The sequence below is a fragment of the Rhodococcoides trifolii genome (assembly GCF_014635345.1).
Lineage (GTDB): Bacteria > Actinomycetota > Actinomycetes > Mycobacteriales > Mycobacteriaceae > Rhodococcoides > Rhodococcoides trifolii.
Genome location: NZ_BMCU01000007.1, coordinates 1 through 57671 on the forward strand (window position 1 = coordinate 1; position 57671 = coordinate 57671).

Here is a 57671-nt window from a genome sequence, read left to right on the forward strand (position 1 = left end):
AAGGTGGGGTGCCCGGAAGAGGCGGCGTGGCGGGTGGGGTTCATCGACGACGAGGCGTTGCGCGCAGCCGGAGAGCGGCTCGTGAAGTCCGGTTACGGGTCGTATCTGCTGGGTCTGCTCGACGGCGGCATGCGGGCGTTCTGACCGGTCGTACCGTTCCGTGATTCAACCGAGACCGAATCGTTACAACTTTGTCGGCCAGTCGTGTTCCAAGTCACCGCACCGTTTCAGCCCGCGTTACCGAATGATGCGACGGTCGATAACGGACGGGTAACCCGCACGGCTCTCGCAGACGCACTGCCGGATCGGTCGTCTCGGTTCGCTTAGTTCGGCAAACAAGACTGCTGCCCACGGTTCGGCCGAGATCTTCGCTTCCGGACGCTCGGTTCGAGTACGTGTGACGACACGCGAACAGGTATTTCCCCGAGTCCGGTACATCGGTACGCCCGGCGGCACCGAGAAGAACCGACCGGTTGAACCATTGAATTCTTTCAAAACATTGGTATCAAACCGCCAGTTCGGTAAGTGATTCGCAAGGCAAAGTTTCGGTTGGACTTTGGACGTCGATGTGTAATGTCGGCTCGGCAGTCGGGGTCGATCAAAACCAACCGCAATCGGTGCACTACACCGCAACCCGAGAACTGGTCGCCGTTTGACGGCTGTCTCTCACGCTCGAATTTAAGGACCGTCATGCGCATTCCTGGAACGACTGGAAGAACCGGCCGGCGAGTGACCGCATTTGCCGCAGCCATCGGTATGGCTGCCGCACTCACGATCGCCGCCGCGCCGACCGCATCAGCTGCAGGGGGCATCAACGCGAGATCGCTTGGTGTCACGGCAGTTACGTTGACCACCAACCCGACGTCGCAATCGATGGCACGCGATTTCGCGCAGATCAAGGCGAGCGGAATACCGAGTGTCAGGCTGCCGATCCAATGGCCCGACATCGAACGGACGCAAGGTAATTTCGACTGGACCATACCCGATCAATTGGTCCAAGGCGCGTACTACTCCGGCCTGAAGATTCTGGGCGTTGCAACCTACACGCCGTCGTGGGCCGCCATTCCTGCGGGCCGCTCCTACATTCACCCCGCCCCCAACGATCCGGCGCAATACGCGAACTTCGTCAAACAAGCAGCGCAACGCTACAAAGGGATCGTCGACAACTGGGAAATTTGGAACGAGCCGAACATCCAGGGCAGTTTCGCCCCGAAGCCCGACGTGGCCCGCTACACCCAGATGCTGAAACTGTCGTACCAAGCCGTCAAGTCGGTGAACCCGGTTGCCACGGTGATCAGCGCCGGCGCGGCACCCACACTCGATTCGGGCGTCGAGATCAGCCCCGGAACGTTCATGAAGGGCATCTACGCCAACGGCGGCAAGGGCTTCTTCGATGCGGTGGGTCTGCATCCGTACAGCACGCCCGACAACCTCAGTACCGCGTCGTACCCATGGTCGTCCAAGACGCACATCCAGAACGTGCAGGCGAGCATGAACCAGAACGGTGACGGCGGAAAGCTGTTCTGGACCACCGAGTACGGTGCTCCGACGGCGCCGGGTCAGCAATACGGTGTCACCGAGGCGCAGCAGGCATCGCTCCTGGCCGACGGCGTCAAGTACCTACGCTCGTTGCCGAACTGCGGTCCGATCTTCATCTTCGACTTCCGGGACACCAACACCGGCAGCACCAACGTCGAGCAGAACTTCGGATTGCTCCGCACCAACTATTCGCCGAAACCGGCGATGACGACGATGCGGAACATGATCAACCAGCAGTAGTCGTCTCACGCAACGGCCCGCACCCGGCTCCCGGGTGTGGGCCGTCGTCGTCGAACGAGATCGCGTCACCGGGACGTAAATTCGCCGGGACGTAAAGTCGACGCGTGAGCAAGCGCAAATGGGTATCGGGAATCGACATGTCCATCGCGAACGCGCGGTACATGGGTGTCGTCGGCCCGGTGGAACCCTGGAACGAGGACGACCTGGTGCGAGCAGTACGACGGCTCGCCGCGCGAGGAACGCAGACACGGATCGCTCTGCACCCCACGACGGCCTCGCATCGCTGGAGCGTCGAGCCCCTGTTCGACGACGACGTCGTCGCACCGTCGAAGGAATTGGGCCCCGGCGGATTCGCCTCCGCACTCGAAGAGCTGCGCCGAGCAGACGACACCCGGCCCCCGTTCCGGATGGCACAGGTCGGCCGGTACATCGTCGCCGACATCGACCACGGGCTCGGCGACGGCAAGCTGTACATCGACATCATTCATGCGTTGCACGAAGACGCCGAGTCCGGCTGGGCCCGCGTACCCGAGACGCGGTGGGCAATCCCGAAAGCCGTGATCGACACCTTCGTGAAGCATCCGACTCGACTGCGAGATGCCGTTCGCGCACGGGCGGCGCTGAAGTCGCTCGCAGACGGGGGAGCGCGGGCCGAGTCGACGGAGACCACGCCGTGGACACCGTCGGTGTCGCTGGCCGTCGCACTCGCGACCAAGAGCAGCGAGTCCGAGCTGACCGCTTGGCGCAAGGAGCATGCCCCTCGTACCAGCGGAGCCACGATGTCCGCCTATCTGATCCGGCGGGCGTTCGACGAAGTCGGTCTCACGGTCGACCCGAACGTTCTGCTCGCGGTGAACTGCCGTCGCTACCTGTCGCCGGAGGCGACGGTGAACGGCAACTTCATCACCGGGATGAGTGTCCCGATGCCCGCGTCTCGCGGCGTCGAAGAAATTTCGGGCGTGCTCTCGCAGGTGTACAAATCCGGGTACCCGTTGATCTGGATGACGCTGGCTGCCGCGCTGGCGAGGCTGCACAAGTCGGGAGAGCCCACGGTTGCGACCGAGGCGCCAGTGAGCCCGGTGATGAAACTGATGTACTCGGACCTCGGGCGGCCGCCGAAGTTCTCGAACGCGAAGTGGATCGTCGGCGCCGAAGGCTCGGAGGCCATGTTCACCGGTCTGCTCGACCCGGCCGGCCCCGACGCGGTCACCGTCATGAGCGGGTCGGTGCGCGGCGAACGAACGTACTCGGTGTCGTTCCACGACAACGTGTTTCCCCGTGACCTGGTGGAGAAAGCGCTGCAACTGGTCACCGAGAAGCCGCTGTCCTTGCTACAGAGGTCGTGAGCGGAAAAGTACCGCCCGAGGTACGAAAACGCGCACAGGCGACGAAGTCGCCTATTGGTCCAGCACCACGGCGTAGAGCGGCGCGCCGGACGCCTTGAGGTCGTCGGCCACCAGCACGATCTCCGACCGCGACGCCTTCGTGGGGTCGACCACGAGCACCGTGGCGTCGCACCGTCCCGCGAGAACCGCACCGGCACTGGACAAGTTGGACGGCGGGGTATCGATGATCACGTAGTCGTGGCTGTCCAGCAGAGCGCGAATGGTGTCGGTCATGCGCTGCGACGGGAGCAGCGGCTCGATGTTCGCGCCCGAGCCCACGGTCAGCACACTGAGGTTCGCGGACCCGCTCTCCTGCGTGGCCTCGTCGGGCTTGAGTTCCTCGGACAGCACGTCGATCAGACCGGTGTGGTCGGGCAGATGCAGAATCGGGCCCAATTGCGCTGTGGTGTGGTCGGTTTCGACGATGACCGTGGAACTGTCGGTCTCGGCGTACGCGATCGCGAGGTTGAGAGACGTTCGATGGGTCGAGTCGCCGACACCGGTGACCAGGATGACCTTCGGCTTGACCTCGCTGGCCTCGAGCCGCACACGCAACCGGCGGAACGACTCCTTGGCCACCAGAATTCGTTCGCTCGTGGTCTCGGTGTCGGAATCGACGAGGTCGCCGTCCGCCGACCGCAGAGCGACGTCGTCCGTGGTGACGGCAGCCGGATCGGCGACGAGCGCAGCGTCGACGTCGGTCGATTCGTCGTCGCCCCGATTGGACACGGTTCCGAGGACGGGCAGGCCGGTCGCCTTGGCCAAGGCGGGGGCGGTGGCGAACGAGCGGGCGGCGCGGCGGCTGAGGAACAGCGCGAGTCCGATGCCGATCACGGTTCCGAGAACGGCACCGATGAGCGCGTTCGACGTCGAATTCGGGGACGACGGTGTCGCCGACGGTTCCGCGGCGTCGACGACGGACACGGTGGTTCGGGGCTGAGACTGTCCGACGGGAGTTTCGAGGGGAGTGATGTAGTCGATGAACTCGGTCGAGAGGGTGTTGGCGATTTCCGACGCGCGATTGGCCGACGAGTTCTGAACCGACACCTCGATCAGCACCGTCTTGGGGATGGTGATCGCTGTCGTCTCCGCCGCGATCTCGGACGCCGAGTTCGGCAGTGCGAGCGTGTCCACGACGCGCTGCGCCAGCAGCTCACTGGACAGGATCTGGGCGTACGACACCGCACGCTGCTGCGAGAACTGGTCACCCTGGTAGGACTCGGACGACGTGGTTCCGCCGTTCGTACCGACGAACAGGCGTGCGGTCGAGGTGTACATCGTGGTCTGAAGCGACGAGAACGCGATGCCGCCCAGAGCGCCGAGGACGACGAAGAGCGCGACGATCCACCAACGAGCGCGTGATCTGCCGCTTGCTTTCGTACGTTTCATGTCCCTGGCTCTCTCGATTGTCGGGCCTAGTCGGTTGTCGGGCCTAGTCGATTCGTTGGTGCTCGGGTGGCGGATCGCTCGCTACCGCGCGAACAGGCCGGTTCTGCCTCGCTTGTGTGTAGCCGATCGGTGGTCGGACGGGGTGCGGCCCGTCCTGGTCGCGTTGAACACGACCCCGGCAATCTCGTGTCCGGTCTGTCGAAACTCTTCTGCCATTTCCCCGACGGCGTCGAAGGTCGAGCGCCCTGCGGCCACCACCAACACCACGGTGTCGGCCGACTTCGAAACCCGCAGTGCATCGCTGTGTGTGCTTGCAGCTGTGTCGATGATAATCCAGTCGTGGTCCGCACCGAACTCGTGAATCAGCGAGGTGACCACGGGGGAGTCGACGAAACGGCCCGGGTCGTCGCCGACGACCCCGATCGGGACCGGAGTGAGCAACCCCTTGGCGTTGACGTGGGCGTCGGTCGATACGCCCTCTTCTTCGACGAGGGCGGAGACCGTGATGGGTGCCTCCGAGATCCTGGTCGCGAAATCGGACGTCCGGGCGTCGAGATCGATCACGGCAACACGCTTGCCCTCGTCGCACAGGACTTCGGCCAGTCCGAGCGCGACGCTGGTCTTGCCGTCTCCGCGCTGGGACGACGCGATGAGGACCGTGCGGGCCAGCTTGTTCGGGGCCAGGGGCGTTGCTTCGAGAGCAGTGCGCAACTCACGCATGGGTTCCGCCGGATCGGTCTGGTCGTCGGCGCCGAGGGTGGTGAGAACCGGAACTCCGGAGGCGTCCTCGGCCTCACGAGCCGTGCGCACACTGCGGTCACGCAGGGCGAGCAGCACCGCGAACGCGGCACCGGCGGCGAGGCCCACTCCGGTCGCGGCGCCGAGGATGAGGATCGGGGACAGGCCGGCCGGAGTCGACGAGTAGCTGGGCGGCTCCACGACATCGAGCTGCGCCCGCGGAGTGAGTGATCCGACGACGGTCTCGAGCGAGATCACTTCCTGCTGGATGTCGGTGATGTAGGCCTGGTTGATCTGTTGCGCCAACTCGGGCGTGCTCCATGTCACGGTCAGCGAGATCAGCACGGTGTCCGGAACCGGCGCGGCCACGATGGACGCGATCAACGTCGCTGGGTCGGTGTCGAGCCCGAGATCGTCGATGACCTTCAGTGCCAGATCCTGGCTGGCCACCAACGCCACATATGAGGGCGCACGCTCGCGGGCGTAGGCGTCGCCGCGGTAGAAGGTGTCGGCGTCGTCGCGCGGGGTGGTGACGAACACCGCCGACGTCGACGAATAGGTCTTGCCCTGCATCAGCAGCGCTGCGGATACCAGGCCGAGGACGATCAGGGCGACGACCGCCACCGACCGCCACCGATCGCGGAGGATGAACAGGTAGTGCCGGACGACTTCGTTCACGATCAGTTGTCACTCTCGTCGTCGGCTGTGTCGGTCGTATCCGGCCGGGTTGCAGGCTGGGTCAGGGCGGACACCAGAGCGTCTGCGACCAGTGCATGGCCCTGTTCGTTCGGTACGAGCAGGTTGTCCGCGGCGCGCAGCTGCTCGATGTTCTGCCCACGCAGCCAGCCGAGCGCACCGGGGTCGACGAGCGTGACGCCTGCGAGGGCAGTCGAGCTGTCCAGGGCGTCCTGCATCAGGGTGTCGACGGGCACGGGCCGTCCGGCTGCGGTCGCCACATTCGGCTCGAGGTTGTCGATGGACCACGGGGCGATGACGACGAGGCGGGCCGTCGGCCACGCCCGCCGCGCGTGTTCCACGGTGGTCAGGAACGCCGCCGACAGCGCAGTCGACGACCGCGACAGATCGTTGCGTCCGGCGTCCAGGACGACCACGTCCGCCCGGTAGAGAACCTGCGCTCGATCGATGCGCGAGTCGACGGTGGGGACGTCGATGGTCGGTCCGACCCCCTGGGTCGCGGTGGCGGGCTGCGTGATCGTTCCGGCGACGTAGGCCAGGTTGACGTCGGACTCGACGTTGCAGAGGTAACCGAGCCTCGTGGCGGCGAGGCATGCGTAGCTGCGATTGGGCAGCTGCGACGGGCCCGCGGTGTACGTGTCGCCGAAGAACAACATCGACTGCTGCGAACCGGCCGCGTCGGTCGGCGGCGCCGATGCCGGAGCGGGCGCCGCGTCGGATGATCCGCGAGAACCGAGGACGACGGTGACCGCGGCGAGAACGACGACGAGGGCGAACACCGCGAGTGCCACATCGCGTACGCGAATTCGGCGTAGGTGATCCGGGAAGGAGTGCGCCATGAATATCGCCGTCCTTCCTCTCACCGGTCGTGTCCGATTGATACAGTTTCGCTCCACTGACAATCGGAACCATTTCGCCCGACGTTACCGAAGAACGCCCGCTGACCATATTTCTCGAGGGGCGCCGGCTCGCGAGGCGAAAACCCGTCGACCGCGCACGCGGTATCGTTTCGTCGGTAACGACAACGCGTCGATTCGCGGGCCGTGAGAAACTCCGGCCGGCGATCCGGCACTGCACCGGCAACGAAGCGAATCTGTAACGGTGACGTCCGCCAGGACGGTTTATCACGTGCGAGGCCGTCGCGGGCGAGGAACGAGGCAGTAAAAGATATGCAAGGCGCTGTGATCACAACACCCCCCACCGCGCCGAGGTCCGAGGCTCCGGTTCGGTCGTCGGCGCGAGAAGTCACACGTCCGAACCGTATTCGTCCTCGCACGAACCTCCGACGCGATGTCTATCCGCGAGTTCTGTACTGCGGCATCCTTTTCCTCGTCGGTGCGACCTCCGGAATTCACGTCAAGGGTTACACCCTCACCGTGATGAGCGGTTTGATGCTGTTGATCGCGCCGGCTGCATTGCTGAAGAAGTGGACCGTCGGCCAACTTCTTCCGGTGGCACTGGCGTTCGTCGGCACCCTCGGCTGGATCGTCTCGTCCCAGATCAATGTGATTGCCATCACCGATCAGCGCATCATCTCGTGGCCGTCGTTCGCCCTGTACCTGATCGGCATCGTCGTTTTGGTGGGCCGCAACCTCGAGCAGTTGTTCGCGCTCGCGGTCGGCGTGGCCGTCGGATCGTGCTTCTACTACTTGACCAGTGGACTTCCCGCCCTCGGTGCACCGAGCTTCGAGAACTACTGGAAATATGCCTTCGCCCCGTGGATCACGCTCATCGTTCTCTACTCGCTCGCGGTCTTCGGTGTGGCGCTGCGCATCCAGGCGCTCGTGCTGATCCTGCTCGCCTTCACCTCCCTGGCCCTGAACTACCGCTCCCACGCTCTCGTGTGCATCGGTGCCGCGGCTGTCGTGCTCGTCACGCACTACACGCGTGATCGTCTCGCGCGGTGGATGCAGATCGTGCTGGTCGGCATCACGGGTGCGGTGTTCGGCAGCATCGTGCCGATCATCGCGCGCACCGGCATCGCCGGGCAGGCACTGAAGGACAAGGTCGAAACGCAGGACACCACCGGCGCTCCCGCCATCTTCGCCGGTCGCACCGAGTCGCCGCTCTCGATGTCTGCCATCTCCGAGAAGCCGTGGTTCGGATGGGGAAACGCGAACTACCTGACCGACGAAGTCTTTGCCAAGGGCGAGAGTCTGGCCGTCAAGATCGGGTTCGATCCCACCTTGGACATCACCTCGTCGTGGCGCCTGGCGAACGGTGATACCTCCCTGCACTCCATCCTGTTGAACGGTTGGGCAGAGGGCGGCGTGTTCGTTGCGTTGTTGCCGATGGCACTGATCGGTATGGCGATCGCCATCGTGTGGAATTCCTCGCGGTACGGCATCTGGAGTGCCTTGGCGCTGGTGGTTGCCACCCAGGCCCTGTGGGATCTCTTCTTCTCGCCGTTGTCGTACAACCTGTTGACCATTCTTGCCGTACTCGCGGCAATCTTCGCGGCTCGACATCTGCCGAAGTGGACCGGCTTCGGTGCCGACCCCGCTGCACCCGTCGACGCCGACGTCGACGGCCTCGTGACCGCGGCCGGTCGTCGATGACGGGCCCCGAGCGGCCGACGGTCAGTGTGGTCATCCCGACCATCGGACGCCCGCAGCTGGCCGACGCCGTCGCGTCGGTGTTCGCCCAGACCTACCCGGTCGATCAGGTCGTCGTGGTGGTGGACGCGGACGTCGAGATCTCGCTCCCGGACGATCCCCGGATCCACGTCGTGCACACCGAGTTCGGTACGGGCAGTTCCGCTGCCCGCCAGACGGGCATCGAGTGCGCCAAGGGGGACGTGATCGCCCTGCTCGACGACGACGACGAGTGGTTCCCGGACAAGCTGGCGATCCAGTTGGATTCCGTGGCCGACGTCGAGTCCGACCTGTGGCTCAGCTCCACACTGGTCGAGGTGCACGACGGCCGGCCTGTTCCGCGGGTCATGCCGACGCGCGTGATCGAACCGCACGAACGGGTCGACGACTACCTCTTCCGGTTCCACGAGCCGCGGTTCGGCGGCTCCGGTCTGCAGACCTCGACGCTGTGTTTCCCTCGCGCAGTTGCCGACCGCGTTCCGTGGGCGCGTCCCACCGCAGCTCTGCACGACGATCCGACTTGGGTCATGCAGGTGCGAGACGCGTTCCCGGACATCGCCATCCTCCAGATTCCGACTCCGCTGGTGCGCTACAACATGGAGATGTCGTCGCTCTCGCGCACCGGTCGCGACGAGAGTCGCGACTACATCGCCTGGGGCGACGCCCACCTGTGCGACGCCGACCGACGTACCAAGGGTGATTACTACTTCACCGGCCCGGTCACCTCTGCCGTGTCGGGTACCTCCCTGATCGGTGTGCTGCGCGCCATGGCCGTCGGGGTGCGCAAGGGCACTCCCGGTCCCTGGGCCGTCTTCTACGCCGTGGCCTCGATTGCTCGTGTGCTGTTGAAGAAGATGCGCTCGATGCTGCCCTCGGGAGCGAACGGATGACGGGGCCGACCCACCCGACGCTCACCGTGTCGGTGGTCACCATCTCCTTCCGCGACCTCGCCGGGCTGCGCAAGACCGTCGACTCGGTCCGTTCTCAGCGCGGGTCGTCGAACGTCGAACACATCGTGATCGACGGCAATTCGGGCCCCGACGTCGTCGAGTATCTGACCTCGCTGGATCCGCAGCCGTTCCGGTGGGTGTCCGAACCGGACAACGGACGATACGACGCCATGAACAAGGGTCTGTCCATGGCGACCGGAGATGTGCTGTGGCTCATGCACTCCGGCGACATCTTCTCCGATCCGGGTGCAATCGAGGCGGCCGTGACCAGCCTGTCCGCCCCCCGCGCACAGTGGGGGTACGGGAAGGTGCGCCGCATCGGTGAGGCGGGTGAGGATCTCGGCGAATGGGGTTTTTCGCCGTTCGACCTCACCGCGTTCGCATCCGGTCGCGGGGCGATACCGCATCAGGCGTCGTACTTCGGGGCGGACATCTCGCGCGAACTCGGTTCGTACGACGAGACATTCGGCCTTGCCGCCGATCAGCTCTACATCTTCAACGCAGCTCTGCATTCGGCACCGGTCGTGCTCGATCGCGTCGTCTGTGATTTCGATACCTCGGGCGCCGGCACCGTACGGCCGATCAAGGAGAACTTCGCCGATCTCCGCCGGGCGTGGGACAGTGTCGGCTACTATCCGTCGGGCAATCGTCGTCGGGACAGGGCCAAGTCGCGGGTCCTCGAGTATCTGACGCGGACCATCGTGGCCGTGAAGCCTGTGGTGTCGCGCCTGCGGAGCAGATGATGACGGATCAGCACACGCCGAAGGGGCCGGTTCGCCGAGTACCACCGCCGCAGCGGCAGTTTCCCGGCCCGGGCGGACAGGGTCGACACCAGCGGATCGACTGGAGCAACTCCGATTTCGTCACCGAACCGATCTCCGTCGTGCGCGATTTCGCTGTCACCGAGGTCATTCCGGTGGTCGACTTCGTCCCGCGGGCGGTGTCCGATCAGACCGCGGCCGTCGCTGCTGTCACGCGCGAGGAGGACGGCGAGAGCGGGCTGAGCAAGCAGGAGAAGGGTGCCGTCGTCTGGGGCACGATCTTCCGCATCATCGGCACTCCGGTCGTCGCTCTGCTCGGTCTTCTGAACACCGCCATCATCGTGAAGCAGACCGGCTCCGGCGTGTTCGGCGTGGTGTCGCTCATCTCGACGATGAGCTTGCTGTTCCCGTTCGCCGATCTCGGCGTCGGCTCGGTGGTCACCAACGCGGCCTCCGCCGCAGGCCGGCTGCGCGACAACGTGGTCGCCATCGCCACCATTCAGCGCGCCGTGCGTGTGCTCCTTCAGGTGAGTCTCGGGCTCATCGTGTTGTTCCTCCTCGCGTTCGTCTTCGACGGGTGGGGAACCATCATCGGTGTCACCACCGGACCCGAGGATCGGTACGTGGTGACGGCCGCGGCGTGCATTTTCGCGCTCACCGTCCCGACCGGTCTCGGCGTGCGCATCCTCATCGGAGTCGACAAGAACCAGCTGGCCGTGCTGATCATGATGAGCAACTCGGCCTTCGGCCTGCTCAGCACCTTCGCATTGCTGCTGTTCGGAGCCGAGGGCATCTGGTACGCGCTGCCCGGCGTGGTCGGCTCGTTGCTGGGCAACATCGTCGGAACCGTCGTCGCCCTTCGGGTGACCGGCATCGCCGACCTGGTGTTCCGCAAACCCGAAGTGGGACACACCAAGCTGCTGTCCGGGTCCGTGTGGATGCTGGTGGCGAGCATCGGTCTGCCCCTCGGACTCCAGTCGCACCGCATCATTCTTTCCCACCTGTCCACACCCGAGGAGTTGTCGCGGTACGCGCTGATGGCGCAGATCTACGCGCTGGGGTGGTCGGTGTTCTCCACGGCCGGCATGGCGTTCTGGCCGGTGTTCGTCAAGCGCCGAGGCGACCCGGCGGGCACGATCAAACTCTGGCGCCAGATCATCCTGGCGTTCTCGGGTGTGGCGGTGGTCGCGGCGATCGGCGTCACGGCACTCGGGCCGTGGGCGGCGTCGATACTGAGCAGCGGTGAAGTCGAGACGTCCAGGATGCTCGCGTTCGCGTTCGCACTCCTTCTCGTCGTCCAGTGCGTGCACCTCCCGTCCGGCGTGCTGTTGACCGCACCGAACGAAATGCGGTGGCAGGCATACTGCATCGTGGTCATGGGCGTGTCGAGTGTGGCGCTCGGAATCTATGCGGCGCCGGAGTACGGGGCAGTGGGAGTGGTTCTGGCCGCAGCCGCGGCGGTGCTCGTCGCGCAGATCGTGCCCGACTTCGTTCGCGTGCCGACCATGATCAAGAGACGGGTACCCGACGAGTCGGCCGACCCCGACACGTCGAGTCCGGTCGAGATGAAGAAGGAAAGGGTCAGCGCGCCTGCGCCACGGACCGCGCAAACCGTGCGAATCCCGCAACCCCGGCCGCCTCGCTGAACTCGGCGCGGCCCAGTTCGGCGGCCCTCGCGGTGAGTGCCGTCCGCTCGGACTCGTGTGCAGCCAAATCCAGTGCAGCGCTGAGTAATTCGGCACCGCTGCCGGGTGCACACAACCGCGCGGCGTCGAACTTCTCGAGCACGGAGCAGGTGATCCCGCCCGGTTCCGTGGCGGCGATGATCGGCCGACGTGCGGTCACGTAGGACGTGACCTTGCTGGGAAGCGACATCTCGTGGACACCGGCGCGCTCGTTCAACAGCAATGCGTCCGCGGCGGCGAGCACCGTCGGGTAGTCGTCCTCGTCGACGGGGTCCACGAAGCGCAGGTTCCGGATGGAGCTGCCCTCGTCGACGAGCGCCTGTCTCTGGTTTCCGTCACCGACAAGAACGAAATCGACTGCTGCATCCGATGATTCGGCCAGACGCGCCGCCTCGACAACGGATTCGAGCCCCTGCTTCATGCCCATGTTGCCGGTGTGTACCACGGTGAAACGGTCATCGGTCGGCCATCCCAGTTTCACCCGCGCATCGTGCGGGGACAGGTCCGCCGTCGCGACGTGGGAGAAGATCGGCAGATCGACGATCCTGGAGGTGTCGACGCCCCCGGCGCCGACCAGAACGTCACGAAAGCGTGGGGTGATGATGCCGATCAGATCGGCGGACCGGGCCAGGCGGTACTCGGCGGAGCTCACGGCCTTTGCCGCGCGCCCACCGGTGGTGCCCGACTGCTGCGCTGCGTTCCCACTCAGATCGTGAACGACCACACCGAGAGGGCGTGAGCGTCGGCCCGCGACACCGGCCAGCAGAGCGCCGAGCAGCGGGGTGACCGCGATGACGATGTCACTGCGCGACGCGAGCACGTGCGGCGCGGCCAGCGCAGAGAAGCTCGATTCCATGCGGGCGCGCCCGGCGAGGTTCGCGGTGGACGGAACCGCGTGCCGGACACGCGTCACCTTGACCGCGCCGTCGGTTTCGCTCCACCGAATGCCGCGGACGTAACGCGGATCCTGGACCGACCACTGCGGGTAGTGCGGGATCCCCACGACCGCGTGCACGTCCGCACCCGCGTCGGACAGCGCGTTGATCAGCGCAGTGTTGTAGGGAGCGCTACCGGTGGTCTCGGGCTGGTAGTGACAGGCGACGACACAGACGGTCAATCCCGTCAGGTCGGTCTGGTGCACGGTCAGTAAGCGCCCTTCGAGGTCAACACGGCGGCCACCGTGCGCCAGATGATGACGAGATCCTGCACGGCAGACCAGTTGTCGACATAGTAGTGGTCCAGACGGATGCGCTCTTCCTCGGAGGCGTCCGAGCGTCCCGACACCTGCCACAGTCCGGTGAGTCCGGGCTTGACCAGCGAACGCCGCTCGATGAAGTTCAGAATCTGGGCGCCCTCACCGGGGAGCAGCGGCCGCGGACCGACCAGGCTCATGTCGCCCTGGAGAACGTTGAGGAGCTGGGGCAGCTCGTCGATGCTGGTCTTGCGCAGGAAGCGGCCGATGCGTGTGATGCGCGCGTCGTTGGCCGACTTGTAGAAGACCGACTGCGCCTGACCCGCGTCCTCGCGAGCAGCAGTCGCCGAGTTGGCCGGTCCGCTGATCATGGTGCGCAACTTCCAGATACGGAACAGACGACCACCGCGACCCACGCGGACCTGACGGAAGAACACCGGCCCGCCGTCTTCGAGCTTGATCGCGATCGCGGCGGCGAGGAGCACGGGCGAGAGCATGATCAGTGCGAACGCGGCGCTGACCATGTCGAACACCGTCTTGCCCATGTTGGCGGCGCCGTCGCGCTTGGGGCGGTCGACCTGCAGCAGCGGGAGGTTGTCGATGGGGCAGATCTTGAGTCGCGGACCGGCGACATCGGCGAATCCCGGCGCCACCACCAAGTCGACGGCGTGGGTGTCGAGTGTCCAGGCGAGGTCGCGCATCCGCTCGTATCCGAGGTGCTCGACGGCAGCGACCGCAACGGTGGTGACGGACGGCATGTCCATGACGGCGTCGATGGCCGTCTCGTCGCCGATGACGGGAATGACGCGCATGCCGGCGCGGATCGCGTCGACGTCACCGGTGTGCGCCGGGATGCAGGCGCCGACAACGCGGTAGCCGGCGTCGGCGGCGCGGTCGAAGCTGGTGCTGATGGAACGAACGGAGTCGATGCTGCCGATCACGACGACGTCGTTGGTGAAGTTGCCGTGCGCCCGTGCGACGGCCAGCCGCCCACGCCAGAAGCGGCGACCAGCCAACAGGCCGATCAGGCCGACGGGGAGCGCGATGGCGAGGTAACTGCGCGCGAACCCGGCCTGGAGAAGAAGCCCCAGGACTGCGATACCGCCGAACAGCCAGAACGTGGCGGTGACGACGCGGCGGTATTCGTCGGCGCCGTGCCCGATCAGGCCCGGATCCCGAGAACCGGCGACGGTGAGCAGGGCGACCCAGAACAGAGCCACGATGATCGAGAAGGTGAGGTTGGAGCCCACGGCTCCGCCGGCCCAGGCCTCCGTCGTCGCGGTGCCGAACCGTGCGAACTGTGCGAACAGGGCCGCGAAGAACACGATGAACGTGTCCGTGGCGAGAAGTTTGTGGCGGTAGGCGCGCTTCCAGTTCTCGCGCTGAGCGATGCGCTTGCGCGGGGGAGTGGTGCGCGGAGTGACGTGAATGTCCACCCGCCGCGACGGCTTCGAGCCTTCGAACGTGCGGGTAGCGAGAGCCAAGGCAGACCGAACGGGCGTTGTCGGGGCGGACTTAGTGAAGAACATGTACGACTCCGTGTTCACATAACTAGCTGTGGTGTGACTCGATTACCAGTCTCCCCGACTAGTTCGAACCGGCGACCCGCTTCGTTACAGAAAACCGGGAGCGAGTCCGGAATGGAGCGTATTTGATGCCCGACCGGTCGGCAAACGACTTGGGGTCCAATTCACCCTTTATGCTGAAGTTGTGACCATTTCGAGACGTCTCTCCATCGCGGCGCTGGCGCTCGTCGCCGTCGCCGCCGCGATGTGGACGCCGGGTCAGCTGGGGGAATCGGCAGTCGTCCCTGGTCGAGGTGCCGAAATCTCCACGTCCGGGTGCGGAGACGGCTCCCTGGGAGTCACCGCTGTGACAGTTGGTGAATCGCAAGAGGCTTTGGACCGTCAAAGTGGTGACATTTCAGCAATCGGCTTTTCTTCCGTGCGTCTGCCCATCGAATGGCCGCGCATCGAGCTGTCCCCCGGAACCTTTGATTGGTCACAGATCGATGCACAGGTCGACAGCTTCCTCGCCAAGGGCGTCGGCGTGCTCGGCGTCGTCACCTGGGCGCCCACCTTCGCCGTCCCCGTCGAGAATCAGCTGGTGCGGAACCCGGCCCCGGCGGACCCCGCGGCGTTCGCGCAGTTCGCCGCCGAGGCCGCGCAGCATTTCGACGGTCGCATCTCCACCTGGGAGGTGTGGAACGAACCGAACGTCGGTGCAGCCTTCGGTCCGATCGTCAACGTCGACCTCTACTCGCGGATGCTCGTCCAGTCGTATCAGCGCATCAAAGCCGTCGACCCGTCCCTGACCGTGCTGACCGGAGGCACCTCACCGACGGCCGACAACGCGACAGACCTCAGTCCGGCGAGCTTCGTGCGCGAGTTGTACCGCCTCGGCGCGGGAGGGTCGTTCGACGGCGTCGCGATGCACCCGTACAGCTATATCCCGCTCAGCAACGCGAACAACGTCGGAGAGTCCGGATCCGACATCGAGTTGGTGCGCGAGCAGATGGTGGCGGCGGGCGACGAGAACAAGAAGATCTGGTTCACAGAGTTCGGCGTGCCGACCGGCGGACCCACCAACCTCACCGAGATCCAGCAGGCGCAGTACCTGGTCGACGGAATCTCGTACCTGCGCTCGCTGCCGTACTGCGCCGGGCTGTTTCTCTTCGACTTCCGTGACGTCGCCACCGGAAGCGCCTCCCAGGAGTACAACTTCGGGCTCGTGCGCTCGGACTACACGCCCAAGGCGTCGCTCGCTGCCGTCGAATCGATCATGTAGGCGTTCTCACGCGCAGTTCGACGGTGCTCGCTTGTCGGTGAGCCGGTCGAGGATCCACTTGTACATCTCGTCGCCCCCGTCGGCGTCCGAGTGACCCTGATCCGGGTTCACACGGTGAAGCAGCGGGTCTCCGAAGGTGCAGGCGCGCTGTACCGCGGACTCGACCCAGTCCTGCAGCACGAGATCGTCCTTGCCGCCGTTGATCACCAGCAGCGGCCCGGACGCTGGACGCTTCGGCAGCGTGTACTCGCCGAGCCAGGTCTTCAGCTGGTCGGTGGCCTCCTGCGACACCGGGACCACCTGGGTGCCGTCGAGGGCTGCGTTGGCGCTGGACTTCGCGTCCGCCTGTGCCGGGTCGCAACCACCGAGCACTGCAAGTTGATCGAGGGCGACCCCGGAGAGGTAGTCGCTCAGAACCAGGTCCGGGTGCACCGCCTTCAGCCCGGCGATCACCAGCGGCATGATCTGCACCTGCGCGGGGGTCAGGGTGCCGTCCTTGGCGGCCTGCGCCAGTCCGGTGATCTCGGCCGGCGGCGACACCGCCACCGCGCCGAGGAAGTCGAGGCCGGAGCCGTAGTCGCCGGCGTACTCGTCGGCGGCCCATGCCGCCGCGCCGCCCTGCGAACCGCCGAGCGCCAACCACCGCGTGGAGGTGGTCGGGTAGGTGTTCCGGAGGGCACGCACCGCGTCGATCATGTTGAACGCGGCCGCGCGTGGCTCGAGGTAGGGATGGGCTCCCGCCTGCCCCAGCCCTTCGTAGTCGGTCATCGCCACCGCGGTGCCGGACTCCACGATGGCCGCGATCGTCTCGGCGCTGCCCAACAGGTTCTGATACAGCGACGGACCGCAGTTCACGTCTGTTCCGGTGGTGGGGTGCCCGTACGAGAGCACCGGCCACCCGCCCTCGGGCGCTGTCCCCTTCGGTAGGAAAACGGTGCCGGAGACTTCGGTGCTCGCCCCGTCCTCTGGTGACACCGAGTTGTAGACCACCCGTTCGGCGGAGCCGACCCGAGCGGCAACCTCGGGCGCCAGATCGAGCGGAGTCGACGAGAGCACGGTGCCTCGCGCGGCGAGGGCGGCGTCGGAGATCGAGGGCAGCGCCTCGGGTGTCGGCGCGGCCGGAGCCTCCGGCTCGGACGAACACGCCGACACGGTCACGAAGAGCGCGCACGCAGCCAGCAGGGGGACGAGCCGTCGAGTCATGGTCCCGAGATTAGCCGTTGCGCCGGAGGGCCCGGCGCGGGTACCGGGCGAATTACCGGTTTTCGAAAGGGATGCCCGTGTAGTTTTCGGCGATCAGCGTTCGGCCCGCCACCGACCCGGTGACCACGTCCAACTCGGCGACCTGTCGCTGCCTGTCGAACTGTGTCGACGCGGGATCGGTGTGCAGCATGGTCGACATCCACCACGAAAAGTGTTGTGCGCGCCAGACTCTCGGCATCACGGTGGCGGTGTAGGCGTCGAGGAGCGAGCCGTCGCCCCCCTGGACGAACCGTGTCATCGCCTTCGCGAGCACCCAGACGTCGGCGATCGCGAGATTCATTCCCTTCGCACCCGTGGGCGGAACCGTGTGTGCGGAGTCGCCGGCCAGGAACAGCCGCCCCTGCTGCATCGGCTCGCAGACGAAGCTGCGGAACTGCAGAATCGACTTCGAGAAGATACTGCCCTCTTTCACCTTCGCGCCGTCGCCGTCGACACGGGTGTGCAGCTCGTCCCAGATGCGGGCGTCCGACCAATTGTCGACGGAGTCGTCCGGGTCCACCTGTAGGTAGTGCCGTTGCACGTCCGTGGTTCTCGTGCTGCACAGCGCGAAGCCGCGATCGTGGCGGGCGTAGATCAGCTCCTCGGACGTCTGCGGCGCCTCGGCGAGGATGCCGAACCAGGCGAACGGATACTGCCGGAACATGTCCGAGCGTGGATCGACCAGCGAACGCGTTCCGGTGCGCGACCCGTCGCACCCGGCGACCAGATCGGCGGCAAGCACGTGCGGGGTTCCGTCGGAGTCGACGAAACTCACGGTCGGTGCATCCGTCGTGTGTCCCGCGACAGCGACGTCGGTGACGCCGAATCGCACGTCGCCGCCGTCTAGCAGGCGTCGTTCGATCAGGTCCTTCAGCACTTCGTGCTGGGGGTAGACGGTGACCGCGCGGCCGGTCAGTTCCTCGAAGTCGATGCGCCGTCCGTGACCGTCGAAACGCAGCTCCACACCCGTGTGGACCAGGCCTTCGCGTTTGAGGCGATCGCCCAGTCCCGTGTCGACCATCAGGTCGACGGTGTTCTGTTCCAGCACGCCGGCGCGGATGGTGCCCTCGACCTCGTCGCGGGTGCGGGACTCGAGCACCACGGACTCGATCCCTTCGAGGTGAAGGAGGTGCGACAGCATCAGGCCTGCGGGACCTGCTCCGACTATGGCGACGGGCGTGCGCGTCTGTGTAATGCTCATGAAAGGACAGTGGCCGACGCTGGGGTGCGTCGTAACCCACACTTTCACTCAGTGAAAGTCGGATCGGCGGGGAACTGGATGGTGAAGACCTTTCGCGACTGGTTGGACCAGCCGTTCGATTACGAGTGGGCCGTCCGGTACCTACACGGTCGACGATCCCTCGCGCACTACCGGTACGTCGTCGCGGTGTGGATAACGGCGGCGGGAGTCGCCGCGCTCACCGCCATTCCGACTGCGGTGGCGCCTGCCGGGTCCTTCCTGCGCAACGCGGTCGTGGGCGCCGTCGTCGTGGCGTGCTTCGGTTTGACGGCGGCGTGGATACGCGGTCCGTGGCCGAGTCAGCGGCTCTCCGTCGGCTTCGTGCTCTTCGCCGACCTTGCGGTCGCCGCGGTGCTGCTGAGCGTCGAGCATCCGTTCGACTCGATGCCGGGTATCGCGCTGTACGCGGTCACCGGCGTGTACGTCACAGCGTTCCACGGTCCGCGGTTGATCACCGCGCACCTCGGCATCGCGACGACGATGGCTGTGGTGATGTTCGTTCTGGTCATCGCGCAATCGGATGCCGACGCCTGGATCACCACGTCTCGCTTCTTCGTCGTGTGGCCCGTCGTCATCGCCACACCGGTACTTCTGCGTGGGTTGCTCGCCAATCTTCACCACGACGCCATCGGGTCCTTTCGCGATCCGCTGACGGGGTTGCGCAACCGTCGCGGACTGCACGCGGCCGCAGTCGACCTGTTGGACGTGCCGGCGGACGACGCCCACTTGTCGGTGCTCGTCCTCGACATCGACGATTTCAAGTCGATCAACGACACCCACGGCCACGCACACGGCGACGAGGTGCTCGAACTCATGGCCGACCGCATCGCCACCATCTGTGGTGAGGCGGCGGTGGTGGCGCGCACGGGCGGTGAGGAGTTCGCCGTCGTGATTCGAGCGGATCAGGTCGAAGCGGGCGCGCTCGCCGACACGTTGCTCGGGGTGGTGTCCCGTCCGGAAGACGAGACTCCGATCACGGTGAGTGTGGGCATCGCGTATTCCCCCGGGGTGCGGCGCGCGGATATTCGTGCAATCACCGATCTCGTGGAGAAAGCCGACTCGGCGATGTATGCCGCCAAGTCACGCGGCGGTAATTCGCGATTCATTGCGCGCTGAGGTTCGTACTTCCTGGTAAACCGAGTAGAACGTTCGCCCGAGCGGAAAAACCCGGCCCTGCACCCAATTTGGAATTCACATTTCCTGTCGTTCGGTCGGCGGTCGACAAGATCATTCCTACGAAAAGCAATGCGTGGTCGGTGCGTCTTTTCGGTTGAGGTGCCGTATGCCCCGCGCCCCGATAGGGTAAGTCCACTGCTGGATGTTCGCTTTCGTCCGTGTGTGCCGTCGGGGGCCCGTATCTCGAGGAGTTGTTGGTGGAGATTTCGGATTATGTGCGGGTGCTACGCGCTCGGTGGATCGTCATTCTGGTCACGGTCGTCGTGGCCGCAGTCGCGAGCCTCGTGTTCTCCCTCGTCTCGACGCCGGTGTACGAGGCGTCGACACGCCTTTACGTGTCCACGTCGGGTTCGTCGTCCTCGTCGGTCCAAGAGGAGTACCAGGGCGGACTGGCCTCGCAGCAGAAGGTGGCGTCGTACACGCAGCTGCTGACCGGTGAGTCGATCGCGCGCCGCACCATCGACTCCCTCGGGTTGTCGATGTCGGCCTCGGCGCTCGCAGCCAAGGTCAAGGCGACGTCCTCACCCGACACGGTTCTCATCGACGTCTCGGTCGACGACGAGAACCCCGGCACGGCTCGTGATCTCGCGAACGGCATCGGGGACACGTTCGTGGACTTCGTGTCCGAGCTCGAGACGCCGCCCGGTGGAGGTGCTGCTCTCGCCAAGGTCACCGTGGTGGAGCCGGCTCAGACGCCGTCGACTCCGATCTCGCCCAAGACCAAGCGCAATCTTGCACTGGGTGTTGCCGTCGGCCTCCTGCTCGGTATCGCACTCGCTGTCCTGCGGGACCGTCTCGACAACACCGTCAAGGACCGCAAGGGCCTGCAGGATCTTTCCGGCTCGCCGGTGGTCGGTGTGGTGCCGTTCGACAAGACGCTCAAGGAGGAGTCCACCATCTCCTTCGCTGACTCCTCGTCGGGCTCGGCCGAAGCGTTCCGCGAGTTGCGCACCAATCTTCAGTTCCTGGAAGTGGATTCGCCCCCGCGCGTCCTGGTCATCACTTCGGGAATTCCGGGTGAGGGCAAGACGACGACGGCCATCAACCTCGCGCTCGTCCTCGCCGAGGCGGGTCACCGGGTTGCGTTGGTGGAGGGCGATCTGCGTCGGCCTCGCGTCAGCAAGTACCTCGGTCTCGTCGGCTCCGTCGGGCTCAGTACCGTGCTGTCGGGTCAGGCCTCGGTGTCGGAGGTGCTGCAGCCCACCGCCTTTGCCGGCGTCGACGTCCTCGCATCGGGTCCGCTCCCGCCCAACCCGTCGGAACTTCTCGGCTCCGAATCGGCGCGCACCGTCATCAACCAATTGCGCGACAGTTTCGATTACGTCGTCATCGACGCACCGCCGGTGCTGCCTGTCACCGACGCCTCCGTCATGACAGCGTTCGCGGACGGCGCCATCGTCGTGGTGCGTCACGGGCATACCAAGCGCGACGAATTGACCAGGGCCATCGGCAATCTCACACAGGTGGGCGCTCCGGTGCTGGGCACGATTCTCACGATGGCGCCCACGCGCGGCAAGCGGGACTACGACTACCGATACTACTACGAGACGGACAAGTCCGTACCGAAGCAGGCGTCGATCACTCCCGCCGTGCCGGTTCCGGCCGCACAGAGCAACCCGGCGCCTATGTCTGCCAACGGCTCGCACGCTCGAACGGGCATCACGAAACGCTGAGACATTCGTACCTGTTAACCTCCGGTAACACGTAAATCGGAGGTCACATGGGCACGGTTCGGCACAGCGGTATCGCGGAAGCACCAGTCGACGTGGTGTTCGACTACGTCGACGACCCGGCGAGCGTGCCGCACTGGATGTTCGGTGTCAGCCGGTTCGATCCGATCGGCTCCGTCGAACGTGGCGTCGGATCCAGATTCGCGGCGTCGATGCGGGTGGGGCCGAAGACGTTGCATTCGACCGTCGTGTGCAGCGAGTGGGAGAAGGACAAGCTGATCGTGCTGGAATCGGCGGACGGACTCACCAACTCATCGCGCTGGGAGTTCGCCGATCTCGGAGACGGCACGACCAGAATGAGCGTCGTCTTCGACTACACCCTCCCCGGCGGTATCGCAGGAAAGATGTTGGGCGCGTTGGTTACTCCGTTCGTCGCCGAAGCGGTGAAGCACTCGGAGGCATCGCTGCGCAAGAACCTGTCCGAGGCCTAGGTTCCCTCGAACCGCATCTCGATCGTGGTGCCGGTGATCGAATCGATGGCGACGTGATCGGCGAGGGCGTAGATGAGGGGGAGTCCCCGTCCGCGCAACCAACCGCCGTCGGTGGTGTCCCACACCCCCTGATCCCAGACGCGTATCACCACGAGACCGGAGTCCGGATGGCGCGAGGCCCGTAGGCCGATCGTCCTCACTGTGACATCGGACGGACCGTCGTCCTCGTCCCCGGCATTGTCCGACGCGCCGTACGCGTGTTCCACGCTGTTCGCGAGCGCCTCGTAGGCGGCCAGGGTGATGTCGTGGCTACGCCCCTCGGACACCTCGGCCCGGCGCAGCCAGGCCAGGAGCCCGCGGCGCACCGGAGTGAGGTGCTCGGCCTCCGCGCGGATGTCCAGTGCGGTGAACGTGTCGACCTCCATGGAAGCGGTCTCGCCCTCCGCGCCCGGCACGGCGATTACGCGGAGTCGTCGGCCGAAGCCGACGCGGCGAGTGCGGCGTCGAGTGTGGTGTAGATGGTGAAGGTGCCGTTCAGGCCGACCAATTCGAGTGGGCGAGCAGTGTTCGGCCCGTCCGCGATCACGGCGAAATGGGCGTCGGAGAGTCGGTCGTTCACGTCCAGCAGCACGGACATCCCGGACGAGGCGAGAAAGCGGACGTCGCTCAGATCGATGACGACGCGCTGGGGATCTCCGCTCATGACAGCATCGACGGACTCGGTGAGCTGCGGCGCCGTCACCATGTCCAGCTCGCCGGACACGGACATGAGCACCGTGGTGCCGTGGTGGCTGACCAGGACTTCGAACGCGTCCGAACTAGGTAGGGCGGCGTCGGTGGACAACAGTCGTACCTCCTCAGGGGACGAAGCCGAGTCTACCCAGCCGAGATGACCGGTGAAACCGGCCACGATCGACGCGTTTCATCGAAATACCGATGCGATCGGACCAATACCTTCTGCATTCCACACCGAATGTCACACAGTACGGCGTGTAGTCGAGCGCGTCGGCTGCGACGAGGAGTCCGCATGTACCGCACCAGCGGACAGCGCCAAACCGAATCCGCTCGTAACTACGTGGATTTCTCCGCCGCGACTCCTGCGCTGGATACCCTCGTATCGTTGGCCGCGTCCACGCTCGGGTTCTCGATGGCGATGGTGAACATTCTCGACGAAACCACGATCTACACCCTCGCCGAGGTCGGGTTGCCCGACTGGTACGGACCCGTCAACCCCAGCACCACATCGCATTGCCGCTTCGTACTGCAGAGCGACGGCGTCATCGGTGTGCCCGACAGCAGGCGTGAATCGGCCGGCCACAGTCTCGAATCCGCCACCGCCCGCCGGATGGCGGAGATCGGGGTCGGCTCCTACCTCGGGGTGACGCTGCGCGGGCGCGAAGGTGTACCGATCGGCACCCTGTGCGTCCTGGATTGGGAGCCGCATCCGATCGGTGACTACGCCGTCGAGACGCTGCGTCGCTTTGCCACCGTCGTCGAGAACCAGCTCGAAATGATGCGCGGTAGCGGCCGCCGCGTCGGACATGCGCCGGTCAGCCGTATTGCCGATGCGTTGGATCGCCGTGAGATCGTGCCGTGGTTTCAGCCCATCGTCGACCTCGAATCCGGTCGGATCATCGCCCTGGAGACGCTCGCTCGGTGGGAGGGCACCGACGGCAGCGTGCAGGGTCCGGCGGCTTTCATGCCTGCCATCGTCGATTCCGACCTCATCATCGACGTCGACCACAGTGTCCTGCAGCAGGCCGTTGAGTTGCTTCCGATGTGGCAGAAGAAGATTCCGGGTCTGATGCTCAACTCGAACCTCTCCGCCCGGCATCTCGGCAGGCAGGACCGGTTGGACCAGTTGTCCTGCATCGTCGGTTCATCGGGGGTGGCACCGGAGTCCGTGGTGTTCGAATTGACCGAGACCGAAGCCCACACCGACATGGAGCACATCGGCGATTTCGTGGACGCCCTGCGGCGGGGCGGGTTCTCCGTCCTGCTCGACGACATCGGTATCGGCTGGTCATCCCTGGAGCGGCTGCTGCATCTGCCCGTCGACGGTTTCAAGATCGACACGGCGATCGCCGCGAAGCTGGGCACCCGCACGGGCGACTCGATGATCAGGGCGCTCGCCGGGCTTGCCGCGGACACCGGGCAGAAGCTCATCATCGAAGGCATCGAGACCCCGGTTCAATCCCGGCGCGCACAGGAGCTCGGCTGCGCGCGTGCGCAGGGATACTTCTGGTCGCGCCCGGTTCCCGCCGACCGCGTGTCGGACATGCTGAACATGCACGAACTGGGATTCCTCAGCGCATGACGTAGCTCCGGTTCGTTCGGCAGAAACCGGGTAGTCTCCATTAACCGAAGTGGGGGCATCCGCATGCGCAACGCGTACACGATAGAACTCAACGAACTGAACGACGACCTGTGCGCCCTGGCGGCCACAGCTCGCGAGGCCATGGTCGATGCGTCGCGCGCACTGCTCGAACGGGACGTGCACCGGGCGGAAGCGTCGATCGCCCGCAGCGGCTACCTCGCCGAACTGGGCACGCGGTGCGAGAACCGCGCGGTGGCCCTGCTGGCCCGTCAGGCACCCGTCGGCACCGATCTGCGGCAGGTCTTCTCGACCATGCGCATCAGTGCCGACCTGGCCCGCATGGGCGACCTGGCGGTGCACATTGCCGAGGCCGTGCGCCGACGTTTCCCGGACGAGATCGTGCCGGACTACCTGGAGCCGAAGTTCGAGGAACTGGGCGACATCTGCCTCGACATGGCAGACCGGGTGCGCCGCGCGCTCGGTGAGATCGCGGTCGAGCCCATTGCTCACCTGGACGACCTCGACGCTCGGGTCGACCGGCTGCACGACGAGGTCATCGAGTCCATCACCGACGAAACCCGTGGCAACGACGTGAAGAAGGCCGTCGACGTCGCGCTGCTGTGCCGGTTCTACCAGCGCTACGCGGCGCAGGCGGTGGACGTGGGTCAACGCGTGGTGTTCCTGGTCAGCGGCTCGCGCCCGGAGAACTCGGCGCGAGCCAGCTGACCCCGCTACAACGTCAGGCTCAGCATTGCGGCACGTTCACCGTCACCTTCGGTGTGTCGACCAGCGGCTGCACGGGCACGGTGGCCTCGCCCGCCACGGCCGGCTCCTCGACTTCCCACGTCACCGTCTGCGTCTCGCCGGGCGGAATCGTGAGGTAGATCGCGTTCACCGGATGGCCCAGCTCGGTACCGCTCTGCACTGTGAACCCCAGCTGCCCGTCGACGGTGACCTTGCCGATCTTCGCGCCCTGGGCGGCGTAAAGGTAGACGATCGATTCGTTGGTGCCGTACGGGGTGTCCGCGCGGAACGTACTGGCCACGTACGGCGGTAACCCGTTCGGATCCACGGCGTTGGTGAGCGTGGTGGTGACGGTGCTCTTCCGGGTCGGACCAGTGCAGGCCTCGGCGGTGTAGTCGATGGTCCGCTGGAGGTAGTAGTCGAGCTTGTTGCCGCCGGCGTTGTTGACCACCACGTCGGCGAAGGGGCCCGGTTCCGCGGACAACACGTGCCCCACCTTGGTTCCGCCCAGAATGTCCTGCTCGGCCGGATCGGCACTCCACACCGAGAGTCGACCCTCACTGGCGGCCCGGCCGACGGCCTCGGCGAGCTTTTGCGGATTCGACGACGCGGACGTGCTCATCTTGGTCACCACAGCCTCGGCGATGCTCTGCAAGTACGCCTTTCGGGCTGCGTTGTCGTCGGCGAACCGGGTGTACGCGGTCGAGAGGGTGATCTCGACGACATTGTCCGCCGTGATCGACTCCCCGCCGGGTAGCGTGACGGGCCCGGTGGCGCCGAGGATGTAGCTGAGCGCAATGGGGTCGGTTCCGATGGTGCCGCTGAGCTGCTCCCCGGTCTGCTGGCGCCACAGGTCGGACCAGATCTGCCCCGCGTAGGGGAAGTGCGGGCTGGCGTTGGAGTTGCGGAAATCCGTCGTGGTGTTCCGGGCGCCCCACAGAGCGGCGTAGCCCGGTCCTAGGTCGATGGGCGCCTGGCCGTATTCGAGATCACTGTTCGGGCCGAGGTCTCGAACGGAAATAGCGCCGTTGTTCGCGTCGACGATTCCGAAAGCGCCGAGCAATCCACCCGTTCCGCGAGCCTCGGCATTTGTTTGGAACGCCAGGAAATAACTCCGATTACCGTTCTCGCCCATCATCGAAGGCAGAAGCTTGCTTGCGAGATAAGTGTTGGTGAGGAGCCCGGACAATTCGTGAGTTTGGTTCTGCAACTTGATTCGCGCGTCGTTCACCGTCGACAGGTACGAAGATTCTCCGATGTTCTGTGCGGCGAGGTCGAGATCGGTTGCTGCGGTCGACGTTTGCTCCAGAACCGGCTGCGCGTCTCGAAGCGGCTGCAGATTCACCCGGCCCGCTCCGTCGACGAGCCCTCGCGGGGACACACCCGAGCCGGCGTCGGCGGCGGGAACCAGCACGTCGGTTGCCAATCCGCCTACGACGTCGGTGATCTGCGAAACGGTGTCGAACGGGCTGCCCACGAACGGAATCGCCGAGGCAATGGTGAAGGGAATGGAATCGGTGTTGCTCTTGGCGTCGTCGGCGTTCTTCTTCGCGTCGGCAGCGGCCTGCTGCGCTGCCGGGATGTCGCCGCCCAGTAGCGAATTCTTGGCTTTCTCGGCGGCGTCGCGGGTAGCGGTCAGGCTTTTCTGCGCCGAATAGGCGTTGTATCCCAACCAGGCAACGAAAGCAATCAGCAAGATCAGAACCACCCCGATTCCGATCAGGACAGGCTTTTTTCTACTGCGCTTACCGATTGTGCTCTGGGTCATCGACCGATCACTCCCCCTCGACATTCGTCCACTGACGCGTTCATGTGCAAACCCGTGTATCGACGTCGAGTGGAGACCGACGGCGCGGACCATTAGCGTAAGTGCAAAGAGACCGGAAACTCTTGCTGGACGCATGCTCGGGGCTGGGCCGTAGGAGAACGCGGTTGAAGAAGGAGGTCGGTGGTGACGAACAGCGCCGTACCTGCCACCGCCTTCCCACTCTCGCCCGCACAGCTCAGCATCTGGGTGGCTCAGAAATTGGCGCCGTCCGTTCCCTTCACCGTCGCCCAATACGTCGACATCACCGGCCCCTTAGATCCCGAACTTCTGATCGCCGCGACCGACATCGCGTGCCGTCGGCTCGAGTCGCCCGCGATTCGTCTCACCGAGGTGGACGGGCAGCCGTTCCAGTGGATCGACTGGGACGTTCCCTACGCGATGGAGTACCGCGACTTCCGCGGTGAGCCCGATCCTGTGGCGGCAGCGCGCGCGTACATGGACGCCTCGCACCGTCGGCCCGTCGACATGAACAACGACCAGCTCATCGTCAGCGAGATCATGCAGGTGGGGGAGCAACGCTGGTTCTGGTACAGCCGCGCGCACCACGTGGTGATGGACGGTCTGGGCGCCATCTCCGTGCAGGAACGCACCGCGAGCGTCTACACCGCCCTGCTCACCGACACCACACCGCCGAAGACGCGCGCCCTCGGTGTGCGCAAGATCTACGAATACGAAGAGGCGTACGGCACCTCGACGCGGTACGTCAGCGATCGTGAGCACTGGATCGGCCGGCTCGTGGACCTGCCGGACGCGCGACGCCTCTCCGGTAGCGTCACCGCACCCTCACAGGCCGCCATCACGGTCGGGTCCGATCTACCGCCCGATGTCGCCGCCGCCATGGCAGACGTTGCGCACCACTACAATTCGTCGGACGTCCCGGTGGTGCTGGCCGCGTTCGCAGTGTACTTCGGGCGCATGACCGACTCCGACGACGTGGTGTTGTCGCTGCCCGTGTCCGGTCGCACGACGACCATGCTGCGGGAGTCCTCCGGCATGATGTCCAACGTCGTACCGCTGCGCATCACCCTCGATCCGGCGGTCACCACCTCCGACCTGCTCCAGCAGGTGCAGGTGGAACTGACCGGCGCCCTTCGGCATCAGCGATTCCGTGTAGAAGACATGCAGCGCGAGCTCGACGCCGGGTTCGTCGGCAGCACGTCCGGTGGCCGTGGAGCGTTCGGGCCGACCGTGAACATCATGATGTTCGACAGCGAGATTCGGCTCGGCGACGTGATCGGTGAATACCGCATCCTCTCGAGCGGGCCGATCGACGATCTCATGGTGAATCTGTACCCCGGGGTGGCCGGCAGCAGCACCCGTGTCGATTTCCTCGGCAACCCCGGCATGTACACCGCGGCCGAGTTGCAGGGCCATCACGGACGATTCCTGGCGCTCCTGCGCTCGATCGTCACCGCGCCCGAAGGCACCCCGATCGCCGAGCTCGACATCACCACCGACGCCGAACGACGTGAGCTGCTCGCGGCGCGTACCAGCCCGGCGGCCGAGCCGATGGTGATGTACGACCTTCTGCGGGACGCACCACGGCGCGATCTGAACGCACCCGTCAATCAGCTTGCGCGAGAACTGATCAGCCGAGGTCTCGGCGCCGAGGACCGAGTGGCCGTCGCGATACCGAGGTCGCCCGCGTCCGTGACCGCGATCTGGGCCGTGACCGGCGCGGGGGCGTCCTTCGTCCCGGTCGATCCGGCCGACCCCCGGTGCGTCGACGTGCTGACCGACTCGGCCGTGTCGGTGGGTCTGATCGACCGTTCCGGGCTCGACACGTTGGCGCGCAACGACATCGACTGGATCGTGGTCGACGACCCGCAGACCGTCTCGGCGGTGTCGGCCAGATCGGACCGACCGATCGACCCGGACGAGCGCGTGCGACCGGTCCACGTCGACAACGAGGCCTACTTGGTTCACACGTCCGGCTCGACGGGAACGCCGAAGGGCGTCAGCGTGACTCATTGCGGGCTGGCCGCGCTTGCCGATGAGGTGGTGAGCCGGTACGAGGTGTCCGCGTCGTCGCGCGTATTGCACCTTGCCGCACCGGTGTTCGACGCCGCGATCCAGGAGATGCTGGCCGCGGTGACCGCCGGAGCAACGCTCGTCGTTGCGCCCCCGGACGTCACCGCAGGTCCGCTGCTCGGCGAATTCGTCGTGCGGGAACGCATCACACACCTGATCACTGCGCCGTCCGTCCTCGCGACGCTGGAACCCTTCCACCTCGACGGGGTCGAGGTGTTCGACGTCGGTGGTGAGGCGTGCCCGCCGGAGTTGGTCGAGCGCTTCGCCGCGGACAGTCGGTCGATGCTGAATGCGTACGGTCCGACCGAGACGACCGTCCTCGCGACGTTGTCCGACCCGATGTGGCCGGACCAGCCCGTCGTCATCGGGTCACCGTTGCGCGGTGTCCGCACCCTCGTACTCGACCACCGGCTGCGCCCCGTGCCGCCCGGTGGCATCGGTGAGCTCTACATCGGAGGCGACGGAGTCGCCCGCGGTTACCGCTCCGCGCCGGGCACCACTGCGGCTCGATTCGTGCCCGACCCCGCGGTTCCGGGTGCTCGCCTGTACCGGTCCGGCGACCTGGTCCGGTGGATCGCCGACGCTGCACCGCGCGGAGCGCACAGTGCCGCTCGTGCCTCCGGGTCTCTGGAGTATCTCGGCCGCACCGACTTCCAGGTTCAGATCAACGGTCGACGGGTCGAGCTCGGGGAGGTCGAATCGGCGTTGCGCGCCCATCCCGGCGTTCGCGACGCCGTCGTCGTCCGGCGCGACGGTGACCCGACGTCGGCCGGCTTCCGGCCCGCCCGCCTCACCGGATACGTGGTCGGTGGCGTCGACTCCGCCGATGTACTGGCCCTGGCCCGAGAGCGACTGCCGCAGTACATGGTGCCGACCACGGTGGTGGTTCTGGACGCGATGCCGCTGACGCCGGGCGGAAAGATCGACAGACGTGCACTGCCCCAGCCCGAGCGTGCGACCGTCACCGTGTACGACGAGCCGCGAACCCACACCGAATGGACTGTGGCCGAGATCGTTTCGGAGGTTCTGGGTGTCGAGAAGGTGGGGCGCGACAACGACTTCTTCGAGCTGGGCGGTGACTCGCTGAGCGCGACGCGGGTGCTCGCGCGGATCAACGCCGAACTGGATTCTTCGGTTACGCTGCCGGCGTTGTTCGAGGCGCCTACCGTCGCAGCTCTCGCCGACGCGGCCGACGCGGCCATCGGGCCGCCTTCCGTCGACCGGCAGTCGATCTCCGACATCGTTGTGCGCGAACCCGTTCCGCTGTCGTACGGACAGCAGCGCATGTGGATCGTCAATCAGGTCGACACCACCTCGGCGGCATACAACCTGCCGATCGCGGTCCGGTTGGGCGTGGCGGCGGACGCCGGCGTTCTGGTCGACGCGCTTCGCGATGTCGTCGGACGCCACGACGCGCTGCGCACCTACTATCCGGACAGCGACACCGGTCCGCACCAGGTGGTGCGGACCGTCGACGAGGTCATGCCCCGGTTGCGAACCGAGACGATCCAACCGGGCGCTGTCGATGCAGCTCTCGCCTCGGCTGCGTCGTCGTGGTTCGACGTCGCGCGGACCGTTCCGCTGAAGATCAGACTGCTCGGTGTCACCACCGGCGAGCTGGTCGTGGTCATCGTCGCTCACCACATCAACGCCGACGGCTGGTCGGTCGGCCCGCTCACGCGGGACCTGCTCATCGCGTACTCCGCGCGCCTGGAAGGCAAACCGCCGCAGTGGCATCCGCTCCCGGTGACGTACGCGCAGTATGCGGTGTGGGATCGAAACCGCGTCGACTCTCGGGTCGACGCCGGCCTCGAGTACTGGACCGACGCACTCGCCGAGTACACCGATCCTGCCGAACTTCCCGCCGACCGGCTTCGGCCCCGGTCGCAGTCCATGACGTCGGGTCATATCGATTTCGGCATCGACTCCGAGCTGTGGCGCAAGGTGCGCGCCCTCGCCCACGCGTCGGGTGCCACTCCGTTCATGGTCGTCCACGCTGCCGTCGCGGTCGTTCTCGCACGGCTCGGCGGACGAGCGCGCACCGTCGTCGGCACACCCGTCGCCGGACGCGGCGACGTGGCTCTCGACGACGTGGTCGGAATGTTCGTGGGGACAGTCCCTCTCGCGGTCACCGTCGACGGGTCCGGCTCCTTCGCCGACCTGCTGTCGACCGTGAAGACCGCGGACCTCGGCGCCGTCGCGCACGCCGACGTCCCCTTCGAACGCGTCGTGTCCGCCCTGAATCAGGACGGACTCACCGACCGGCACTCCCTGTTCCAGGTGATGATCGCGTACGACAACGCACCGCGATCGCCCTCCGCCACCGCATCCATGCCCTTCACCGTGATGCCGATCGACACCGGCGCAACCGAATACGATCTGGCGCTCGAATTCGCCGACGACGCGGGTACCGTCGTCGGCCGAATCGTGTACGCGACAGACCTGTACGACCGTGGGACCGTCGAGAACTTCGCCGAGCTCGTCCGAGGTGTGCTCTCGGCGGGCACGACGAATCCCGATGTCGGCGTGGACGTCATCGACCTCGCGCCGCACACCGTCGCGGCCGTTCCGGGCCCGGTGACGGGGACGCTGCTCGACGTGTTCACCGATCGCGGCGGCATCGCGATCGTCGACGAGTTCGGGGACACGCCGTACGCCGATCTCGACGGGCGCGCGTCCCGGTTGGCTCGGGTGCTCATCGACCGCGGAGCCGTCGCCGATTCGGTTGTGGCGCTCTCGCTTCCGCGCTCCGTCGACTACATCGTCGCGGTATGGGCGGTGGTGAAGTCCGGTGCCGCGTTCATGCCGGTCGATCCTCGTCACCCGCCCGAACGCCGCCGCGCGATGCTGCGCGATGTCCGGCTCGGTATCGGCGCGGGATCCGAGCCCGACGTCGAATGGCTCGATCCGTCCGCCGGACGAGGTCTGGCGCCCTACGCGTTGACCGACGCCGACAGGGCGCATCCGGTGCGCCCGCACAACGCCGCGTACGTGGTGCACACGTCCGGATCGACGGGCGACCCGAAACCCGTGACGGTCACGCACGGCTCGGTCGCCGAGCTGGCCCGACTCATGCCGCCGCGATACGGAGTCACCCGGCGATCGCGAGTGCTGCACGGATACTCCCCGAACTTCGACGCGGCCGTCCTCGAAACAGTCCTCGCGTTCGCCACCGGCGCGACCATGGTGATCGCCCCGCCCGACCTCGTCGGCGGCGAGGAGATGGCGGCGTTCCTCACCGAACACGCTGTGACGCACTATCTCTCGACGCCCGCCATCTTGGCGACCGTGCCGCCCGTCGCGAGCGTGCGGACCGTGGCGGTGGGAGGCGAAGCCCTTCCGCAGTCGGTGGTCGACCGGTGGTCTCCCGGCCGCACCATGCTGAACGCGTACGGGCTCTCGGAGACCACCGTGGTGTCGACTCTCTCCGACCCCCTGACCACCGACACGGCCGTCACCATCGGCCGTCCGATCGACTCGGTCGCGGCGACCGTCCTCGACGACCGTCTGCGCCCCGTGCCGCTCGGCGGTGTCGGCGAGCTGTACCTGGCCGGCCCCATGCTCGCCCGCGGATACGGAACCCTCGCCCGCGAGAGCGCGGCCCGCTTCGTTGCCGCCGACGGCGGCGAGCGCCGGTACCGAACCGGTGACCGTGTGCGGCTGCGCCACGACGGGCAGCTGATGTACCTGGGCCGCAACGATCTACAGGTGCAGCTACGAGGCCAGCGCCTCGAACTCGGCGAGGTCGAGGCCACGCTGCGCGCCCATCCCGGTGTGATCGACGCCGTTGCGGACGTGCGAGACGGACACGTCGTCGCCTGGGTGTCCGGCACGGTGGATGCCGACGAGGCCCGCGCGTGGCAGGCCGCGCGCGTCCCGTCGTGGGCCGTCGCGTCGCGCGTGGTGGTGCTCGAGGCACTGCCGAGAACGACGAACGGCAAGATCGACCGACGCGCGTTGACGGACACCCTCCCGGCTCCCGCGTCGCCCCACGAGCCGACCCGCACGCTCGACGAGGATGTCGTGTCGGCCGTCTTCGCAGCCGTACTCGACACGGAGTCCGTCGGTGCGACGAGCAGCTTCTTCGAACTCGGGGGAGACTCGCTGACGGCCACCCGGGCTGCGTCACGTCTGAGTGTGGCTCTCGGGCTGACGGTTCCGGTTCGTCTGCTGTTCGAGAACCCCACCCCGCGCACACTCGCCGCGGCCACCGGGGCGCTGTCCGAGCGCTTCGTTCCGCTGCCTCCGGTCACGCACACCCCGACGTTCGGGCCCATGCCGCTCTCGTCGGCCGAGCGGCGAATGTGGTTGCAGAGCAGGATCGATCCAGGGTCGGGCGCGCACAACGTCGCGTTCCGCATCGACGTCCCGCGATCGACGGATCTGCACGTTCTCCGGATGGCGATCGTGGACGTGGTGGATCGCCACCGTCCCCTCCGCACCGTCTACCCGGCGCAGAGTTCCGGGCCCGTCGCAGTCGACGTGTCGGCGCACACCGCGGTGCCGTTGCTGCGTCCGCGATTCGTGGCGACATCGGCCCTCGAGAACGCGATTCGTGACATCACCGGCACCGGGTTCGATCTGACGCGCGAGGTACCGCTGCGCATCGAGCTGCTCGATTCGTCGTCGATGACCGGCAGCGACGACGACGAGTTGCTCATGGTCGTCGTCGTCCATCACATCGCCGTCGACGGCGGGTCGATCGCCCCCTTCGCGGTCGACGTGGAAACGGCCTACGAGGCGCGCTCACGTGGACGCGAACCCGAATTCACCCCGCTCGAAGTCGATTACGGGGACTACCGACTCTGGCAACGCGACGTCGTCTCGGCCACCTCGTCCGGCCAGCTCGAACACTGGACGCGGACACTGAAGGGATTGCCCGAGTACCTCGAGCTGCCGACGGGATCACCCTCGAGAGACGAGTCGTCGGCGCCTGTTCGTTTTCACATAGACGCAGCAACCCGGGCGTCGCTGCGGTCGTTCGCGCACGCACACGGCGCTACGCAGTTCGTCGTTCTGCACGCGGCGCTCGCGATCCTGCTCGCCGAGTTGGGAGGAACCTCCGACATCGCGATCGGTACTCCCGTCGGCGGACGCGTCGATCCGCTGTTCGACCCGCTGGTCGGCATGTTCGTGGGGACCCTGGCGCTGCGCACCGAGGTGACGCCGTCGACGTCGTGGACGGATTTCGTCACCGAGGTGCGTGACCGAGACCTCGATGCCTTTGCGCACCAAAACGTTCCGTTCGAGGACGTCGTCGACGCGCTCGACCCCGCTCGCACTGCGGACAGCCACCCGTTCTTCCAGGTGCTGCTCGCCGTCCAGAACATCGAAGCCCCCACGTTGCGGCTCGGCGAGTACGAGGTGCAGGCCGAGCAGCTCGACGTGGACGACGTTCAGTTCGATCTCGAGTTCGTGCTCGCCGATTCGGACGACGGTATCGACGGCATGCTCGGGTACTCCTCGCGGCGATTCTCCCGCGCGACCGTGGCATCGATGGCAGAACGTTTCGGACGCGTACTGCGCACGGTCGCAGCCGATCCCACCATCGCGATCGGTGACGTCGACGTACTGACGTCCGCCGAGCGGCGGGTCAGCCGCGGCGGTGGGGGAGCCGCTGCCGCCACCGCAGTCACACTGGGTGAACTGTTGCGCAGCGCGGTGGCCATCGCTCCGCACGCCACCGCGGTCGTCGGCGAACGACGCACGCTGACCTATGCGCAGCTCGACGTCCTCTCGGACCGTCTCTCGCGCAGGCTGATCGAGCACGGCGCCGGACCCGGCCGCATCGTGGCGATCGCGTTGCCTCGATCGGTCGAATACGTGGTCGCGATGTGGGCGGCGGCCAAGGCAGGATCGGGGTTCCTGCCGATCGACCCTTCGTACCCGGTCGGACGCATCACCGACATGCTCACCGAGGTCGATCCCGTGGTGGGGGTGACGGACGTGCTGAACCTTCCCCTCGTCGGCGCGATCGGGACCTGGGTGGACTACGGTTCGGCGCTCCCGGATTCGGCGTATCGGTCGGGTGACACCACCGCCTACAGCACGTACTACGCGCCGCCGCATCTCGACGACGCCGCCTACGTCATCTACACCTCCGGATCCACGGGCACCCCGAAAGGTGTTCGCGTGACGCACCGCGGATTAGCGGATCTGGTTGCCGCACAACGTGAGCGTTTCGGTGTGACACCTCAGTCGCGGGTGTTGCAGTTCGCGTCCCCCAGCTTCGACGCGTCGGTCTTCGAGATGCTGCTGGGGTTCGGGTCCGGTGCCGCCGTGGTGGTGGTGCCGGGGGGCGTCTACGCCGGCCGCGAACTCGAGTCCGTGCTCGTCGAGAACAACGTCACGCACGTGTGTCTGACGCCCTCGGTGCTCCAGTCCACCGACCCGGCCGCCGTGCCGGGGGTGCGCACGGTGATCATGGCCGGCGAGCCGAGCAACTCCGCGCTCGTGGGCCGGTGGTCGCTCGGCCGCGACGTCTACGACGCGTACGGGCCCACCGAAACCACCATCATGGCAACGTGTTCGACGCGTCTGCATCCCGGTGATCCCGCGACGATCGGTGCCCCGACGCTCGGGTTGGACGCGATGGTTCTCGACTCCCGGTTGCGACTGGTGCCGAACGGAGTCGTCGGAGAGCTGTACCTCGCGGGGTCTGCGCTGGCGGAGGGATACGTATCGCGGCCGGGATCGACGGCCGAGCGCTTCGTACCGAACGTGCTCGGCGAACCCGGTACACGGATGTACCGCACCGGAGACTTGGTGCGCTGGAACGATTCCGGGGACACCGGATCTCTCGGATTTCCGATGTCGCTCGAATTCCTGGGGCGGGCCGACACCCAGATCAAGATTCGTGGGCACCGAGTCGAACTCGCGGAAGTCGAGGCGGCGCTCCTGCGGCACCCCGGAGTCCACCAGGTCACCGTGACCGGCCGATACTCGGCGGGCGGCGCACCCGCGTTGGCTGCGTACATCGTCGGGCCCGCATCGCCCTCCGAGGTTCGCGAGCTCGTCGGTAGAACGTTGCCGCCGTACATGATTCCCGCTGCGATCACTACAGTGAAGGCGTTGCCGCTGACCGTCTCCGGGAAGGTGGACACGGCATCGCTTCCGTCGCCGACGTTCGGCGGCGCGTCCTATCGGGCCCCGAGCACGCCGACCGAACACGTCGTCGCCGCCGTCATGGGCCGGGTGCTCTTCGACGACGACACCACCCGCGTCGGTGCCGACGACAACTTCTTCGAACTCGGCGGGCACTCACTCGCGGCGGTGCGGGTGATGGATTCGCTGCGAGAGGCGTTGGGGCGGCCGATTCCGGTGATCTGGCTGTTCGCCGAGCCGACGCCGGCGGCACTGGCCGCCCGCATCGATGCGGGCGACAACTCGGCCGTCGACTCCGCACTCGCTGTGCTGCTACCGATTCGCCCGTCGGGAGAGCTGCCGCCGCTGTTCTGCATTCACCCGGCCATCGGGGTGGCGTGGAGCTACACCGGTCTCACCTCCGCCGTTCATCCCGATCGTCCGCTCTACGGGTTGCAGGTCCCCGGACTCGAGGGCGGGAAGGCCGGAGGCCGGTCGGAATTGGACGGCGGGAAGGCCGGAGGCCGGTCGGAATCGGATGACGGCAGTGCGCCGACGTCGATCGAGGAGTACGCCCGTCGGTACGTCGCCGAAATTCGACGGGTGCAGCCGACCGGGCCGTACCACCTCCTCGGCTGGTCGTTGGGCGGGGTCATCGCGCACGCGATGGCGTCGCTGCTGGAGAAGCGCGGAGACCGCGTCGCGCTCCTCGCACTGCTCGACTCGCATCTCGACGTCGCAACCGACGCACCGGAGTTCACCGTCGCCGACCTCGCGGATCAGCTGGGCGTCCCCGGCGCGGCCGATTTCGAGGCGATCTCGACTCGACTTCACGAGCAGCGCAGTGAGTTGGCCTTCCTGACGCCGGACTACCTCGAGCGAATGTTCGCCCCGGTGCGCGACGCACCCGCGTTGGTCGAGCGGTACACGCCGTCCGTCGTCGACGCGGACCTGGATTTCTTTGCTGCCCGTGCCTCCACCGCGTCGCGGCAGTGGGTACCGTTCGTCAGCGGCGACGTGACGGTGCACCGCATCGATGCCGAGCACGAACACCTGGGTGAGCACCGGTCGCTGGCGTCGATCGGTCGAATTCTGGAGGCGGTCGTCGATGCGCGGCGATCCTCACGAGGAGTGATGTCATGACAAGTCTCGAGCCCAATTCACAGCTACAACCGAACTTCAGTGGCGTTCAGGCGCATTACGATGCGTCGGACGAGTTCTTCGCGCTCTTCCTCGACCCGACACTGACGTACAGCTGCGCGTACTTCGAGCGGGACGACATGACACTCGAAGAGGCGCAGATCGCGAAGATCGACTTGGCGCTGGGCAAGCTGAACCTGAAGCCCGGCCAGAGGCTGCTCGACATCGGGTGCGGGTGGGGATCCGTCGCGCGTCGGGCGGTGGAGAACTACGACGTCGACGTCGTCGGACTCACGCTCAGCCGCAACCAGTTCGAGTCCGCGGGACGAATGCTGGCGACCCTCGACACCCCGCGCACGGCGGAAGTGCGACTGCAGGGGTGGGAGGAGTTCGACGAGCCGGTCGATGCCATCGTCAGCATCGGCGCGTTCGAGCACTTCAAGCGCCACCGGTACCCGGCGTTCTTCGAACGGTGCCAGAAGCTGTTGCCGCCCGACGGTCGAATGTTGCTGCATACCATCGTCATTCAGGATCTGGATGTGGTGGAGAAGTACGGTATCGAGTTCGGCCGTGCCGACATGGACTTCGTGCGCTTCATGATGCGCGAGATATTCCCCGGCGGGCAGCTGGCGTACAAGTCGATCGTGGCGACCAAGGCCGAGGCGTCCGGCTTCACCATCGAACGCCAGCAAGCGCTGGGCCCGCATTACGCGCGCACCCTCGACACCTGGGCCGCCACCCTGGATGCCCGCCGCGACGAAGCTATCGCGGTCGGTTCGCAGGAGCTCTACGACAAGTACGCTCACTACCTCGCCGGATGCGCAGATCGGTTCCGCGACGGCCGAATCGACGTGGTGCAGTACACGCTGCTCCCCGGCCACGGTACGTAGACAGTGGGTCGGTTGGGGCGCGCCATGATCGTGATCGTCGCCATCCCGGTTGCCATCACAGTCATCCTCGGCGCCGTCGGGTACGTGCTGTTCACCCGGGCATCGATCGACCCGATCGCCAAGGCAGACGCCATCATCGTGCTCGGTGGCGAACACGACGGCCGCGAAGCGTACGGAATCGCATTGGCCGAGCAAGGCGTCGCCGACACCGTGGTGCTGTCAGACCCGTACGGGCCGCACGACAAGACCTTTCAGAAGTGGTGCGCGTCCAGTTCCGAGAAGGTGACGGTGTTCTGCGAGAAGCCCGTCCCGTCGACCACTCGTGGTGAGGCGATCTTCACGCAAGAGCTTGCGCGCCAGCACGGTTGGAAGCACGTCGTGGTGATCAGCTGGCAGTACCACCTCCCTCGCGCTCGCTACATCTTCGGGCAGTGCTTCGACGGCACGGTGACGATGAGGGCGGTGCCGCGAACCTACGACTTCTCCTTGGCGGAGTGGGAATTCACGTATCTCTATCAGCTGGCGGGGTTCGTCAAGGCTGCGGTGCAGGGGTCGTCGTCGTGCACCGATCCGTCGGTTACCTGATCTTGCGATACAGCACGACACCGAATCGGATGGACAGGTAGCCGAGAAGCGCCACCGCCGCGCCCGCCACGATGTTGGACCCGACTCCCATCACCACGCGGCGCAGCTTCCCGGGACCTTCTGTCTTCGCCGCTTCGATGCCGAGGGCGGTGAAAGGCGCTGCAGCAGCCAGGAAGCCGAGACCCACCAGTGCCAGGATCGACTCACGTGGTCCGATTGCCATCAAGACACCCAGCAGCGCCGATGCCGTCAGATTGGCCACCACCACCACGCGTTCCGATGCCCATCGCGCGTAGTTCGTTGCGGCGTAGTGCAATCCGGTTCCCGCGGCTCCGCCGAGCGCGACGAGCAGGTAGGGGATCATCGCCGCCTCACGCCGGCCGCGAGCAACGCACCCAATCCCATGGCCCCGAGTGCTGCCACCGGGGTGACCACGAGGAAGACCACCGCGAACCAGCGAGTCGCGAAGGCGACGCCCATGACCGCGTACACACTGAAGCTGGCGAACCCTCCGCACAGGCCGACGGCGAACGCTCGTAACGGCTGTGAGGTGCGGGTGGCCCCGAGGATCAGTCCGAGGACGAAGCACCCGACCACCGACGTGACGAAGGTGGCGCGCAATTCCCCGGTGACCCCGGAACCCTCCTGCCAGAACCAGTAGCGGCCGACGGACCCGATCGCGCCGCCGAGCGACGCGAGAGCGATCCGCCCGCTGGTCACCTTGTCTGTGGCGGTCGTCATCCCTACCCGTCGGGAGTGGTCGTGGTGGTCGTGGTGGCCGAGGTACGGCTGGGTCGAGTCCGGCTGGTGGTGGGTTCGCGCGAGGTCGACGAAGCCCGCGTGCTGGTCTCCTCGGTCGTCGTCGTAGGCCGTTCGGTGGTGGGGTCCGCGACCCGCCACGTGGGCGACGGCGGCACCGAGATGATGGGGCTGGTCTGGGTGGATGCGACGTTCTGGAGGCCGCCCGAGTCCAGCGCGGGCGGCGAGACGTACCCGTCGTCGTCGTCGAACACACCGCCCGCCGATGCGAAGACGACACCGGCCGCAACAGCCACCCCGGCAAGCGCCACGGCGATACCCGCCGCCTGTTTCTCCCGCATCCACGCACTCCGTTCCGTGACCTGTCCGCCCCCACCGTATGGGCTACGGGTCACTCCTTCCATCCCGCGCCCGCCGAAACGGGGCACACGTCCGATCCGCTGCCCCGAAGAGCCATCGGGTACACAATCGCAACCCCGTTGGGGGAGAACGACTCCCGCGTCGTGAAGCCTGTGTGAAATCGGTGCGTACAACAGCTCCGAGCGCGATACTGAGTGCATGACCACAACCAGCGTCGAGCAATCCCTGTCGAACAAATACGTGAGCCGCGCAGTCGAGGCGGCGCAGCTGTCCGCGTCCAACGTCGACGACATCGTCGCCTGGCTCGGCGAACTCGGAGTCGACGACGTGTCGTTCAGCGGACCCGGCGAACACACCGCCTGGGTCGGACTGCCCGGCGCCTCCGGCTCCGTCATGGACCACAAGGCGTACGACGGTGAGTGGATCGTCGTCCTGCGCCGGCCCGACGACCAGGTCACCGGCGCCATCGCTCTCACCGACGAGTTCTTCTCGCGCTGGTTCGTGCGGGACTAGCTTTTGCCGCGGGGGGCGCGGTCTTTCCTTCACAACCGGCGGCCTGGGACCGATCTCAGCCACAACCGTCGGCCTGGGAGGGGGCGGGTGCGGTTGTGAAGTTTTTGCCGCGGGGGGCGCGGTCTTTCCTTCACAACCGGCGGTCTGGGACCGATTGCAGCCACAACCGTCGGCCTGGGAGGGGGCGGGTGCGGTTGTGAAGTTTTTGCCGCGGGGGGCGCGGTCTTTCCTTCACAACCGGCGGTCTGGGACCGATTGCAGCCAGAACCGTCGGCCTGGGAGGGGGCGGGTCTGGTTGTGAAGTTTTTGCCGCGGGAGGCGCGGTCTTTCCTTCACAACCGGCGGCCTGGGATCGATCTCAGCCAGAACCGTCGGCCTGGGAGGGGGCGGGTCTGGTTGTGAAGCTTTTGCCGCGGGAGGCGCGGTCTTTCCTTCACAACCGTCGGAGTGCCGCCCGAATTTCCGCGATCACAGCTTCCGGTTCGTCGCGGATGCGGTGATACGTGAAGCGGATTATCGACCACCCCGCATTGGTCAGTGCGTTGTGCCGCTCCGCATCGTGGTCGAAGCGCAGCACGTCACGGTGCCAAGCCCACCCGTCGACTTCGACGATCAGCTTCTGTGCAACGAAAGCCACGTCCACCTCGTAACGGAGGATCCGGACATGCGTCCGCCAGCCGCTGAGACCGTCGGCGCGCAAGAGTCGCAACAACATTCGCTCGGCCTCGGACGCTCCACCTTCAGCAGCTACCAGGAGCATTGCGCCTGCAGTCTTGCTGCCGTGTCTGCCGAGGTGTTTCTCGTGCACCGACTTCAGGATGGGCAGCGAGGTGTTCTGCTGCAGAGCGCGGTCCAGTAGCTGGGGCCCATTGCGTACGACCACCACCGTTTCGAGAACCGTCAAGGGCAGGTTCGTCACCCGTAACGAGCGCACGGTGTCGACGTCGGTCCAGTCCAGGTCGCGCCGGCGCACACGAATGTCCCCGCCACGCTTGATAGACCGCTTCAGGGGAATGGTGACCGTGATCGACCTCGGCGCGTCCTTCAGAATTCCGTGCCACCACGCTGCGCTGGGTCCGTCGGCCGCTGCACCCGCACCTGCACCGAGGACTGCGGCCCGCAGTCGAGCTTCGTCGTCCCACGGTCGCTCCGTCGCGAGATACGTGCCCGGCCCGACTCGTCGCCACTCGCCCCGTGCCACGCGTCGCTCGATGGCGTCGCGACCGAGGCCGGCTGCGAGGGCTTGTCCAGCGCTGATGACCCCATCTTGGCGCGCGAGAATTTTGTTGACCGGCAGCAGCGTCATACCTGGTTGGACGCACAGGGCGTCAGACGGTTCCGTTCACTCGCGGTTGTGAAGCTTTTGCCGCGGTAGCCGCGGACTTTCCTTCACGACCGCCGCCGGCCCGTCCCCGGCACGCTCGCCGCCGCGCTTGTGATGCTTTTGCCGCGGTAGCCGCGGACTTTCCTTCACGACCGCCGCCGGCCCGTCCCCGGCCCACGACCGCCGGCGCGGTTGTGAAGCTTTTGCCGCGGGAGGCGTGGTCTTTCCTTCACAACCGCCGACGGCCCACGAGCGCCGCCCCAACCCCTACTCCCACACCTCGAGCAGCGGGCCCAACGCGTCGGAGATCTGCTGCCCGATGCTCTCGAACACCACCACCGACTGCCCGATCGGGTCGTCGATGTCGAGGGCGGCCACCGGGGCGGTCACTCGTGCTCGGTACCAGGCGGCGGGATCCCCGGATCCGGTTCGAGCGGCCAGCTCCGACGCCTCGAGGAGGGTGAAGGTGGTGCGGAGCTTGCGGGGCGCAACGGCGAGCACCCCGTCGCGATGGCGCGCGGTCATGGTGACGATGACGTCGGCCTTCGCGGCAATGTCGGCGGTCAACCGGCGCGCGGCGAAACCGTCGGGCGATCCGCCGAGCGAGACGAGAACGTCGGACGCCGTTGCCTCTACTCCGTGGCCGACGACTGCGCGTGTCCCCGCGCTCTCTGCGGTGACCGTCAGGCCGCGTTCTGCCGCGTAGGCCTGCACCAACCGCTCGGCAGTCGGTGATCGGCAGATGTTTCCGGTGCAAACGAACAGCACGTGCATGGCGGAAGTCTATGCATGGCACCATCGAAGTCATGAAGCACGCACGCCCCAGAGTCGTCATCGTCGGCGGCGGGTTCGGCGGCCTGTACGCCGCTCGGCGACTGAAGAAAGTCGACGCAGACGTGACGCTTCTTGATCGCGGTACGTCTCACGTCTTCCAGCCACTGCTCTATCAGTGCGCAACGGGCCTGCTGTCGGAGGGTGAGATCACCTCTCCCTTGCGGCATCTTCTTCGTCGGAACAAGAACACGCACGTCTTTCTCGGAGAGGCCACGACGGTCGACGCCGACGCTCGGATCCTGACCGCGACGCGAGCCGACGGCTCGACGTTCGACCTCCCGTACGACTATCTGGTCGTCGCCGCGGGGATGCAGCAGTCGTATCACGGCCACGACGAGTACGCCCGCTGGGCGCCGGGCATGAAGACGGTCGACGATGCGTTGGCCATCCGCCGCAAGCTCATCAACGCGTTCGAGATGGCCGAATCCCTGCCGACGGCAGAGGAGCGACGGCCGTGGCTGACGTTCGCGGTGACGGGCGGCGGGCCCACCGGTGTCGAGATCGCCGGTCAGATTCGCGAGCTGGCGACCAACGCGTTGGACAAGGAATTCCGTTCCATCGACCCCGCCGAGGCGCGCGTTCTCCTGATCGACGGGGGCGATCGTGTACTCGAGTCGTTCAACCCGAAGCTGTCGGGACACGCACAGAAGACATTGGACAAGGTGGGCGTCGAAACGCATCTCGGTGTGCACGTGACCGACGTGTGCGAAACGTCCATTCAGACGACCTCGAAGACAGACAAGACCGACGTCGAGGTGTACGAGGCCAGGACGGTGCTGTGGACCGCCGGCGTCGAGGCGGTTCCGTTCGTTGGCGCGCTCGCACAGGCGCTCGGCGTCGAGCAGGTGGGCGGCGGCCGCATCACGACCGAACCGGACCTATCGGTGCCCGGCCATCCCGAGGTGTTCGTCGTCGGGGACATCATGTCTTTGAACAAACTTGCCGGTGTTGCCGAGGTGGCGATGCAGGGTGGGCGTCACGCCGGCGCTCAGATTGCTGAGTCGATTGCCGCCGGCTACCGCGTGAGCACCCCGTTCAAGTACCGCGACCTCGGCACCGCGGCCTACATCGCGCGACGCAATGCGCTGGTCCAGGCCGGTCCCCTGAAGATGTGGGGGTTCGCGGGGTGGGTCTCGTGGGGTGTCATTCACATCGCGTTCTTGGCGGGTTTCCGAAATCGGACCGGGACAGTCATCAATTGGGCGGCTACTCTCGCATCCGGAACACGACGCGAGCGTGCGATCACGTTCGGCGATCCCGAGACCGCACGCACTCCGTACGGAATCGGCGCTGAAACCGGATAAAAGTCGGTTAAGGTTGCCCCGGACCAGCCGATGTGCTCCACAACACCGGTTTGGCTAGACTCAATGACTGTTGAGGCGTCCATACGGGGATGGTCGTGTTGCGTGTGATCTCGGTATGGCTAAGGGCGGCGGATGAGTTCGGTTCTCGGAGTGTCGGTGGGCACCAGTGCCGTGCGTTTGGCGCGCCCGAACGCTGATCTGCGCCTGGGAACCACCGCAGTCTTCCAACACCGCGCCATCGACACCACGTTCGACGAAGCCGAGCAGCTCGCCGCCGAATCGATCGGTGTCGAGATGTCCGACGGTGCGGACCGCAACAATATCGCCGCCACCGGCGTCGCGTATCGCGACGATGTTCAGGCGGGTGCCATGGCGCAGGCCATGGCGCGCCAGCACATCGCGAACTACCGCCTCATCCCCGAGGTGCACGCCGCTCTGCGATTCCTCCACTCGTCGGGCGAACTGGCCGGCGTCGGCACCGTTGGTCTTTACGATCTGGGCAGCTCCGGCTTGAGCGTCAGTATCGTCGACCTCGGAACCGGCGAGATCGTGGCCACCGAGCGCAGTCTCGACGTGGGCGGCAACATGTTCGACGCCTTGATTCGCGACAACCAACTCGGGCGTCAGCAGGGCATCTTCGGTGACGTGGACGCCCGCGACTTCGAGATCCGATGCCGCACCGCGAAGGAACAGCTCTCCGACAGCGGCGCCGTGTGCCTGCCCGGCTCGGGCGGCCTCATCCTCCTCTCGCGCGAGGCGTTCGAGGCGATGATCGCGGTACCAGTCGAGAACTCCGCCAGGATGGTGAAAGACCTCATCGACCGAAGCGGCCGGACGGTGGACGCGCTGGTCCTGGTCGGCGGCGGGTCCAACATCCCGCTGGTGCGTGACACCCTCGGCTCGTGGACGGGTCTGCGTCTGATCACGCCCGACGAGCCGGAACTGGTGGCCGCCAAGGGTGCCGCGTTGCTCGCCACACCGGTCGAATCCGCGACGAACGGGCACGCCTCGGTTCCGACGAACGGGCACGCCGCGGTTCCGACCAACGGCCATGCGCCGGTTCCGACGAACGGTCACGTCCCGGTCCAAACCAACGGTCACGCCGCGGTCCAGACCAACGGGCATGCGCCGGTCCCAACGAACCATCACGCCCGGGTTCCGACGAACGATCTGACCCAGGTTCCGACGAACGATTTGACCCAGGTTCCGACGAACGGTCACGTCCCGGTCCCGACGAACGATCACGCCCAGGTCCCGACGAACAATTCGACCCCGGTTCCGACGAACGAGCATGCCGAGTTCGAGAACCGCGCCCCGCAGAAGGTCCCGTACGACCCACTGAAGGATCCGCTGCCGACGGAGCAGATCGCCTACTCCGAAGCGCCCGCCGCGCCCACCGAGGCGTATGCCGTCGACGGCCGAGGCAACGCTCCGAGCGAAGTCGACGCCGTCGAACCACGTACCCAGTCGCCTGCACCCGCGAGCGAGACCCCGCGTAACCGGACGGCAGAACCCGACGTTCGCCCGGTGTCGGATCCGCGGTCGGCGAACGTTCCGTCGTGGCTGACCGGCTCCCCGGACGGCCGGGCCGCCACTGCTCCGAAGCGGTCACGAGTACCGGTCGTCGCGGCCGTCGTCCTCGCGGTGATCGCTGCCATCGGTCTCGCCCTGGGATACGGCGGAACGCGCGAGAGCGAGACCAGTGTGCAGACTCCGGCGACAACGGACGCGCCTGCCGCACCCTCCACCGCCGTCACCACAACCAATCCGCCGCTGACCACGACCGCACCGTCGACGGTTCCTCCGACCACCACCCCGGCTCCTGCCCCGGTCGAGGTTGCACCACCCGCGTCGAACAACGGCGGCGGAGGTGGGGGCGGCAACGCCCCCGCACCGGCTCCTGCCCCGCCGCCTCTGATTCCGGGACTACCGGAATTCACGCTTCCCAACATCGTGCTGCCGCCGCTGCCGGTCATTCCCGGCTTCTGACCGGGGTCTGCCGAACATTCTTTCGGTCTGTTTGTGTGTTATCTTTCTGTCACTCGGTCGGCTTGTCGATCGGGTACGGCGTTGCGGGGAGCGCCGGTTCGTGCGCGGAACTTCTCCTCGCACAACCTCTTCCGAGATGACCGCGGGGAACGAGCGGTGTTCGGTCGCATACCACTGCGTCCGACTTCTGCCCGCTCTCCGTGAGCCGGGTGCTCTCGGGTGCGGCCGCGGTGTGCTCGTTGTTCGGAGATTGTCCGTTCGGCGGGGGATGAGCACGCCGCGATCGCTTGGGGTTGCACCACCGACACGTACACCGGCGCCCTCGGCGCCCCACCCCGAATCGGAGGCCTTGCGGTCGATGACGGCTGTATTCGGACTTTCGATCGGCGCCACGTCGATACGCGTCGCTCGCGCAGACGGCCTGCAGATCGACCCTCCCGCCGACGGATCCCCGCAACCCGAAGTCCGCTGGACCTACGTCACCCGGCGCGTCCCCCGCAGCGACGAGACCCATCTCGACGAGGCGGCCGAGGAAGTCTCGACTGCTCGTAGCCAGAACGGCTCCGATACGCCGATCGGGGTCGCTGTCGTTCGGCCCGAATTGCGCCTCGAGGCAGACGAACGTATTGCCGAGCGCCTCGACGGCGTTCTGATCGCGGCGGAGTCACGCGCTGCGCTTCGATCGATCGTGCACAGCGCAATGGCAGCGCAGTACGACACCGTCGCCATCTACGATCTCGGTGCAACGGGCCTGTCCGTGTCGCTGGTCGACACCGAGCGCGGTGTCGAGCTCGGTGCCGCCCGATCCACGCTCGCCAGTGGCGATCTCTTCGACCACGAAGTTCGGCAACACCTGATCTCCAACGGCATTCTCTCGGAGCCCACCACACCCGAACAGCAGGCAGAAGTCATCGCTTTCTGTCGAGGCGTGAAGGAATCCCTCTCGACGTCGGTGTTGGCACAGACGCCCGGCGGCGGCACGATGTTGATGTCGCGCAACCAGTTCGACCAGGCCATCTACCTGCCGATCGAAGAGACGGCCAAGATCGTCAGCGAGCTGGGCCTGCGATGCCGCAGGGCGGCGCAGGCAGTGATCGTCATCGGCGGTGGCGCGCACATACCCGTCGTCATGACGATTCTGGCGAGATGGCTGAACGTCCCTGTCCTCGTTCCGGAGAATCCGGAGATGGTCGTCGCGCACGGTGCGGCCCTGTTGGCGGCAGAAGAAGCGGCACTTCCTGCGCCAGCTGTCGCCTCGGCCGGTGCCGCCTCGGCGTCCGCCGCGGCCGATTCCGGGTTCACCACTGCGCTCGTCGCCGATGCCGGGGACGCGTCGGGGTCGACGTTCTACGCCATCGCCGTTCCCGAGACGGTCGTTCCTCCGTCCGCCGGCGAGGCTGTGACAACCACGGTCGGCCCCTCTCCCGGAAGATCGCGGTCGTGGCTGGACCGGCTGCTCGGCCGTCTACCCACCGGTGCGGGCGTGATCGCGACGTTCGTCGCCATTGCGCTGGTGGGACTGTGGGCCGCCGGCCAGTCTCTGCTCAGACCCTCGGAGAACGGCGACGGATCGGATGCGTCCACGTCGGTCGGTGAAACGAGCGCGACCGCAGCTCCGTCGTCGCTGGATGCATCGCCGAGTTCGCCGCCGGCCGAGACGACGATGTCGCCCACGAGCGCCGTCGTATCGAGCGCAGTCGTGTCGAGCGCCGTCGCGACCGGTCGTCGGAACCAGACCGTCGAACCGACCCGCACCCGCGCGCCATACACCTACCCGACCAACGATCATGTGAGCGGTTCCATCCCGTCGCCCGGCGCCTCGACGCCGCGCCCGGACCCTTCGCTCGACATCTCGGTCCCGTTCCAGATTCCGCCGCTGCGGTTGCCCATCCCCAGGGTCTACCTACCCGGGTTCTGAGCGTCAGCAGTCCTCGAACAGAGCGCGGACGAAGCCACCCGACTGGTAGACGAAGTTCCATGCCCATCCGACGGTGTTCAGCTCCGTCGGGCTTGCGACGTACAGGATTTCACCCGGCCAGCACTTGTCGATCACGAAGCGTGCGCGTGCAATGTGCGGGGTGAACGTCACCACGATGACCTTCTTCCACCCCTCGGCGCTCGCACGGCGCGCGAGTTCGCGGCCTTCGCCTCGCGTGGTGGCGGGCTCGGGATTGAAGCAACTGACGACGAAGGTGTAATCGCCGTTGCACAGGCGGTCCATGTAGCCGTCCTTCTCGAACCCGTACCGCGCGTAGTGCCCGTCCTCGTACGGATTGGAGAAGACCACCTGGGGTGCGTAGCCCTGCTCGGCCAACGACAGGGCGAACTCTTCCCGGCCGTCGTGCGATCCACCCAGAACGAAGATGGCGTCGGCCTTCTGCACGGAGTCCTCGTCCGGGTCGACGTACGCCGACCAACCGATGCCGATGAACGCGACCATCGCGACGACGAGCGTCAAGGTCACGATCTTGAACACTCGCAGGACGCGCCGCTTCTTCTTCGGCTTGTCGGCGGTGGGTTCAGTCATCGCGAAGTGTGCACGCATCCCGGTAAACCTGCTCCAATTTTGTTGCCACAGCGGACATTCCGAATTCTTTACCGATGGTATCGTGCGCACGAGCGCCGAAATCAGCGCGCGCTTCGCCATCGGTGGTGAGTCGCCTCACAGCGTCGACGAGAGCGCTGTGCGAGTGATCGACGACGATTCCGCTGCCGCTACGCGAGATCGCCGGCGCCAGTCCACAACTGTCGGTCACGACGACGGGAAGCCCGACGGACATCGCTTCGAGAACCGACATCGGATAGGGCTCGTCGACGGACGGAAGCACGTACACCGATGCGCGCCGCATCCGGGCGAGTGTCTCGTCGGGGGATGCGGCGCCCTCCCACGAGATCGAGTCGGCGTGCCCGCTGGCCTCGATCGCACCGCGCACGGCGGCGCCCTCGCCCTCGTCGGGGCCCACCAGGGTGAAGCGGGCGCGCATTCCCTGCTCGAGGAGTTCGCGCGCCATCGCGACGAACATCAGGGGTCGCTTGCGGGACTGTAGACGTGCGAGGAAGAGGACCTCGGGCGGCGTGGTGCGCTGCGCTGCGTCCACGGCGGTTTCCGGCACCCCGTTCGTCAGCCAGTGCAGCCTCGAATCCTGCTGACCTGCAACGGATACGAGGTCACCGTGTTCGCGCTCGGTCAGGTACAACCCTGCTGTCGCACGGCGCAGGATGGGTCTGGTGAAGAACGCGTCGAGCGGTCGCGCCAACAGTTTGTCCGTCGCGTCGATCATTCCGTGCGTCTGCACCACGAGCCCGAGCCCCAGAACCGACGCCAGCCTTGCCATCGGCATCGTCACCAGGTCGCGTGCGAGGTGGACGTGAACCACATCGAAGTTCTTGCGGTGGGAGACGAACCAGCGAATCATCGCGGGACTGGTCAGTCCGGCGAAGCCCGTCTTGGGAACCGCCTGCCGCGCCGGAAACAGTCGGACCGGTACACCGTCCTGTTCGGTCGGAGGATGTCGATAGCCGGACGTGCCAGCCACGACGGTGACGTCGTGGCCCCGTTCGATGAGTGCTCGTGACTGGTTGACGGCCACGCGAACCGGACCGCCGAACGAACCCGCCGGAGTCACCAGGGTGACCACCTGAAGGATCCTCATGTTCTCGTGTCGGCGGTCGGCGCGAGAACCGTCGCGCCCGGCGCCACGTCCTTGGTGATCAGTGCGTTCGCCCCGACGACGGCATCCGCGCCGACGGTGACGCCTCGTAAAACGGTGGCGCGCACGGCGATCCACGCCCCGTCCCCCACGACGATCGGCGCGTTGTCGAACTCGAAGGTCGGTGACCGGCGGTCGTGGCTGCCGGTGCAGAGCAGAGCCGCCTGAGACACGCACACGTCGGAACCGATCGTGACGGGTTCGAGGTTGAGGATCCACACGTCCTCACCGATCCACGAATCGGCACCGACCGTCAACTTCCACGGCCAGTGGATGCGGACGCGATGACGGATGAGAACGTTCTCACCGATCGTCGCCCCGAAGGCGCGCAGCAACGCCACGCGTAGCGCCAGCGGGCACCACCATCGCGTCACGACGAGGCCGGAGATCAGCATCCACAGCGCCTGAGTCAGTTTTCCGCGGCCCTTGTCGTATCCGGCGCCGGTGAAGCCGGCGAGTGAGCGACGGGCTGGAGTCGTATGCACGTCGCTCACGCTAGTGCAGGACGTTCGATCGGGGACTGCAGGCGAGGAGGGGTGTCAAAGCGCTCGGGCGGTGATCGACACCGGTGGTTGCGGAACGTCCACCTTCGCGTCGAACACTTCGGCGACGGTCGTGAGGATTCGATTCGACACGGTTCCGCGCAGGTCGCGGTGATACAGCGAGTGATCACCCTCGGCGTACACGTCGACATGGGGATCGGAACCGCGTGAACGCAGCCGCTGCAGGCCTGGCTCGCCGCGCTGGGTGCGGAAGTGGGCGACATCGTCCGGGGACAGCATGACCTCCACCCGAACACCTTTGGAGAGCAACGAGTCGAGCATCGTTTCGGGAACTTCGATCACGCCGGCAGATCCCATCGCCCGCCACACCGGGTACGGGATCTTCTTGGCCGCGACGCGACCCGCGTTGCGCACACGCTTCGCGACGACGAAAAGTCCGGACGCGACCTTGGAGTCCATGGCCGTGACGGTCGCCGCCTTGACGGGCTGGCGCTTGCGGCGCAACGACCAGGCGACCGTGTTGACGAGGACGACGGCGGCAGCGCCGAACTGTTGCGCGGCGTACGCCGAATGCCATGAGCCGGAGCACATTCCGACATGAACGGTGCTGGAGGTGGGAACCTCGAGCGAACCGACGATGCTGGCCACGTCTTCGCGTGCCTTCACCGACATCGGCGAGGTGCTCTCGTTGACCGCGACGGTCTCGCTGTCACCGGTGCCGCGACGGTCGAAGCGAATGGCCCCGACGCCCGAGGTGGCGATTCGACGGGCGGACTCCACCCACAGCCGAACCGGGCCGATTCGGTGTTCGCTGGCGGTGCCGTGCATGACCACCTGCGCATCGGAATCGTGTCGCGACTCGACGTGGGTGGTGATCGCGAGAAGGTGGTCGCGTCCGCGGTACTCGATGGACTCGAAGACCTCGACACCGTCGGGGCGAACGTGCACCCGCGCCGTGTCGGACCGGCTGGGGGCAACGGCCGACGTGGCGTCTCCCTGATGCTGCGAGATCCACAGCGCGACGTGATCGACGGTGTCGGTGGGGACCGAGAAGACGAAGCTCGGAGGATTGACGAACGCGCTCTGGCTGGGAGCGACGTCGAGCGTTGCGCTCGTCGTCTCGACCAGCTTGCGGACCGGCCGCGAGTCCAGGTCCTCGGGACGAACGAGACACAGGACGGGCGCGGAGGTCGACGCGACGTCGTCGGCTGCGATGCGCAGCGACTCCAGGCGCGCTGCGCCCTCCGGATCGAACACGGCACCGAGAATGGACACCGATGCGTCGGCGGGGTCGTCGTCGCCGATGGTCATCTTGTAGAGAGCTCGCTGCTCGCGCATGTAACTGCGTCCGGAGAGAACCGGATCCCAGAGCACCACGGACTCGAGCGGACCGACCGTCGCCGCGACCTGCGATGCGAGAAGCGCGCCGGCGCGGAGCCCGACCAGAGAGACACGGTCGGCGCCGGCGGCGCGGACGTAGCCGACGGCCTGCTCGATGCTGCTCAACCAGTTGGAGACGGACTCGGGGTCGAGCTGGTCACCGGACGAATCGCCCTGACCCCGGTAGTCGAACCGCAGGACCATCAAGCCCGCCGCAGAAAGCCGTTCCGCGAGCTGCCGCATCCCGCGGTAGGTGGTGATGTGCTCCTTGCCCAGCGGGGCGCACAGGACTGCGGCGCCACGTGCTTCGCCCGACGACGGAAGGTGGACACTGCCGAACAGCGGGGCGTCCGAGGGTCCGAACCAGGTCTCGAAACTCGTGACCGCGCGGCTGCTGGTCGAGCGGGCCGGGTCATTGGTGAACTCAGCGGTGCGGTCGATCGACACGGCCGGTGTGATGTGCTTGATCGAGCGCGGGCCGACGGCGAAATCTGTCACGGGAACCTCCCCTAGAACTGCCCCGACGGCGTAGACATTCGCGCCCTGCAGCCGCTCAGGCGACTGTCGACTCACGAAGTCCGAATTCAATGGCTAGAACATACTACAAGTTTGGTTTAACGGTCAATCCGGACTTTACAAACCGTTCGCGTCGTTGTCCCCGAACTGTCGGTTCTCGTCCGGTTCGGGGTTGACAAACGGCACGGTCGGCAAAACAATCGCTGCGACAACCGAGGAGGCTCTCTTGACGTCGATACAACTGGCCGAGGACAGGGGCGATCATGTTCCGCTCGTCAGGCAGCCGAGCCTCCACCATTTCGAGCCGCACCCGATCCACCGATCCGAGCGCATCTGGTCCGAGACCAATTGCTACGTGGACCTCTGGATAGAGGTCCTCCACGCCCTCGGAGCCGACCCGATTCCTGCCACTGCCTTCGTGTTCAGCGCCGAGTTCGACGGTCGCCAGTGGGACTTCGTGAAGTTCCAGCCCGAGGATCTCAGAATTCTCTACGGCATCGACGTGGCCGAGCAGAACATCTGGAAGCCGTTCGCCGAGCAGGTGGCCGAGAACCTCGACGACGGCATCATGTCCACCGTCGAGGTCGACGGTTTCTACCTCCCCGACACCGAGGGCACCAGCTACCGCAACGAACACACGAAGACGACGATCGTTCCGCTCGTGCTCGACACGGCCGGGGAACGGATGGAGTACTTCCACAACAGTGGGTACTACGGGCTCGCAGGCGACGATTTTCGTGGCGCTCTCGCCATCGGGCGCGACGACCCGACAGCCCTTCCCCCGTACATCGAACGCATCCGAATCGACCGGGACCGTCTGGGCCGGGGCGCGACGGACGGTGACATCGATCTCGACGTGATCCGGTCGCACGTTCGGCGCGGACCGAGTGCCAATCCCGTTGCGCAGCTGGGAGAACGGATCCGCAAGGATGTCGACTGGGTGCGCCAGGCCGGACCGGATCAGTTCCATCTGTGGTCGTTCGGAACCCTGCGTCAGTGCGGAGCGTCGGCCGAACTGGCCGCCGATCTCGCGGCCTACCTGGACGCACGCGGTGTACGCGGCGCCGCAGCCGCACAGGAATCGTTTCGCCAGGTGGCAACCGGCGCCAAGTCGGTGCAGTTCAAGATGGCGCGTGCGGCGCGTGGGCGGGCAGTGTCGGTCGACGACTCGCTCGATTCGATGGCTTCTGCATGGGCTGCAGGAATGGCTGTCATAACATCTGCTGTGTGACACCCCTGTTCGGCTCCTGGTCGGTCACTGCGACGCCCCCGGCCGCGTTCTCCCACCCTTCCGAGATCGTCGGGGAATGGGCCGACGCAGCCGTTCCCGGCACCGTCGCGTCGAGTGCGCTCGACGTGCCTGTCGGCGACGTCGATTCTCTCGACTTCTGGTATCGCGCCGACCTGACGGTGCCGGAGGGTAGCTGGCGAATCGAGTTCGACGGGCTAGCAACACATTCCGAGATCTTTCTCGACGGTGATCCGGTCGCCACGTCCACCTCGATGTTCGTTCCGGTTCACCTCGACGTGGCTCCGGGTGAGGTGACGATCGCCATCGCGTTCCGCTCGCTCGACGCGCACCTGAAGAAGCGCAGACCGCGAGGTCGATGGCGGTCGTCGATGACCGACAGACAAGGTCTGAGATGGGTCCGCACCTCCATGCTCGGCCGCGCTCCCGTGTTCTCCGGCGCGCCTGCGATCGTCGGGCCCTTCCGCCCGGTGCGTCTCGTTCCCCGTCCGACGCACGACGTTCGTGTCTGGGGGGAGTGGATGGGCGGCAAGGCCGTCCTGCGTCTGAGCGGCGAGGCGTCGACACCGCTGACCGTCTCCGTCGACGGGGGCGTCTTCGAGGTCCCGATCGCGGGCGACGGGCGGGTCGACGAGTCGATCGTCGTCGAGCAGGCTCGTCCGTGGTGGCCGCACACCCATGGCGAGCCCGTCACGTACTCCGTTGACGTGAACGGTGTTTCGACCACGGTCGGCTTCCGTTCGATCTCGCTCGACGCCGTGTCCATGACTCTGTCGATCAACGGGGTGCCGGTGTTCTGCCGGGGTGGTTGCTGGGTTCCACTAGACCCGGTGAGCGTCCAGAACGACCCGGAGGTGCTCGACGCTGCTCTTCGAGCGGTGCGCGAGGCGGGATTGAACATGATCCGCCTGACCGGAACGATGATCTACGAGGACGATGCGTTCTTCGCCGCGTGCTCGAGGTCGGGAATTCTGGTGTGGCAGGACGTGATGTTCGCAACCGTCGACCCACCCGAGGATGCCGCGTTCACGGCCGAGGCACTCGCCGAGGTGCGACACCTGTTGCGTCGCAGGGTGAACGAGCCGTGCCTCGCCGTTCTGAGCGGGGGCAGCGAAACCTACCAACAACCGACGATGCTCGGCCTCGAAGCCGAGCAGTCTCGAATGTCACTGTTGGACAGTGCCATACCGTCTCTCGCGGACAAACTGGCGCCGGGTCTGCCCTACGTGCCGTCCTCGCCGTCGGGGGGTGATCTGCTTACCCATGTCGGGTCCGGGGTCGCGCACTACTTCGGCATCGGCGGGTACCTGCGGCCGCTGTCCGACGTCCGTAGTGCCGGGGTGCGGTTCGCTGCCGAATCGTTGGCGTTCGCAGTGCCGCCCGAGCGACGTGCCGTCGACACCTGGTTCGGATCCGCCGCTGCCGCCGGACACACACCGCACTGGAAGGCGGCGGTGCCGCGCGACCGCGGCTCGTCCTGGGACTTCGAGGACGTTCGAGATCACTACGTACGCACGGTGTTCGGGGTGGAGCCCAGCTCGGTGCGCCGCGACGACCCCGAGTTCTACCTCGACCTCGGACGTGCAGTGATCTGCGAGGCGGTCACCGAGGCCTACGGTTTCTGGCGGAGTGCCCGCTCGGACTGTGCAGGTGCCCTGGTGTTGACTCTGCGCGACCTCGAACCCGGTGCAGGATGGGGCTTTTCGGACTCGGCAGGGTCACCGAAGGCACCGTGGTATGCCCTGGCACGCGCGAGCGCACCCGTCGCCGTGCTGGTGACCGACGCCGGCATGGACGGCTACCGGATAGACGCTGTCAACGACACCGCTCACGATGTGGTGGGTGATCTGCGGGTGCGGGCGTTCACCGGCGCCGGCGCGGTGGCGGCAGAAGGCTCGCTGCCGATCGCCATGCCGGCGCGATCGGTTGTCGCCACGACAGCCGACGCCGTCGTCGGCCGGTTCACCGACCTCTCTCACGCACATCGTTTCGGCCCGAGAACATTCGACGCTGTCGAGACCACGCTCGTCGTCGGCGACGACGTTGTCGCACAGGACGTCCGAGTGGTGGGCGGGCCCGCGCTGCCGCGTCAGAACACGGTCGGTCTCACCGCGGTCGGCCGCGAGGTCGACGGAACGTGGGCTCTCGACGTCAGAGCCGAGTACGCCGCTCAGTACGTCTGTGTCGACGTCGACGGATTCGCGCCGTCGGACTCGTGGTTCCATCTCGCGCCCGGTGTGACTCGCACGCTGAAACTGACCACCGACACCGTCGGCAGAAAGCCGAGCGGCCACGTGCGCGCGCTGAACGCGGTTGCACGTGGCCGAGTGACGGTCGAGGACTAGACGCGAAGGTTCGCCGGCCACTTACTGGTGTCGAGACCATGGGTACGGAACATCGCGAGGGCGATGCGCTCCATGCCGAACCCGACACATGCGCTGTGCGCCTCTTCGCCGTCGGCTGTCGAGATGCCGAAGGTGTGGCCGAAGTGATCGCGGTGGCAGTTGCACGACACGACCGCGGTCCCGTCGTCGAGGTCACCGTAGAGGCGCACCACCAGTTCGGTCTTGAGGTTCTCGTTGCGCTGGTTCGCAGCCAGCATGCGGCCCGCGCGACCGAAGAACGGGTCGTTGGCGATCTCGGGGGCGGCGTCCAAGCCGAGGTCCGCGAGAACCTCCAGACCACGGTCGACCCACGAATTGCGGTGTCCCTCGGCCTGATCGGGGGTACCGACCTGAACGAACTCGTGCATCCGGAACGCCTGCATACGTGCAGGATCCACCGCGGGCTCGTGGCGGAAGCAATATCCGTAGACGTCGAGCATCACGCCGTCGTCGGGCAGGGTTCCCACCAGCATCGAGTACGCCGGGTGGCACGCCGCCGAGACCAGCATGGTGCCGGCGGGTTCGAGGAAGTGGTCCCAGTCCTTGCCCTCGGACCGTTCGGCCAGCAATGCGGCGTGCGCCTTGTTATCACCGGAGAACGTGTTGATGGCGCCCGTGAGGTTGGGAAACGACGCAATGTAGTCGGTGCGCTCGAACGACTCGCGCGGAAACACCGGCGGGAAGCGGAAGCGCTGCGGCTTGCTGCCGTGCGCAGCCTTGCCCGCCGCGCGGACACGGGTGTCGATGAGCTCGATGACGTCCTCGAATTCACCGGAGCGTCCGTAGAGTCCGTCGATCGAACTGGGGACGAGGTGTCCCGCTTCGATCAGTTCGTCTCGGAATTCCGCTCTGGCCCTGTTGAGGTCGCTGAGCGGTGACGCGTCAGCGGCGGTCATCAGATCCCTTTGTAAACGAGCGCGAGCTGTGCGTTGTGACCCAGGATTCGTTCATTGCTGACCATGATCGCAGACCCGTGTGCATCGCGCAGGTGCCGACTCATGCGCAGTTCGCTGTCCTCGCGGTACCCGGCGATGCCGCAGATGAGCAGGGCCCGCCCGACGATGTCGATGAGCAGATCCGACGCCGTCACCTTGACGTTGTTGATGGACAGCGCGAACCCGATGGAGTTGAGCTGGTCCGGATCGTCCGCGATGGAATCGAACTTGCTGGCTGCGGTGAACACGGTGTCCGAGAGCTGCTGGTGCACCACGATCAACTCGGCCAGCCGTGCGGCCGACGGCGGGGTGGTGCCGGGGTTCTTGCGGGCCAGCTTCTGAACGGACTTGCGCGCCTTGCGCGTCGCGGCGTCGGCGATGCCCAGCCAGGCGCCGCCCCACATCACGTGGGCGGTCGGGAGCATCGTGCGAGCCGAGATGTCGCTGTAGCTGTCGCTGAGCACGCAATCGCGGTCACCGGACGCACGCAGCATGAATCCGGGGCTGCAGGTGCCTCGGAAACCCATGGTGTCCCACGTGCCGGTCTTCTGCAGGGTGATGTCTTCACGTCGGCAGACCACCAGGACCTGGTCGCTCGGAGCGCTGTCGACGGTGCGACGGGCGGTGGCAAGAATGGCGTCGGCGTACTCGCCGTAGGAGATCACCGGGGCGTTCTTGGTGAGCGTGAAGCGGTCACCGTCGTACTCGACGGCACATCCGCTGGAACGAACGTCGCCGCCGATGTTGATTTCGGTGGTGGCGGACGCGACCAGCGGCTGTGTCTGGACCATTTCGTGCAGGAAGTCGCGGACGGCCGCGTGCGACTGGCCATGTCGGACGAGGCTGAGGACCTGAATGTGATGCATCGCGAAAATCATTGCGGTGGAAGCACACTCGGCGCCCAGTGCGCGCGCGATGTTGGTGAGCTGCGTGAGGGTCATGTTGCCGCCGCCGTAGGAGGCGGGAACCGACGCCGCCAGGAGACCGGCCGAGCGCAGTGCCTGAACGGACTCGGACGGGAAGCGAGCTTCGCGGTCGATCAGTTCGGCGTTGCTGCGAACGACGGCCAGGACCTCGTCGAGCGAGGCGGCAACGGCGGTTTCGGCGATCGCGGCGGTGGCGTCGACCGTGTTGTCGAGGATGCTCATGCGATCAGGCCAGCTGCGCTACGGCGTCGGCGATGGACGCGATGCTGGAGAATGTGGCCTTCTGCAGCAGGCGATCGGGGAACTCGATGTCGAATTCGTCTTCGAGCGCGATCATCACGTTGACGCTCGCGTGCGACGTGAGGCCCTGGTCGTACAGATCGTCTTGATCGCCGATCCCGGCAACCGTCAGCTTGCCGTACTTGCCGATGACCTCACGGATGCGATCTACGTCGTCAGCGGTCAGGGTGTTCATCTACATGTCCTCCAGGTCGTGTGGCGCGCGACTCGGACGAGGCCGAGTCGGAAATGGAAACCGGCCGATCCCTGAACAAGGTCACGCGTGTACATGGTCCCCGGACCCGTGCCAAAC

Annotated in this window: 43 protein-coding genes and 1 pseudogene; 22 read left to right on the forward strand and 22 right to left on the reverse strand. The window is 66.3% G+C overall.

The genetic code is table 11. From position 1 onward, the window contains the following. The 3 genes and pseudogenes from IEW02_RS23630 to IEW02_RS23640 form a co-directional block, all read left to right on the forward strand. Positions 1-144: pseudogene (locus IEW02_RS23630) on the forward strand (glucose-1-phosphate thymidylyltransferase); the annotation flags it as partial. 585 nt (positions 145-729) lie between these two features. After that, the gene (locus IEW02_RS23635; protein ID WP_188547681.1) at positions 730-1779 is read left to right on the forward strand and encodes a cellulase family glycosylhydrolase; all 1050 of its coding nucleotides are present in this window, start codon (positions 730-732) and stop codon (positions 1777-1779) included. A 104-nt stretch (positions 1780-1883) separates the two neighbouring features. Further along, positions 1884-3125 carry a hypothetical protein gene (locus IEW02_RS23640; protein ID WP_188547682.1) on the forward strand — a complete coding sequence of 414 codons (1242 nt, stop codon included), beginning with the start codon at positions 1884-1886 and terminating at the stop codon, positions 3123-3125. A gap of 51 nt (positions 3126-3176) precedes the next feature. On the opposite strand, the gene IEW02_RS23645 is transcribed toward IEW02_RS23640, so the two are convergent. From IEW02_RS23645 to IEW02_RS23655, 3 genes are all read right to left on the reverse strand, one after another. Then, entirely contained in the window at positions 3177-4553 is a 1377-nt protein-coding gene (locus IEW02_RS23645; protein WP_188547684.1) for a tyrosine-protein kinase domain-containing protein, read from the reverse strand. A gap of 81 nt (positions 4554-4634) precedes the next feature. Then, positions 4635-5969 (reverse strand): tyrosine-protein kinase domain-containing protein, encoded by a 1335-nt coding sequence (locus IEW02_RS23650; protein ID WP_188547686.1) that lies wholly within the window; start codon positions 5967-5969, stop codon positions 4635-4637. A gap of 2 nt (positions 5970-5971) precedes the next feature. Then, positions 5972-6826: an SGNH/GDSL hydrolase family protein gene (locus IEW02_RS23655; protein ID WP_188547688.1), complete on the reverse strand. Its 855-nt coding sequence runs from the start codon at positions 6824-6826 to the stop codon at positions 5972-5974. A gap of 342 nt (positions 6827-7168) precedes the next feature. Here IEW02_RS23655 and IEW02_RS23660 point away from each other — a divergent pair, with 342 nt between their 5' ends. From IEW02_RS23660 to IEW02_RS23675, 4 genes are read left to right on the forward strand one after another with little or no spacing between them, the layout of a single operon-like run. Further along, on the forward strand, positions 7169-8545 hold the full coding sequence (locus tag IEW02_RS23660) for an O-antigen ligase family protein (RefSeq protein WP_188547690.1): 1377 nt from the start codon (positions 7169-7171) through the stop codon (positions 8543-8545). After that, a complete protein-coding gene (locus IEW02_RS23665; protein ID WP_188547692.1) occupies positions 8542-9471 on the forward strand; it encodes a glycosyltransferase family 2 protein in 930 nt (309 codons plus the stop codon). The genes IEW02_RS23660 and IEW02_RS23665 overlap by 4 nt, the downstream gene beginning before the upstream one ends. After that, entirely contained in the window at positions 9468-10274 is an 807-nt protein-coding gene (locus IEW02_RS23670; RefSeq protein ID WP_188547694.1) for a glycosyltransferase family 2 protein, read from the forward strand. The genes IEW02_RS23665 and IEW02_RS23670 overlap by 4 nt, the downstream gene beginning before the upstream one ends. Then, complete coding sequence (locus tag IEW02_RS23675; protein ID WP_188547696.1) at positions 10274-11938, forward strand: lipopolysaccharide biosynthesis protein; 1665 nt, start codon at positions 10274-10276, stop codon at positions 11936-11938. Before IEW02_RS23670 ends, IEW02_RS23675 begins: the two co-directional genes overlap by 1 nt. Here IEW02_RS23675 and IEW02_RS23680 read toward each other — a convergent pair. Further along, positions 11874-13118, reverse strand: coding sequence for a glycosyltransferase family 4 protein (locus tag IEW02_RS23680; RefSeq protein WP_229746280.1), 1245 nt, complete (start codon positions 13116-13118; stop codon positions 11874-11876). The two genes, IEW02_RS23675 and IEW02_RS23680, sit on opposite strands and share 65 nt — an antisense overlap. A 2-nt stretch (positions 13119-13120) precedes the next feature. Continuing rightward, on the reverse strand, positions 13121-14698 hold the full coding sequence (locus IEW02_RS23685; RefSeq protein WP_188547698.1) for a sugar transferase: 1578 nt from the start codon (positions 14696-14698) through the stop codon (positions 13121-13123). 181 nt (positions 14699-14879) lie between these two features. Between IEW02_RS23685 and IEW02_RS23690 the strand changes: the two genes are divergently transcribed. Beyond that, positions 14880-15956, forward strand: a complete 1077-nt coding sequence (locus tag IEW02_RS23690; protein WP_188547700.1) for a glycoside hydrolase 5 family protein — start codon at positions 14880-14882, stop codon at positions 15954-15956. Between the two features lie 6 nt (positions 15957-15962). On the opposite strand, the gene IEW02_RS23695 is transcribed toward IEW02_RS23690, so the two are convergent. Further along, positions 15963-17159 (reverse strand): lipase family protein, encoded by a 1197-nt coding sequence (locus IEW02_RS23695; protein ID WP_188547702.1) that lies wholly within the window; start codon positions 17157-17159, stop codon positions 15963-15965. A 52-nt stretch (positions 17160-17211) separates the two neighbouring features. Next, positions 17212-18399, reverse strand: a complete 1188-nt coding sequence (locus tag IEW02_RS23700) for a 4-hydroxybenzoate 3-monooxygenase (protein WP_188547704.1) — start codon at positions 18397-18399, stop codon at positions 17212-17214. A 51-nt stretch (positions 18400-18450) separates the two neighbouring features. Between IEW02_RS23700 and IEW02_RS23705 the strand changes: the two genes are divergently transcribed. From IEW02_RS23705 to IEW02_RS23715, 3 genes are all read left to right on the forward strand, one after another. Then, entirely contained in the window at positions 18451-19554 is a 1104-nt protein-coding gene (locus tag IEW02_RS23705; protein WP_188547706.1) for a GGDEF domain-containing protein, read from the forward strand. 257 nt (positions 19555-19811) lie between these two features. Then, complete coding sequence (locus IEW02_RS23710; protein WP_188547813.1) at positions 19812-21287, forward strand: tyrosine-protein kinase domain-containing protein; 1476 nt, start codon at positions 19812-19814, stop codon at positions 21285-21287. A gap of 47 nt (positions 21288-21334) precedes the next feature. Beyond that, positions 21335-21775 (forward strand): SRPBCC family protein, encoded by a 441-nt coding sequence (locus tag IEW02_RS23715; RefSeq protein WP_188547708.1) that lies wholly within the window; start codon positions 21335-21337, stop codon positions 21773-21775. On the opposite strand, the gene IEW02_RS23720 is transcribed toward IEW02_RS23715, so the two are convergent. Both IEW02_RS23720 and IEW02_RS23725 read right to left on the reverse strand, forming a co-directional pair. Next, positions 21772-22200: an ATP-binding protein gene (locus IEW02_RS23720; protein ID WP_188547710.1), complete on the reverse strand. Its 429-nt coding sequence runs from the start codon at positions 22198-22200 to the stop codon at positions 21772-21774. The genes IEW02_RS23715 and IEW02_RS23720 overlap by 4 nt on opposite strands. Positions 22201-22235: 35 nt before the next feature. Continuing rightward, complete coding sequence (locus tag IEW02_RS23725) at positions 22236-22619, reverse strand: STAS domain-containing protein (RefSeq protein ID WP_229746281.1); 384 nt, start codon at positions 22617-22619, stop codon at positions 22236-22238. 183 nt (positions 22620-22802) lie between these two features. On the opposite strand from IEW02_RS23725, the gene IEW02_RS23730 reads away from it, so the two are divergent. Then, on the forward strand, positions 22803-24092 hold the full coding sequence (locus tag IEW02_RS23730; protein ID WP_188547712.1) for a sensor domain-containing phosphodiesterase: 1290 nt from the start codon (positions 22803-22805) through the stop codon (positions 24090-24092). A gap of 63 nt (positions 24093-24155) precedes the next feature. Beyond that, the gene (locus tag IEW02_RS23735; protein WP_188547714.1) at positions 24156-24818 is read left to right on the forward strand and encodes a phosphate signaling complex PhoU family protein; all 663 of its coding nucleotides are present in this window, start codon (positions 24156-24158) and stop codon (positions 24816-24818) included. A gap of 19 nt (positions 24819-24837) precedes the next feature. Here the strand turns inward: IEW02_RS23735 and IEW02_RS23740 are convergent, their stop codons facing one another. Beyond that, positions 24838-26604 (reverse strand): DUF4012 domain-containing protein, encoded by a 1767-nt coding sequence (locus IEW02_RS23740; protein WP_188547716.1) that lies wholly within the window; start codon positions 26602-26604, stop codon positions 24838-24840. A 183-nt stretch (positions 26605-26787) separates the two neighbouring features. On the opposite strand from IEW02_RS23740, the gene IEW02_RS23745 reads away from it, so the two are divergent. Genes IEW02_RS23745 through IEW02_RS23755 form a run of 3 tightly spaced genes read left to right on the forward strand, consistent with a single transcriptional unit; the run spans position 26788 to position 38393 of the window. Continuing rightward, positions 26788-36921, forward strand: a complete 10134-nt coding sequence (locus tag IEW02_RS23745) for a non-ribosomal peptide synthetase (RefSeq protein WP_188547718.1) — start codon at positions 26788-26790, stop codon at positions 36919-36921. Further along, positions 36918-37808, forward strand: coding sequence for a cyclopropane mycolic acid synthase family methyltransferase (locus IEW02_RS23750; RefSeq protein ID WP_188547720.1), 891 nt, complete (start codon positions 36918-36920; stop codon positions 37806-37808). Before IEW02_RS23745 ends, IEW02_RS23750 begins: the two co-directional genes overlap by 4 nt. 24 nt (positions 37809-37832) lie before the next feature. Continuing rightward, complete coding sequence (locus IEW02_RS23755) at positions 37833-38393, forward strand: YdcF family protein (protein WP_188547817.1); 561 nt, start codon at positions 37833-37835, stop codon at positions 38391-38393. Here IEW02_RS23755 and IEW02_RS23760 read toward each other — a convergent pair. The 3 genes from IEW02_RS23760 to IEW02_RS23770 are packed head-to-tail and all read right to left on the reverse strand — an operon-like array spanning position 38386 to position 39493. Further along, positions 38386-38757 carry a CrcB family protein gene (locus tag IEW02_RS23760; RefSeq protein ID WP_188547722.1) on the reverse strand — a complete coding sequence of 124 codons (372 nt, stop codon included), beginning with the start codon at positions 38755-38757 and terminating at the stop codon, positions 38386-38388. The two genes, IEW02_RS23755 and IEW02_RS23760, sit on opposite strands and share 8 nt — an antisense overlap. After that, entirely contained in the window at positions 38754-39134 is a 381-nt protein-coding gene (locus IEW02_RS23765) for a CrcB family protein (protein ID WP_188547724.1), read from the reverse strand. The genes IEW02_RS23760 and IEW02_RS23765 overlap by 4 nt, the downstream gene beginning before the upstream one ends. Positions 39135-39136: 2 nt before the next feature. Then, entirely contained in the window at positions 39137-39493 is a 357-nt protein-coding gene (locus tag IEW02_RS23770) for a hypothetical protein (RefSeq protein ID WP_188547726.1), read from the reverse strand. 217 nt (positions 39494-39710) lie between these two features. Between IEW02_RS23770 and IEW02_RS23775 the strand changes: the two genes are divergently transcribed. Beyond that, on the forward strand, positions 39711-40025 hold the full coding sequence (locus tag IEW02_RS23775) for a hypothetical protein (protein WP_188547728.1): 315 nt from the start codon (positions 39711-39713) through the stop codon (positions 40023-40025). A 433-nt stretch (positions 40026-40458) separates the two neighbouring features. Here the strand turns inward: IEW02_RS23775 and IEW02_RS23780 are convergent, their stop codons facing one another. Together IEW02_RS23780 and IEW02_RS23785 are read right to left on the reverse strand one after the other, a co-directional pair. Then, the gene (locus tag IEW02_RS23780) at positions 40459-41331 is read right to left on the reverse strand and encodes a type IV toxin-antitoxin system AbiEi family antitoxin domain-containing protein (RefSeq protein ID WP_188547730.1); all 873 of its coding nucleotides are present in this window, start codon (positions 41329-41331) and stop codon (positions 40459-40461) included. Between the two features lie 285 nt (positions 41332-41616). Beyond that, a complete protein-coding gene (locus tag IEW02_RS23785; protein ID WP_188547732.1) occupies positions 41617-42123 on the reverse strand; it encodes an arsenate reductase/protein-tyrosine-phosphatase family protein in 507 nt (168 codons plus the stop codon). 32 nt (positions 42124-42155) lie between these two features. On the opposite strand from IEW02_RS23785, the gene IEW02_RS23790 reads away from it, so the two are divergent. The 3 genes from IEW02_RS23790 to IEW02_RS23800 all read left to right on the forward strand — a co-directional run bounded on the left by IEW02_RS23790 (position 42156) and on the right by IEW02_RS23800 (position 47394). Beyond that, the gene (locus IEW02_RS23790) at positions 42156-43487 is read left to right on the forward strand and encodes an NAD(P)/FAD-dependent oxidoreductase (RefSeq protein ID WP_188547734.1); all 1332 of its coding nucleotides are present in this window, start codon (positions 42156-42158) and stop codon (positions 43485-43487) included. 132 nt (positions 43488-43619) lie between these two features. Then, entirely contained in the window at positions 43620-45476 is a 1857-nt protein-coding gene (locus tag IEW02_RS23795) for a DUF7159 family protein (RefSeq protein WP_188547735.1), read from the forward strand. A 358-nt stretch (positions 45477-45834) separates the two neighbouring features. Continuing rightward, entirely contained in the window at positions 45835-47394 is a 1560-nt protein-coding gene (locus IEW02_RS23800) for an acetate and sugar kinases/Hsc70/actin family protein (RefSeq protein WP_188547737.1), read from the forward strand. A gap of 3 nt (positions 47395-47397) precedes the next feature. Here the strand turns inward: IEW02_RS23800 and IEW02_RS23805 are convergent, their stop codons facing one another. The 4 genes from IEW02_RS23805 to IEW02_RS23820 are packed head-to-tail and all read right to left on the reverse strand — an operon-like array spanning position 47398 to position 51567. Continuing rightward, entirely contained in the window at positions 47398-48003 is a 606-nt protein-coding gene (locus tag IEW02_RS23805) for a YdcF family protein (RefSeq protein ID WP_188547739.1), read from the reverse strand. Continuing rightward, complete coding sequence (locus tag IEW02_RS23810; protein ID WP_188547741.1) at positions 47996-49129, reverse strand: glycosyltransferase; 1134 nt, start codon at positions 49127-49129, stop codon at positions 47996-47998. The genes IEW02_RS23805 and IEW02_RS23810 overlap by 8 nt, the downstream gene beginning before the upstream one ends. Beyond that, on the reverse strand, positions 49126-49671 hold the full coding sequence (locus IEW02_RS23815) for a DapH/DapD/GlmU-related protein (protein ID WP_229746282.1): 546 nt from the start codon (positions 49669-49671) through the stop codon (positions 49126-49128). The genes IEW02_RS23810 and IEW02_RS23815 overlap by 4 nt, the downstream gene beginning before the upstream one ends. 54 nt (positions 49672-49725) lie before the next feature. Continuing rightward, positions 49726-51567, reverse strand: a complete 1842-nt coding sequence (locus tag IEW02_RS23820; protein WP_188547742.1) for a serine aminopeptidase domain-containing protein — start codon at positions 51565-51567, stop codon at positions 49726-49728. Between the two features lie 259 nt (positions 51568-51826). Here IEW02_RS23820 and IEW02_RS23825 point away from each other — a divergent pair, with 259 nt between their 5' ends. Then, positions 51827-52816 (forward strand): DUF1839 family protein, encoded by a 990-nt coding sequence (locus IEW02_RS23825; RefSeq protein WP_188547821.1) that lies wholly within the window; start codon positions 51827-51829, stop codon positions 52814-52816. Further along, positions 52813-55179: a glycosyl hydrolase 2 galactose-binding domain-containing protein gene (locus IEW02_RS23830; RefSeq protein ID WP_229746284.1), complete on the forward strand. Its 2367-nt coding sequence runs from the start codon at positions 52813-52815 to the stop codon at positions 55177-55179. Before IEW02_RS23825 ends, IEW02_RS23830 begins: the two co-directional genes overlap by 4 nt. Here the strand turns inward: IEW02_RS23830 and IEW02_RS23835 are convergent. Genes IEW02_RS23835 through IEW02_RS23845 form a run of 3 tightly spaced genes read right to left on the reverse strand, consistent with a single transcriptional unit; the run spans position 55176 to position 57554 of the window. After that, positions 55176-56114, reverse strand: a complete 939-nt coding sequence (locus IEW02_RS23835) for an amino acid--[acyl-carrier-protein] ligase (protein WP_188547744.1) — start codon at positions 56112-56114, stop codon at positions 55176-55178. The genes IEW02_RS23830 and IEW02_RS23835 overlap by 4 nt on opposite strands. After that, complete coding sequence (locus tag IEW02_RS23840) at positions 56114-57301, reverse strand: acyl-CoA dehydrogenase family protein (RefSeq protein WP_188547746.1); 1188 nt, start codon at positions 57299-57301, stop codon at positions 56114-56116. Before IEW02_RS23840 ends, IEW02_RS23835 begins: the two co-directional genes overlap by 1 nt. Positions 57302-57305: 4 nt before the next feature. Then, positions 57306-57554, reverse strand: coding sequence for an acyl carrier protein (locus IEW02_RS23845; RefSeq protein WP_188547748.1), 249 nt, complete (start codon positions 57552-57554; stop codon positions 57306-57308). Between the last annotated feature and the right edge of the window lie 117 nt (positions 57555-57671).

Bases quoted from the DNA above. Each gene is read 5' to 3' on its own strand.
- IEW02_RS23800 (WP_188547737.1), top strand. From the start codon at position 45,835: ATGACGGCTGTATTCGGACTTTCGATCGGCGCCACGTCGATACGCGTC.
- IEW02_RS23785 (WP_188547732.1), bottom strand. From the start codon at position 42,123: ATGCACGTGCTGTTCGTTTGCACCGGAAACATCTGCCGATCACCGACT.
- IEW02_RS23845 (WP_188547748.1), bottom strand. From the start codon at position 57,554: ATGAACACCCTGACCGCTGACGACGTAGATCGCATCCGTGAGGTCATC.
- IEW02_RS23790 (WP_188547734.1), top strand. From the start codon at position 42,156: ATGAAGCACGCACGCCCCAGAGTCGTCATCGTCGGCGGCGGGTTCGGC.
- IEW02_RS23780 (WP_188547730.1), bottom strand. From the start codon at position 41,331: ATGACGCTGCTGCCGGTCAACAAAATTCTCGCGCGCCAAGATGGGGTC.
- IEW02_RS23775 (WP_188547728.1), top strand. From the start codon at position 39,711: ATGACCACAACCAGCGTCGAGCAATCCCTGTCGAACAAATACGTGAGC.
- IEW02_RS23810 (WP_188547741.1), bottom strand. From the start codon at position 49,129: ATGAGGATCCTTCAGGTGGTCACCCTGGTGACTCCGGCGGGTTCGTTC.
- IEW02_RS23770 (WP_188547726.1), bottom strand. From the start codon at position 39,493: ATGCGGGAGAAACAGGCGGCGGGTATCGCCGTGGCGCTTGCCGGGGTG.
- IEW02_RS23700 (WP_188547704.1), bottom strand. From the start codon at position 18,399: ATGAGCATTACACAGACGCGCACGCCCGTCGCCATAGTCGGAGCAGGT.
- IEW02_RS23840 (WP_188547746.1), bottom strand. From the start codon at position 57,301: ATGAGCATCCTCGACAACACGGTCGACGCCACCGCCGCGATCGCCGAA.
- IEW02_RS23740 (WP_188547716.1), bottom strand. From the start codon at position 26,604: ATGACCCAGAGCACAATCGGTAAGCGCAGTAGAAAAAAGCCTGTCCTG.
- IEW02_RS23730 (WP_188547712.1), top strand. From the start codon at position 22,803: ATGTACCGCACCAGCGGACAGCGCCAAACCGAATCCGCTCGTAACTAC.
- IEW02_RS23750 (WP_188547720.1), top strand. From the start codon at position 36,918: ATGACAAGTCTCGAGCCCAATTCACAGCTACAACCGAACTTCAGTGGC.
- IEW02_RS23805 (WP_188547739.1), bottom strand. From the start codon at position 48,003: ATGACTGAACCCACCGCCGACAAGCCGAAGAAGAAGCGGCGCGTCCTG.
- IEW02_RS23765 (WP_188547724.1), bottom strand. From the start codon at position 39,134: ATGACGACCGCCACAGACAAGGTGACCAGCGGGCGGATCGCTCTCGCG.
- IEW02_RS23735 (WP_188547714.1), top strand. From the start codon at position 24,156: ATGCGCAACGCGTACACGATAGAACTCAACGAACTGAACGACGACCTG.
- IEW02_RS23665 (WP_188547692.1), top strand. From the start codon at position 8,542: ATGACGGGCCCCGAGCGGCCGACGGTCAGTGTGGTCATCCCGACCATC.
- IEW02_RS23715 (WP_188547708.1), top strand. From the start codon at position 21,335: ATGGGCACGGTTCGGCACAGCGGTATCGCGGAAGCACCAGTCGACGTG.
- IEW02_RS23645 (WP_188547684.1), bottom strand. From the start codon at position 4,553: ATGAAACGTACGAAAGCAAGCGGCAGATCACGCGCTCGTTGGTGGATC.
- IEW02_RS23760 (WP_188547722.1), bottom strand. From the start codon at position 38,757: ATGATCCCCTACCTGCTCGTCGCGCTCGGCGGAGCCGCGGGAACCGGA.
- IEW02_RS23755 (WP_188547817.1), top strand. From the start codon at position 37,833: ATGATCGTGATCGTCGCCATCCCGGTTGCCATCACAGTCATCCTCGGC.
- IEW02_RS23655 (WP_188547688.1), bottom strand. From the start codon at position 6,826: ATGGCGCACTCCTTCCCGGATCACCTACGCCGAATTCGCGTACGCGAT.
- IEW02_RS23835 (WP_188547744.1), bottom strand. From the start codon at position 56,114: ATGACCGCCGCTGACGCGTCACCGCTCAGCGACCTCAACAGGGCCAGA.
- IEW02_RS23670 (WP_188547694.1), top strand. From the start codon at position 9,468: ATGACGGGGCCGACCCACCCGACGCTCACCGTGTCGGTGGTCACCATC.
- IEW02_RS23795 (WP_188547735.1), top strand. From the start codon at position 43,620: ATGAGTTCGGTTCTCGGAGTGTCGGTGGGCACCAGTGCCGTGCGTTTG.
- IEW02_RS23695 (WP_188547702.1), bottom strand. From the start codon at position 17,159: ATGACTCGACGGCTCGTCCCCCTGCTGGCTGCGTGCGCGCTCTTCGTG.
- IEW02_RS23720 (WP_188547710.1), bottom strand. From the start codon at position 22,200: ATGGAGGTCGACACGTTCACCGCACTGGACATCCGCGCGGAGGCCGAG.
- IEW02_RS23685 (WP_188547698.1), bottom strand. From the start codon at position 14,698: ATGTTCTTCACTAAGTCCGCCCCGACAACGCCCGTTCGGTCTGCCTTG.
- IEW02_RS23675 (WP_188547696.1), top strand. From the start codon at position 10,274: ATGACGGATCAGCACACGCCGAAGGGGCCGGTTCGCCGAGTACCACCG.